This is a genomic window from Virgibacillus siamensis (assembly GCF_900162695.1).
Classification (GTDB): Bacteria; Bacillota; Bacilli; order Bacillales; family Amphibacillaceae; genus Lentibacillus; species Lentibacillus siamensis_A.
Genome location: NZ_FUIH01000007.1, coordinates 2,819,690 through 2,877,360 on the forward strand (window position 1 = coordinate 2,819,690; position 57,671 = coordinate 2,877,360).

The 57,671-nt window shown below is 44.3% G+C and carries 62 protein-coding genes (1 of these 62 cut by a window edge); 4 read left to right on the plus strand and 58 right to left on the minus strand.

The genetic code is table 11. The annotated features are described in order from the left end of the window. Nucleotides 1-10: 10 nt before the first annotated feature. The 5 genes from galU to B1K71_RS17370 all read right to left on the minus strand — a co-directional run bounded on the left by galU (nt 11) and on the right by B1K71_RS17370 (nt 4,554). Nucleotides 11-901: a UTP--glucose-1-phosphate uridylyltransferase GalU gene (gene galU, locus B1K71_RS17350; protein ID WP_077329259.1), complete on the minus strand. Its 891-nt coding sequence runs from the start codon at nt 899-901 to the stop codon at nt 11-13. Between the two features lie 26 nt (nt 902-927). Continuing rightward, entirely contained in the window at nt 928-2,013 is a 1,086-nt protein-coding gene (locus B1K71_RS17355) for a glycosyltransferase family 4 protein (protein ID WP_077329261.1), read from the minus strand. 155 nt (nt 2,014-2,168) lie between these two features. Further along, a complete protein-coding gene (locus B1K71_RS17360; protein ID WP_077329262.1) occupies nt 2,169-2,804 on the minus strand; it encodes a TetR/AcrR family transcriptional regulator in 636 nt (211 codons plus the stop codon). Between the two features lie 18 nt (nt 2,805-2,822). Further along, nucleotides 2,823-3,833, minus strand: a complete 1,011-nt coding sequence (locus B1K71_RS17365) for an ABC transporter permease (RefSeq protein WP_077329264.1) — start codon at nt 3,831-3,833, stop codon at nt 2,823-2,825. Beyond that, nucleotides 3,811-4,554, minus strand: a complete 744-nt coding sequence (locus tag B1K71_RS17370; RefSeq protein WP_077329265.1) for an ABC transporter ATP-binding protein — start codon at nt 4,552-4,554, stop codon at nt 3,811-3,813. Before B1K71_RS17370 ends, B1K71_RS17365 begins: the two co-directional genes overlap by 23 nt. Nucleotides 4,555-4,944: 390 nt before the next feature. On the opposite strand from B1K71_RS17370, the gene B1K71_RS17380 reads away from it, so the two are divergent. The 3 genes from B1K71_RS17380 to B1K71_RS17390 all read left to right on the plus strand — a co-directional run bounded on the left by B1K71_RS17380 (nt 4,945) and on the right by B1K71_RS17390 (nt 6,672). Further along, nucleotides 4,945-5,370, plus strand: coding sequence for a DUF2935 domain-containing protein (locus B1K71_RS17380; protein WP_077329268.1), 426 nt, complete (start codon nt 4,945-4,947; stop codon nt 5,368-5,370). 108 nt (nt 5,371-5,478) lie between these two features. Further along, a complete protein-coding gene (locus B1K71_RS17385) occupies nt 5,479-6,219 on the plus strand; it encodes a threonine/serine exporter family protein (RefSeq protein WP_245799341.1) in 741 nt (246 codons plus the stop codon). 15 nt (nt 6,220-6,234) lie between these two features. Further along, nucleotides 6,235-6,672, plus strand: coding sequence for a threonine/serine exporter family protein (locus tag B1K71_RS17390; protein ID WP_077329270.1), 438 nt, complete (start codon nt 6,235-6,237; stop codon nt 6,670-6,672). 14 nt (nt 6,673-6,686) lie between these two features. Here B1K71_RS17390 and B1K71_RS17395 read toward each other — a convergent pair whose 3' ends face one another. The 8 genes from B1K71_RS17395 to B1K71_RS17430 form a co-directional block, all read right to left on the minus strand. Further along, nucleotides 6,687-6,983, minus strand: a complete 297-nt coding sequence (locus B1K71_RS17395; protein ID WP_245799343.1) for a hypothetical protein — start codon at nt 6,981-6,983, stop codon at nt 6,687-6,689. Nucleotides 6,984-7,239: 256 nt separating this feature from the next. Beyond that, on the minus strand, nt 7,240-10,305 hold the full coding sequence (locus B1K71_RS17400; protein ID WP_077329271.1) for an efflux RND transporter permease subunit: 3,066 nt from the start codon (nt 10,303-10,305) through the stop codon (nt 7,240-7,242). Further along, the gene (locus tag B1K71_RS17405; protein WP_077329273.1) at nt 10,302-11,171 is read right to left on the minus strand and encodes an efflux RND transporter periplasmic adaptor subunit; all 870 of its coding nucleotides are present in this window, start codon (nt 11,169-11,171) and stop codon (nt 10,302-10,304) included. Before B1K71_RS17405 ends, B1K71_RS17400 begins: the two co-directional genes overlap by 4 nt. A 132-nt stretch (nt 11,172-11,303) precedes the next feature. Then, nucleotides 11,304-11,795: a competence protein ComK gene (locus tag B1K71_RS17410; protein ID WP_077329275.1), complete on the minus strand. Its 492-nt coding sequence runs from the start codon at nt 11,793-11,795 to the stop codon at nt 11,304-11,306. Nucleotides 11,796-11,924: 129 nt separating this feature from the next. Beyond that, nucleotides 11,925-12,218, minus strand: a complete 294-nt coding sequence (locus B1K71_RS17415) for a hypothetical protein (RefSeq protein ID WP_077329277.1) — start codon at nt 12,216-12,218, stop codon at nt 11,925-11,927. A gap of 84 nt (nt 12,219-12,302) precedes the next feature. After that, on the minus strand, nt 12,303-12,722 hold the full coding sequence (gene fabZ, locus B1K71_RS17420) for a 3-hydroxyacyl-ACP dehydratase FabZ (protein ID WP_077329279.1): 420 nt from the start codon (nt 12,720-12,722) through the stop codon (nt 12,303-12,305). Nucleotides 12,723-12,796: 74 nt separating this feature from the next. Then, complete coding sequence (locus B1K71_RS17425) at nt 12,797-13,135, minus strand: DNA-directed RNA polymerase subunit beta (RefSeq protein WP_077329281.1); 339 nt, start codon at nt 13,133-13,135, stop codon at nt 12,797-12,799. 224 nt (nt 13,136-13,359) lie between these two features. After that, a complete protein-coding gene (locus tag B1K71_RS17430) occupies nt 13,360-14,361 on the minus strand; it encodes a rod shape-determining protein (RefSeq protein ID WP_077329283.1) in 1,002 nt (333 codons plus the stop codon). Nucleotides 14,362-14,952: 591 nt separating this feature from the next. Between B1K71_RS17430 and B1K71_RS17440 the strand changes: the two genes are divergently transcribed. After that, on the plus strand, nt 14,953-15,975 hold the full coding sequence (locus B1K71_RS17440) for a nuclease-related domain-containing protein (protein WP_139343356.1): 1,023 nt from the start codon (nt 14,953-14,955) through the stop codon (nt 15,973-15,975). 98 nt (nt 15,976-16,073) lie between these two features. On the opposite strand, the gene B1K71_RS17445 is transcribed toward B1K71_RS17440, so the two are convergent. The 45 genes from B1K71_RS17445 to rho form a co-directional block, all read right to left on the minus strand. Then, entirely contained in the window at nt 16,074-16,301 is a 228-nt protein-coding gene (locus tag B1K71_RS17445) for a hypothetical protein (protein WP_077329287.1), read from the minus strand. 234 nt (nt 16,302-16,535) lie between these two features. Next, nucleotides 16,536-16,826 (minus strand): sporulation transcriptional regulator SpoIIID, encoded by a 291-nt coding sequence (gene spoIIID, locus B1K71_RS17450; RefSeq protein WP_077329289.1) that lies wholly within the window; start codon nt 16,824-16,826, stop codon nt 16,536-16,538. A 416-nt stretch (nt 16,827-17,242) separates the two neighbouring features. After that, nucleotides 17,243-17,365 (minus strand): hypothetical protein, encoded by a 123-nt coding sequence (locus B1K71_RS20305; RefSeq protein ID WP_281250362.1) that lies wholly within the window; start codon nt 17,363-17,365, stop codon nt 17,243-17,245. Between the two features lie 92 nt (nt 17,366-17,457). Beyond that, complete coding sequence (locus B1K71_RS17455; RefSeq protein WP_077329291.1) at nt 17,458-18,492, minus strand: AimR family lysis-lysogeny pheromone receptor; 1,035 nt, start codon at nt 18,490-18,492, stop codon at nt 17,458-17,460. A gap of 192 nt (nt 18,493-18,684) precedes the next feature. Then, on the minus strand, nt 18,685-19,605 hold the full coding sequence (locus B1K71_RS17460; protein ID WP_077329293.1) for a M23 family metallopeptidase: 921 nt from the start codon (nt 19,603-19,605) through the stop codon (nt 18,685-18,687). A 157-nt stretch (nt 19,606-19,762) separates the two neighbouring features. After that, nucleotides 19,763-20,869 carry a stage II sporulation protein D gene (gene spoIID / locus B1K71_RS17465; protein WP_077329295.1) on the minus strand — a complete coding sequence of 369 codons (1,107 nt, stop codon included), beginning with the start codon at nt 20,867-20,869 and terminating at the stop codon, nt 19,763-19,765. Between the two features lie 357 nt (nt 20,870-21,226). Further along, nucleotides 21,227-22,228 (minus strand): ABC transporter ATP-binding protein, encoded by a 1,002-nt coding sequence (locus tag B1K71_RS17470; RefSeq protein WP_077329297.1) that lies wholly within the window; start codon nt 22,226-22,228, stop codon nt 21,227-21,229. Nucleotide 22,229: 1 nt separating this feature from the next. After that, nucleotides 22,230-23,183 (minus strand): C40 family peptidase, encoded by a 954-nt coding sequence (locus B1K71_RS17475; protein ID WP_077329299.1) that lies wholly within the window; start codon nt 23,181-23,183, stop codon nt 22,230-22,232. A 77-nt stretch (nt 23,184-23,260) separates the two neighbouring features. Then, the gene (locus B1K71_RS17480; protein WP_077329301.1) at nt 23,261-24,358 is read right to left on the minus strand and encodes a mandelate racemase/muconate lactonizing enzyme family protein; all 1,098 of its coding nucleotides are present in this window, start codon (nt 24,356-24,358) and stop codon (nt 23,261-23,263) included. A 21-nt stretch (nt 24,359-24,379) separates the two neighbouring features. Next, complete coding sequence (locus B1K71_RS17485) at nt 24,380-25,300, minus strand: S66 peptidase family protein (protein WP_175631958.1); 921 nt, start codon at nt 25,298-25,300, stop codon at nt 24,380-24,382. 258 nt (nt 25,301-25,558) lie between these two features. Beyond that, the gene (locus B1K71_RS17490) at nt 25,559-27,208 is read right to left on the minus strand and encodes a peptide ABC transporter substrate-binding protein (RefSeq protein WP_077329305.1); all 1,650 of its coding nucleotides are present in this window, start codon (nt 27,206-27,208) and stop codon (nt 25,559-25,561) included. 23 nt (nt 27,209-27,231) lie between these two features. After that, the gene (locus tag B1K71_RS17495; protein ID WP_077329307.1) at nt 27,232-28,236 is read right to left on the minus strand and encodes an ABC transporter ATP-binding protein; all 1,005 of its coding nucleotides are present in this window, start codon (nt 28,234-28,236) and stop codon (nt 27,232-27,234) included. An 11-nt stretch (nt 28,237-28,247) separates the two neighbouring features. Further along, a complete protein-coding gene (locus B1K71_RS17500) occupies nt 28,248-29,204 on the minus strand; it encodes an ABC transporter permease (RefSeq protein ID WP_077329309.1) in 957 nt (318 codons plus the stop codon). A 3-nt stretch (nt 29,205-29,207) separates the two neighbouring features. Further along, nucleotides 29,208-30,140, minus strand: a complete 933-nt coding sequence (locus B1K71_RS17505; protein ID WP_077329311.1) for an ABC transporter permease — start codon at nt 30,138-30,140, stop codon at nt 29,208-29,210. An 11-nt stretch (nt 30,141-30,151) separates the two neighbouring features. After that, nucleotides 30,152-30,976 carry a M55 family metallopeptidase gene (locus B1K71_RS17510; RefSeq protein ID WP_077329313.1) on the minus strand — a complete coding sequence of 275 codons (825 nt, stop codon included), beginning with the start codon at nt 30,974-30,976 and terminating at the stop codon, nt 30,152-30,154. A gap of 216 nt (nt 30,977-31,192) precedes the next feature. Next, a complete protein-coding gene (gene murA, locus B1K71_RS17515) occupies nt 31,193-32,509 on the minus strand; it encodes a UDP-N-acetylglucosamine 1-carboxyvinyltransferase (protein ID WP_077329315.1) in 1,317 nt (438 codons plus the stop codon). Between the two features lie 34 nt (nt 32,510-32,543). Then, nucleotides 32,544-33,263: a YwmB family TATA-box binding protein gene (locus B1K71_RS17520; protein WP_175631959.1), complete on the minus strand. Its 720-nt coding sequence runs from the start codon at nt 33,261-33,263 to the stop codon at nt 32,544-32,546. Between the two features lie 100 nt (nt 33,264-33,363). Next, nucleotides 33,364-33,594 (minus strand): DUF1146 family protein, encoded by a 231-nt coding sequence (locus B1K71_RS17525; protein ID WP_077329319.1) that lies wholly within the window; start codon nt 33,592-33,594, stop codon nt 33,364-33,366. Between the two features lie 220 nt (nt 33,595-33,814). Continuing rightward, entirely contained in the window at nt 33,815-34,315 is a 501-nt protein-coding gene (locus B1K71_RS17530) for a hypothetical protein (RefSeq protein WP_077329321.1), read from the minus strand. 334 nt (nt 34,316-34,649) lie between these two features. After that, nucleotides 34,650-35,045: a F0F1 ATP synthase subunit epsilon gene (locus B1K71_RS17535; protein WP_077329322.1), complete on the minus strand. Its 396-nt coding sequence runs from the start codon at nt 35,043-35,045 to the stop codon at nt 34,650-34,652. A gap of 116 nt (nt 35,046-35,161) precedes the next feature. Next, complete coding sequence (atpD, locus tag B1K71_RS17540) at nt 35,162-36,565, minus strand: F0F1 ATP synthase subunit beta (RefSeq protein WP_077329324.1); 1,404 nt, start codon at nt 36,563-36,565, stop codon at nt 35,162-35,164. A gap of 39 nt (nt 36,566-36,604) precedes the next feature. Continuing rightward, nucleotides 36,605-37,465, minus strand: coding sequence for an ATP synthase F1 subunit gamma (gene atpG, locus B1K71_RS17545; protein WP_077329326.1), 861 nt, complete (start codon nt 37,463-37,465; stop codon nt 36,605-36,607). Between the two features lie 43 nt (nt 37,466-37,508). Then, nucleotides 37,509-39,020, minus strand: coding sequence for a F0F1 ATP synthase subunit alpha (gene atpA, locus B1K71_RS17550; protein WP_077329328.1), 1,512 nt, complete (start codon nt 39,018-39,020; stop codon nt 37,509-37,511). Between the two features lie 21 nt (nt 39,021-39,041). Then, a complete protein-coding gene (locus B1K71_RS17555; RefSeq protein ID WP_077329330.1) occupies nt 39,042-39,581 on the minus strand; it encodes a F0F1 ATP synthase subunit delta in 540 nt (179 codons plus the stop codon). Further along, nucleotides 39,578-40,042 (minus strand): F0F1 ATP synthase subunit B, encoded by a 465-nt coding sequence (gene atpF, locus B1K71_RS17560; protein WP_077330356.1) that lies wholly within the window; start codon nt 40,040-40,042, stop codon nt 39,578-39,580. Before atpF ends, B1K71_RS17555 begins: the two co-directional genes overlap by 4 nt. 162 nt (nt 40,043-40,204) lie before the next feature. Continuing rightward, nucleotides 40,205-40,414, minus strand: a complete 210-nt coding sequence (gene atpE / locus B1K71_RS17565) for a F0F1 ATP synthase subunit C (RefSeq protein ID WP_077329332.1) — start codon at nt 40,412-40,414, stop codon at nt 40,205-40,207. A 75-nt stretch (nt 40,415-40,489) separates the two neighbouring features. After that, nucleotides 40,490-41,212 carry a F0F1 ATP synthase subunit A gene (gene atpB / locus B1K71_RS17570; RefSeq protein WP_077329334.1) on the minus strand — a complete coding sequence of 241 codons (723 nt, stop codon included), beginning with the start codon at nt 41,210-41,212 and terminating at the stop codon, nt 40,490-40,492. 18 nt (nt 41,213-41,230) lie between these two features. Then, a complete protein-coding gene (locus tag B1K71_RS17575) occupies nt 41,231-41,599 on the minus strand; it encodes an ATP synthase subunit I (protein WP_077330358.1) in 369 nt (122 codons plus the stop codon). Nucleotides 41,600-42,132: 533 nt separating this feature from the next. Beyond that, nucleotides 42,133-44,343, minus strand: coding sequence for a S8 family serine peptidase (locus B1K71_RS17580; RefSeq protein ID WP_077329336.1), 2,211 nt, complete (start codon nt 44,341-44,343; stop codon nt 42,133-42,135). A 227-nt stretch (nt 44,344-44,570) separates the two neighbouring features. Continuing rightward, nucleotides 44,571-45,686, minus strand: coding sequence for a non-hydrolyzing UDP-N-acetylglucosamine 2-epimerase (wecB, locus tag B1K71_RS17590; protein ID WP_077329339.1), 1,116 nt, complete (start codon nt 45,684-45,686; stop codon nt 44,571-44,573). Nucleotides 45,687-45,704: 18 nt separating this feature from the next. Further along, nucleotides 45,705-46,334 (minus strand): uracil phosphoribosyltransferase, encoded by a 630-nt coding sequence (upp, locus tag B1K71_RS17595; RefSeq protein WP_077329341.1) that lies wholly within the window; start codon nt 46,332-46,334, stop codon nt 45,705-45,707. Between the two features lie 222 nt (nt 46,335-46,556). Beyond that, a complete protein-coding gene (gene glyA / locus B1K71_RS17600; RefSeq protein ID WP_077329343.1) occupies nt 46,557-47,792 on the minus strand; it encodes a serine hydroxymethyltransferase in 1,236 nt (411 codons plus the stop codon). Beyond that, entirely contained in the window at nt 47,780-48,388 is a 609-nt protein-coding gene (locus tag B1K71_RS17605; RefSeq protein WP_077329345.1) for a TIGR01440 family protein, read from the minus strand. The genes glyA and B1K71_RS17605 overlap by 13 nt, the downstream gene beginning before the upstream one ends. 6 nt (nt 48,389-48,394) lie before the next feature. Then, nucleotides 48,395-48,835 carry a ribose 5-phosphate isomerase B gene (gene rpiB, locus B1K71_RS17610; RefSeq protein WP_077329346.1) on the minus strand — a complete coding sequence of 147 codons (441 nt, stop codon included), beginning with the start codon at nt 48,833-48,835 and terminating at the stop codon, nt 48,395-48,397. A 64-nt stretch (nt 48,836-48,899) separates the two neighbouring features. Continuing rightward, a complete protein-coding gene (locus B1K71_RS17615) occupies nt 48,900-49,508 on the minus strand; it encodes a low molecular weight protein arginine phosphatase (protein ID WP_077329348.1) in 609 nt (202 codons plus the stop codon). A gap of 442 nt (nt 49,509-49,950) precedes the next feature. Next, entirely contained in the window at nt 49,951-50,502 is a 552-nt protein-coding gene (locus B1K71_RS17620; protein WP_077329350.1) for a manganese efflux pump MntP, read from the minus strand. Between the two features lie 97 nt (nt 50,503-50,599). Then, complete coding sequence (locus B1K71_RS17625; protein WP_077329353.1) at nt 50,600-51,616, minus strand: L-threonylcarbamoyladenylate synthase; 1,017 nt, start codon at nt 51,614-51,616, stop codon at nt 50,600-50,602. 195 nt (nt 51,617-51,811) lie between these two features. Then, the gene (locus B1K71_RS17630) at nt 51,812-52,213 is read right to left on the minus strand and encodes a hypothetical protein (protein WP_077329355.1); all 402 of its coding nucleotides are present in this window, start codon (nt 52,211-52,213) and stop codon (nt 51,812-51,814) included. A gap of 60 nt (nt 52,214-52,273) precedes the next feature. Continuing rightward, nucleotides 52,274-52,879 carry a stage II sporulation protein R gene (gene spoIIR / locus B1K71_RS17635; protein ID WP_077329357.1) on the minus strand — a complete coding sequence of 202 codons (606 nt, stop codon included), beginning with the start codon at nt 52,877-52,879 and terminating at the stop codon, nt 52,274-52,276. 68 nt (nt 52,880-52,947) lie between these two features. Next, nucleotides 52,948-53,811 carry a peptide chain release factor N(5)-glutamine methyltransferase gene (gene prmC / locus B1K71_RS17640; RefSeq protein ID WP_077329359.1) on the minus strand — a complete coding sequence of 288 codons (864 nt, stop codon included), beginning with the start codon at nt 53,809-53,811 and terminating at the stop codon, nt 52,948-52,950. A 1-nt stretch (nt 53,812) separates the two neighbouring features. Beyond that, nucleotides 53,813-54,883 (minus strand): peptide chain release factor 1, encoded by a 1,071-nt coding sequence (gene prfA, locus B1K71_RS17645; protein WP_077329360.1) that lies wholly within the window; start codon nt 54,881-54,883, stop codon nt 53,813-53,815. A 155-nt stretch (nt 54,884-55,038) separates the two neighbouring features. Next, entirely contained in the window at nt 55,039-56,025 is a 987-nt protein-coding gene (locus B1K71_RS17650; RefSeq protein ID WP_175631960.1) for an NERD domain-containing protein, read from the minus strand. A gap of 325 nt (nt 56,026-56,350) precedes the next feature. Continuing rightward, on the minus strand, nt 56,351-56,980 hold the full coding sequence (locus tag B1K71_RS17655) for a thymidine kinase (protein ID WP_077329364.1): 630 nt from the start codon (nt 56,978-56,980) through the stop codon (nt 56,351-56,353). A 287-nt stretch (nt 56,981-57,267) separates the two neighbouring features. Continuing rightward, nucleotides 57,268-57,513 (minus strand): type B 50S ribosomal protein L31, encoded by a 246-nt coding sequence (locus B1K71_RS17660; RefSeq protein WP_077329366.1) that lies wholly within the window; start codon nt 57,511-57,513, stop codon nt 57,268-57,270. Nucleotides 57,514-57,653: 140 nt separating this feature from the next. After that, nucleotides 57,654-57,671, minus strand: the end of a protein-coding gene (rho, locus tag B1K71_RS17665; RefSeq protein ID WP_077329368.1) for a transcription termination factor Rho. The gene runs 1,263 nt beyond the window's last position; 18 of the gene's 1,281 nt are visible here — the last part of the coding sequence; the start codon falls outside the window, past its right edge; the stop codon is at nt 57,654-57,656.

Genomic DNA, 57,671 nt, shown 5'->3' on the forward strand with positions numbered 1-57,671 from the left:
TTGATTGCTGTTATCTATTTTCGCTCCGATTAGAATTTTTTTCATGAAGTTGATCCAAATAGCTGATTAACGGCTCCCTCAGGTCATCCCGCTCCAATGCGATTTCCAGCGTTGTTTCGATAAAGCCCAATTTTTCCCCCACATCATACCGATTGCCTTCTATTTCCAAGGCAAAAACACGCTGGATTCTATTGAGTTCCTGAATGGCATCCGTCAGTTGGATTTCACCACCCGCGCCGATTTTTTGGGCATCCAGAAAGTTGAATATTTCCGGTGTCAAAATATATCTGCCTATAATGGCAAGATTGGATGGTGCTGTTCCCTGTTCCGGCTTTTCAACAAAACTTCTGACCTGATACAGCTTTCCAAATTTCTCTAACGGATCAATAATGCCGTAACGGTGCGTTTCTTCGTCGGGTACCTTTTTCACACCAATAACGGAGGAGTTGGTCTGGTCGTATTCCTGCATCAGCTGACTTAATCCAGGTTTATCATTTCGGATAATATCATCGCCAAGTAAAACGGCAAACGGTTCATCCCCGATAAATTTCCTTGCGCACCAGATGGCATGGCCGAGTCCTCTCGGTTCCTTTTGCCGGATATAGTGGATATCGATTTTCGCTGTTTTCCGTATTTCTTCCAGCATTGCAAACTTTTCTTTCTTAATCAGGTTTTCTTCCAGTTCAAATGATTTATCGAAATGATCCTCGATCGCCCGCTTGCCTTTTCCGGTTACAATAATGATGTCTTCAATTCCGGAATTAATGGCCTCGTCCACAATATATTCAATTGTTGGGCGATCAACTATTGGCAGCATTTCTTTCGGCATTGCTTTTGTTGCCGGTAAAAATCTGGTTCCCAGTCCTGCTGCAGGTATGATTGCTTTTTTAATTAAGCTCATCTTCCAAACCCCCATTGAAATTTCGGTTAAAGCTGATTGGACTTACTTCCTAACCGTCTCATCACTTTAAGGATGGTATCAATAATCGGTCTCTTTCCACTCCAAACAATCCCGCTTACTTCAGCAAGCATGTGGATCAACACCAGTACGAAAAATGTAATAACCAATGCGGTAAATAAGGATGCATTGGAAAATAAAATCGCCATGGTACCGAATAAGAGACTAAATGCATAAATAATCAAAACTGTTTTTCGATGGCTGAATCCTTTTGCAAGCAGCTGGTAATGAACATGCTTGTTATCCGGCATCATGATATTCTCCTTGTTATAGGCACGCCGGAGAATCGCAAATAACGTGTCAAAGATCGGCACTGCCAGTACGATAACCGGAATGATGAAACTGAATAATGCGATGTTCTTAAATAGTCCCAGTATCGACACAACCGCTATCATATAACCGAGAAAATTTGATCCGGTGTCGCCCATATAAATCTTTGCCGGGTAAAAATTGTGATATAGAAACCCTAGATTTGCACCAATCAGTGCCACACATATATATGCTGCCATTAAGCGAAAATCAATCAGTGCCATAATGAACATACTGGAAAGTGCTATCGTTGTAACCCCGGTTGCCAAGCCGTCCAAACCGTCAATCAGGTTGATGGCGTTGGTGATGCCGACAATCCATAAAATGGTGATAAGGACACTGAAAAAGCCCAGATCGACCAACCCGATAATCGGGATCGTTATATTTTCGATAATAAGCCCCGAAGATATTAGAAAAGATGCGGCAATCAGTTGCCCTGCAAGCTTTACGACGGGTCTTATCTGGAACCTGTCGTCCAAAGCACCTGTAATTATAATTACGATGGCACCCCATAGAATTTCGGGAAGATGCTCATGATGCGGGTGTAAATAGAGGATTCCCAAAAACACACCAAAAAAAATGGCTAGTCCGCCTAACCTCGGAGTGATATGTTTATGTATTTTACGGTGATTGGGAAAATCAACCACCTTTAATTTGATGGCGAGTTTTTTTATCGGGTAAGTCAGCAAAAAAGATGAAGCAAGCGAAATAAGAAATGCTATCGCAAGATCCGTATAATTTATCATCATTAATCTCCTAAAGTAAACTACTTGTCGAATTATGTTAACATAACTGACTAAATTATAACGAATCAGCACTGCCCATGGCAAATTAAAGTTTGATTGCAATCCCAAAGATTATTCGACAAAATTCGGGTGGTGCCTGGCACCACCCGAATTTTCTATTTGCTGATACCACCCATGATGATGGAGATTAGTTGTTTGATTTCTGCTTTGTCGTCCCAGTCTTTTTCGGGTTGCAGGATAAATCGGGTTATCATGAAGCCGATAATGGTCGGGACAATCAGGCGGATGATGGTTTCGTTTGGCAAGTTCTGCAGTTCTCCTTTTTCCTTATAAAAATCCAGCGTTTGATTGAAGGCAGGATAAACCCTTTCACTAAATACCTTCTTATAAGATGCCTGAATTTCAGGATGAAATGCCAGCTCCTGCAAGAGAATTTTTAACAATGGCAGATTGGACTTTGCAAATTCAAAACGATTTTCGATAAATGCATACAGCAAATCTTCAAAGTGTGCAAAATCCTTCCTGAAGACCTGGCTGACAAACTTTTCGGCAAACAATGGTGCGGCAAAGTTCGTGATGACCGGTGTGACGATTGCAACGAGAAGATCTTTTTTCGTGCGGTAATGGCGGAAAATAGTCCCTTCCGCCACCCCGGCACGTTTAGCGATTTCACTTGTTGATGTATTGTGATAGCCTTTCTCGGAAATAAGTTCAATGGCTGCCTGAATGATCGCAACCTGTTTTGGTGTCATATTTTTTTCGTCGCGTAATATATCCAGCATATTTGACATTGGTGTTCCCTCCTATCGTTATAACGTCCGGTGCTGTTTCAGGGCAATAATGTTCAGAAAGATAAATACTACCGAAAATCCGATAAGCACACCAATTTCCGGTAATACGGCCGCTAAATCCTCCCCGCTTATCATAATTGCCTTCAATGCATCGGCACCATACGTCAGCGGCATTATTTTTCCAATCGCATCTATCCACTCGACTTGCTCAATCGGAAATACACCACTGAAAAATACTTGTGGAACGATTACTACCGGGATGAACTGAATCATCTGAAATTCATTCTTCGCGTAAGCCGACAGCAATGTGGCCAGGCATAATGCAGTGATGGCAAGCAGAAGTGTTATTGCAAGCACCGACACGAACGAGCCTGCCATGTAAATGTCAAGAACATAGATGGCATAAGCGGCAACAATCGCCGACTGGATGACGGTGAAAATACCAAATCCAATCAAATAGCCGAAGACGATTTCCCAGCGCTTTAACGGCGTTGCCAGGAGCCGCTCCAATGTCCCCTGTGTGCGTTCACGAAGAAATGATACCCCGCCGATGATAAATACAAAAAAGAAAACGAAGAATCCGATTAGAACTGAACCGGTATTGTCAAACAGGTTTAAGTCGGAAGAGCCGTGAATAAATTCCACATCCAGATCAGGTGCCTTCGGATTCAGTTGTTTAGCAGCCTGACTGATCACCCGGTTGACTGCGGATGTAGCTGATGGCTGACTGCCTTCCATAATTAATGTTTTATCCGCAAAGTTCAGATAGGCATCAATTTCCTTATCCTGCAACGCATCCGCCGCTTCGCTCTCTTCCATCTCTTTAACGGTTGCACCCGCATCTTCCATGATAGTTTGCATTTGAGATGGAACACCATTGACTCCAATCGTCGGTTCGTATTGTTCCATATCCAATACGAGCCAGAGCAGTGTAAGGACAAGCAATGGCGCGACCATCATAAGTGCGATGCTTCGTTTATCCCGTAAAAATTGCTGAATAATCCGTTTAACGATTGCCCGAATTCGCATGCCCTGCACCCCCAAACGCCAGAAACGCTTCTTCAAGTGTTTCTGTACTGCTTTTTTCTTTTAATGCATCCGGACTGCCATGTGCAATGATATAGCCGTCACGGAGCAAAGCAAGATTATCGCATTTTTCCGCTTCGTCCATAACGTGTGTCGTAATGACGATGGTCGTGCCTTTTCGCTGCATCTCCCGCAAGTCCTCCCAGATGGATGCCCGCAGAACCGGATCAATGCCGACTGTCGGCTCATCAAGAATGAGGAGTTTCGGCTGGTGAAGTAAGGCCACTGCCAGCGACATACGCCGCTTCATCCCGCCTGAGAATTTTTCCAATGTTTTATCAAGATGATCTGTCAAATTTACGATTTTGGCTGCTTCTGCAACCCGTTTTTTTTGCTGCTTTTTCGGAATCCGATAAATGCTTGCAAAAAAATGCATGTTCTCACGTGCAGTCAGCTCACTGTACAAGGCATCCGCCTGTGCCATGTAACCAATCTTTTGCATCAGACTGAATGACGGCATCTGTTCATGATCAATTCGGATGGTGCCGCTTGAAGGTTTCAAAAGTCCGATCATTATTTTTACCAGTGTTGTTTTTCCCGATCCGGACGGTCCAAGCAGCCCAAACAACTGCCCCTCCGGTATTTCAAGGTTAACATCTTTTAATACGGTTTCTTTGTTGTTGTAACGATGCGCAATGTTGCTCATTTCGATGAAGGTTGACATGTAAAAGCCTCCTTACATTTCAGGTGTGAGTGATTACTCACTTTTAATCATAATTGAATTAGTTCCGTTTGTAAAGGGGGGATTGATGTCTAGTGGCTGCTGCTGTGTTGTACGCTGGCCTGGAGTGAAAGATTGTATTTTCTTTTGGAGGATTGTATTATTCCGGGAGCGCTTGTATTTGGATCTGGAGGACTGTATTTTCCCGCAAGTGCTCGTATTTCACCGGGAAGGACCGTATTTTCCCATGAACGCTTGAATTTCAAATGCACGGATCCGTCGTTCCATATTATTTTTGCAAAATCCCGTTTCCGGTAAAGGACTGGGCATGAACTCTTCGTCGGCAGCATACATTTTATTGGACATAATTTTTTAACATCAGGAGGCTGAGATATGCAGTATTATTACGGGGGGCAGATGCCACTTCGGGTGCTCGATGAGGCGGAATTCTGGAAGATGCAGGAGTCGGAGCATACAGTGGTGATGCGGGAATTGATGCCGAATCTGGAAAAGGAATATGTTGATGCACTCAAGCACTGGGAAGAAGTGCTGAATACAACCCATCAGCATGTCAAACGGTTTATCGAGTCTGTGGTCAGGAGCAACAATAAAGTTGCCCCGGCATTGTATCAACAGGTGCTTGACCTCGTTTCATTCTGCCTGCAGGAAAGTGTCGCGTTCATCCAGTTTTGCAGACAGGTGAAAACAGAAAGTGAAGCAGCCAAAAATAATCATACCGCCAAAGTTGTCATCGACCATATTATTGATGAATCGGAATATTTTATCGGAATTGCACAGACAATTTTATATGAAAAATAGCTTAACTGGGCGCCCTTTGTATGGGTGTCCGTTTTTATTATGAACCGGCTTCACTTCCCAAAATGATCCGCTCCACTTATAATATGATCATGGAAGGCGGTGTTTGCATTGAACGATGACATGTTGATCCAAAAAGTATGCATGCTGGCAGGCAAAATCATGCTGGAGAGCAGTGCGGAAACATACCGGGTGGAAGACACGATGAACCGGATTGCATATGCGTATGGACTGGAGAATGCGCAAAGCTATGCGACACCTACAGGGATCAATTTTTCGGCGGATTTTGCCGAGGTGACTAATTTTATTCGGATTTCAAACCGGTCAACAGACTTACATAAAATTACCGAAGTGAACAATATTTCCAGGAAAATCGCGGAAGGTGCAGTCCCGGTTGAGGAGGCATTTGCACAACTGAAGCAAATTGATACAGCGAGTTTTTCGTTCCCGGTTTGGATCCAGATTATAGCCGCGGCATTTGTCAGTGGATCTTTTGCTATCATGTTTGGCGGCGTGTGGCCTGACTTTCTGCCAGCTTTTCTTACCGGCGGAATTTCCTATAGTGCCATGGTTGGATTTAGTCGGCTTGTACCTGTCAGTTTTGTATCTGATTTTCTGGCATCGGTATTGATCGGTATTTTGGCAGTGATGTTTATTGAACTTGGCTTTGGTGCCAACTTGGATAGGGTGATTATCGGTGCGGTCATGCCGCTTGTTCCGGGGCTGCATATAACGAATGCAGTAAGGGATCTCCTGGCAGGCCATTTGGTTGCCGGTCTGTCAAAAGGAACCGAAGCTGTGTTGACTGCATTTGCAATCGGTGCTGGTGTTGCTGTGATTTTTGCTTTTTAGAAAGAGGGGTGTCAAATGATGGTGTTTACGCATCTTATTACAAGTTTCTTCGCATCAGCGGGGTTCGGCGTGCTGTTTAATGCACCGCGAAATGCGCTTGTACAAAGTGGCCTCGTTGGTATGGCCGCGTGGATTTTGTACTATTTCTTAACACTGGGCGGTATGGATGTCGTTCCGGCTAATATTTTTGCAGCGATCTTGGCAGGCGTTCTCAGCCAGATTTGCGCCAAAGTGTACAAAATGCCTGTTATTGTGTTTAACGTATCAGGGATTATCCCGCTTGTGCCAGGCGGTGTTGCATACGAGGCGATGCGCCATTTTGTGGAAAATGATTACTATACAGCAGTGCAAATTTCCGCAAAAGTGATGCTGCTTGCGGGGGGAATCGCAATCGGCTTAATGTTTTCGGAAGTCGCCAATCAGTTATTTAAAAAGATAAAGTTCAGCAGGTAAGGGATCGCAAGGCTTTACGTTTCCCTTATCGATGCATTCACAAGCAAAACCAGGGCCGCTGCCATGTGCATAAGCATTCCCGCGAACGCAAAAACACCGACAATGGATGCAACCATGCCAACTAAGCTTCCAAAGACGCTCCCGCCTTCATTCCGGGCAATCAGAAATGTCATCAGATGGAAGATAAACATGATAATCAGAACACCTGAATTTGTCGTAATGACAATCGTCTCCCCGATAATCGGAATGCCTAAAAGCGCCTCAGCACCCCCACTTATAAACTTCAATATTCGTGGTAGTGTCAAAACCATGATGATTTCTCCTTCAGTCAATCTTTTTCTTTATCTTAGCATATTAGCATTAATTCGGCAGGTATTTTTTGTATATTGTTTCTGACTATTGTGTGAAGGATTGTTTGTTAAGGGAAGTCGCTTGTTTGGTATGTTCATTTGACTGTGATTGCGCGATTCCGGCTGTGCATTGCACGATTCGGATGGCTTCTTGCGCGATTCTGCCTCTTCCCCGTCTCCCATACAAAAAACTCCCTGCCGCAGCAGAGAGCTTAAACTACTTATTTCGTTTTTTACGTCGGGTAATTTTTCCAGTTAAATCATCGAATAGCGTATAAACGACCGGAATGAGCAGCAATGTGAAAATACTGGATATGCCGAGTCCGAAAATAATGGTTACGGCCAGTGGCTGCTGCATTTCCGCACCTTCGCCAAGTGCGAGAGCCAGTGGCACCATGCCCAGAATGGTCGTTAATGTCGTCATCAGAATTGGGCGCATTCGGCTTGGTCCGGCTGCAAGGATTGCCTCATACCGATCCATCCCTTTTCGCCGTAAAATATTGATATAGTCAACCAGCACAATTGAGTTGTTGACCACGATACCGGCGAGCATGATAATTCCGATGAATGCCGGTATGCTGAGCGGCAAGTCTGTAATGTACAATCCCGTCATGACGCCGATAACGGTTGCCGGCAGGGAGAACATAATAATGAACGGGAACAGGAAGTTTTCAAATTGAACTGCCATTACTGCATATACCAAAAAGATGGAGAATACAAGGGCAATGGACAGATCGCGGAATGATTCAGCCATATCCTGTGCCTGCCCGCCGATTTCATAGCTGTACCCTTCCGGCAGATTCATGGCATCCAATTCCGCTTCAATATCCTCAACAACACTTGCCAGGTCGCGGTTTACGACGTCACTTGTCACATTCATTTGCGGCTGCTGGTTTTCCCGCAGCAGTTTTACCGGACCTTCCACCTGTTTAAATGTGGCAACCGATTCGAGCGGGATAGCTGCACCTGTTTGTGATTTAATTTGCATGTTCTGTAAATCACTGATGGTACTGCGCTCATCCTCAGGGAACAGCATCGTCACGTTCATTTCATGGCCATTCTCGCGATATTTCGTTGCAACCTGACCGGTGAACTGCAGCTGGATCTGACTGATGATCTGCTGCTGATTCAAGCCGTACATAGCTGCTTTTTCCTCATTAACTTCAATTGTCATTTGCGGAACGCCTTCTTCAGCTGCGGACGTTGGATTGTACACTCCGTCAACTTCGGAGATCCGGTCCACAACATTGCTTGACAGTTCGCGCAACACCTCATGTTCAGGACCATTCAGCTGTATCTGAACCGGTTCTCCTGTGCTCATACCGCCGCTTACAGCACTCACTGTAATTTCCGCTCCGGGTATCTGCTGCACGTCGTCATCGATTCGCTGCACGATGTCTTTAGTCGTGCGTGAGCGTTCGGTGGATGGAACAAGCTGCATTGTGAAAGTTGCCTGATTGGCGCCTAACCCCATCATACCGAAACCGCCGCCCCCTACAGAGACATAACTCGTTTCGATGACAGATTCATAATCTTCCAGTTCTGCATTGATTTGGTCCACAACTTTTTCTGTATATTCCAATTTGCTCCCAGGTGGTGCTTCGACACTGATTTCCATTTGGCCCTGATCGGATGCCGGAATGAATTCCGCACCGATAAGCGGCGTTAATGCCAGGCTTGCTGCAATGGCCAGGAATGTACCGCCAATGGTTGTTTTCCGGTGACTAAGCACCCAGCGGAGAACGCCGCGATAACGATCATTCACCCAGCCGAGAAAACGGTCAAACCAATAACGGCGTCCGCTCTCTTCCATTGCCTTCGATAACAGTTTGGAAGAAAGCATCGGAACCAGTGTGACCGCAACCACTAATGAGGCGATCAGGGAAAACGAGACTGCCAGCGCGAGTGGGGTAAACAAGTCAGATGCGATTCCTTCCACATAAATAATCGGCAAAAAGACTACCAATGTTGTGGTGGTCGACGCAATTACCGCCGGCGCAAGTTCGGATGCTCCCTTTGTTGCTGCATCAAACAGCGAATAACCATTTTTACGGTAGGAATAAATATTTTCCAAAATAACTATCGAACTGTCGACCATCATTCCAAGGCCGAGCGCCAGACCACCGAGGGTCAGCACGTTCAACGTCTCCCCGGTAAAATACATCAAAGCAAACGTTGAGATAATGGCAATCGGAATGGACAGGCCAATAACGATTGTCGCCCGGATGCTTTTCAAAAAGAGCAGTAAAATGAAAACCGAAATGATACCGCCGATAATCATATTTTGCACAACGGAACTGATGGACATCTTTACAAATTCCGATGTATCGATGATTGTTTTCAAATTAACGGCAGATGGTATTTCGCCTTCGATTTCATCCATCGCTTTGTTGATATTTTCTGCCACTTCCACCGTGTTGGCATCGGTTTTTTTCATAATCGACAGTACGATAGCCGGATGGCCGTTCACCAATGTTGCCGATGATGCTTCGTTGTATGTATCCTTCACTTTTGCAACGTCATCCACATGAATGGTGGCACCGGTTTCCGATTGAACGATCGTTTGTTTAATGGCATTAATGGATTCAAATTCACCGGTTATCCGCAGTTGCAGGTCTTTATTCCCTTTTTCAACAGTCCCGGCGGATGCGGATTGATTGGAATTGTTGAGTGACTGCATGATCGTCTGGGCTGATACACCGTACTGCTGCATTTTTGCCTGGTCCAGAATAAGCTGGATTTCACGATCTTTGGCACCTTCGACTGTCACAGACGCAACACCGCTCTGCCGTTCAAAATACGGTACAATCTGGTCGTCGGCAATCTGTGTCAATGTTGCGGGATCATCACCTGTCAGTCCAACCCACATGACCGGCATCTGATCGGGACTGAACCTTAGTACACTCGGATCACCGGCCCCATCCGGAAGCATGCCTTTCACCTGATCAATTTTTTCGCGGACATCAAGCATGGCCTGATCAAGGTCCACACCGTTATTAAACATCATCACAACAAGTGAGTTTCCGGCTTGTGACTGTGATTGGACAGTTTCAATGCCTTCCACCGAACTGACCGATGATTCGATTGGTTTGCTGATTAAATTTTCGATTTCCTGTGGTGCCGCGTCTTCATAGCTTGTCGCAACGACTGCAACCGGCAGCTCGATTTTTGGGAACAGATCGATTGTTAAATTTCTGACAGAAACAATGCCCAGTGCGATGATGGCCAGCACAATCATAATGACGCCGACCGGGCGCTTCACCGAAGTATTTACAAGCTTCAAGATTTATTCCCCGCTTTCACCACGTCCACCTTACTGCCGTCTTCCAGTGTCAGCTGGCCGCTCGTAACGACTCTATCCCCTTGGTTTACATCTCCCTTGACGGCGGTTTTATCGGATTGGGTGTCTTCAATTGTCACGTTGATTTTGGAAACTGTATCATTTTCAACTGTATAGACAAATGACTCACCGCTTTCAGACATAACCGCTTCAGTCGGAACAATAATCGTGTTCTTCACCGTTTTTTCCGGAATGTTCATGACAGCAACCACACCCGCTAAAATGTCGCCATCCGCCTCTTCTATCGATGCTTTTATCGGATACAGTCCGGTATCATCCGGCATGGAACTGACGGAGGTAATTTCCGCTTGATATGTTTCATCATTTATTTTTGTTGAAAATGTATTTTCTTCACTTAAAAGCTGCTGCGTTTCGGATGTCACCGTAAACGATAGCTTCATTGACCTTACATCTGCAATAACGGCGAGCGGTTCTGAATTGGATGCCATTGCCCCTTCACTGACATTCAGCTTGGCAACTTCCCCGTCTGCAGGCGCATAAATTTGCTGTTCACCTGCTGCCGTCTTGATCGTTGCAATCAAATCATCCGCTTCCACGATATCGCCGTTTGTCACTTCAAGTTCCGTGATTTCCCCCGGCGTTTGTACCATAACAGGGGTTGTGCTTGCCGGTCCGGTGCGTCCGTAGATGGATTTTTCGATAACAAGGTCATCCTCCACAGCCTTTGCTGTTTCGACCGGTGTTATCCGCTCCTTCTCCTTTTCACCATTTGCATCCTCATTTTGATTACACGCGGCAAGCACACTGATTAAAGCAGCTGCCGTTATGAATAAAAGCATTTTCCGCATAGCTGTACTCCTCTGCCAATTAATTGATTCCTCTATGTTAAAACATAACAGGGCTGATTTTCCCCCCGAATGAAATACGTGTTTCAGTTTTATTTGGTTTCACATGAAAAAACTTCCGAAGTTCGGAAGTTCTTAAATCCATGGCAGCCCTCTATCAAAGAAAATCGAACGGCTCATTCTGGCAATAACGTCACCAGTCCGCTGAAACTGCTTATCGAATGCTTTTTCCGATGTATTGATGTATAAACCGGTGCCATCCCTGAACTCAACATATGTTTTATCACCCTGCTGCTCGTATCGCTCAATTTGATAATAAGAAAGCCATACACAGTCCATGCTTTTGGCAGACGCTGTCGGGAGCATGTAAACACCTTTACCCGGAATGACCGGAATCGGAACTTTATTATGTATTTTCACAAGTTTCTTGACGGATTTACGACGTCCTTCCAGTGAAGAAAAATAAGGTAAACAACTGTGGTCAATAATTTCCTCAGGCCAGTACTTCGAATGCCTCTCCCCCTGATTATCAAGAATAAGCGATCGGTAATATGACGAATCCTTCATTAAAATTGCTTTTGTATGTTGATTAATGATATAAACCGGTGACACACCTGCTACCGTCATTTGCCTTCCTCCCACCCTTATTATAAGACTATTGTACTAGGTTTGGAGATGTTTAGCTATCGTTTTTTTAAATTTTTCCAAAAAATTTACAGGCCCCCTAAAATCAGGAGACCTGTGGCTGGCAGTGAACTATTTGTTATTGTCATTATCATCATTGTTATCATTGTTGTTAAGCGGATCGTCATCTTGATTGTCGTTATTAATGTCGTCATCGTTGTTGATATCATCAGCATCATTATTATTGCCATTTTGATCCTGATTCATGTCGTTTCCATTATTGTTCTGATCGCCATTATCGTCTTCCTGATTCAATGGTGCTTCATCATCATTAACCGGATCCGGATCATCGTCATTCGCGCAACCTGTCGCCAGTGTAAGCGCCAAGACAGGTGCCCCCAGTTTAATAAGCGTTTTTCGGTTCATTTTATTTCCCTCCTTCACAAGTCCACTATCGCCCTTAGCTTATCCAAAATTGGAAATGTGATACTTTTGAGGAAGGGTTTATTTTTACTGAATCGCGAATGTAATTTCCGCTTCGCAGGCAACTTTTCCGTTAACCGAAGCGGTTCCTTTGCCTTTGCCGATTGGTCCTTTGACACGGATAATTTCAACATTCAGCTCAAGCTGGTCGCCTGGTTTCACCTGATGCTTAAAGCGGCATTTGTCAAGACCGGCCAGAAAACCGATTTTGCCTTTGTTTGCTTCCAAGCCAAGCACAGCGATCGCACCGGTCTGGGCGAGTGCTTCCACAATCAGCACACCCGGCATTACCGGGTAATCCGGGAAGTGCCCCTGGAAAAACGGTTCATTGGCTGTAACATTTTTAATCGCCTTGACACGTTTGCCTTCTTCCATCTCAATTACTTTGTCCACGAGTAAAAATGGGTAGCGATGGGGAATTGTATTTTTGATTTCCTGGATATCCATCAGGTTCCTCTCCTTTTATTATGGAAGTTTTTATTTCGAATAGGCAAAAAGCATGTCCATCAATACGGGCATGCTTATTTTTCCTTTTTCATTACAATATCAATAATGTGCTGCCATGTATCGGGATCAAGTACATCACCTGGCGCGCCATCTCCGACAATTCCATAGCCAATAATTGCACCGAGCAGTAAAGCAATTGCGCAAAGGACGAGTACAACGATAATCCGCAACCAGATGGGAAAAACCCTGCGTCTCGGTTTACGGTTTTTACGTTTCTCCGCATTGCGTTTTTTCCGCTGCTCCTTGCGCCTTGCTTCTTCTGAATCCTGTTGCTGATGCCGTTCATTTTCCTGTTCAGCAGTCCGATTATTCCGCTTTTTCTCCGCAGGTTTTTCGGTCAATTTTGTTGGCATGGTTCTATACTCCTTACGTTCCCAAGCTTCCACGCTCAGGGAAAAAATTCATGATGTTATCTGAGTTGTCAGATGAGTCTATCCATCTTTTCCTTGGTGCATTAAATGGATACGAATGCTGCATCTTGTTCTTGTCCGTCCTTTTTAAAGGAGGCATCTATTTTATAAGGCATGATACCCCCGTAAAAAGACAAATATCCCAGAATAGCTATAGTACCTTTTACTTAAACAATTTTTTTACGATCTACCTTGTCGATATTTTCCAGCATGATTCCCGTGCCGCGTGCAACACAATGCATCGGTTCATCCGATATGAAGACCGGTACTTTCAATTCTTCAGCAAGCAGCTGGTCAATACCGTCTATCAATGCACCGCCGCCGGTAAGAATTACACCGCGGTCAATAATATCAGCGGATAATTCCGGTGGTGTACGTTCCAGCACGGCTCTTGCACCTTGCGTAATCAGTGCAATCGATTCACGCAGTGCCCTTTCAATTTCATCTGAATAAACTGTAATGGTGCGCGGCAACCCGGAAACCATGTCCCGTCCGCGGATGTCCATTTCTTCCTTGCGCGAGCCCTGAAATACCGTTCCGATATTGACTTTGATATCTTCAGCAGTACGTTCGCCGATCAACAGCTTGTACTTTTTCTTTATGTACTGAAGAATTTCGATATCAAATTTATCGCCGGCCATTTTAATCGACTCTGCTGTTACAATATTCCCCATTGACAGTACAGCAACATCGGTAGTTCCGCCGCCAATATCAAGGACCATATTTCCGCTTGGCTGGAAAATTTCCATCCCTGCGCCGATTGCGGCAACTTTCGGTTCTTCTTCCAGATAAACGCGCTTTCCGCCTGACTTTTCGGCCGCTTCTTTAATTGCTTTCTGCTCCACTTTTGTAATATTCGTCGGGCAGCAAATCAGCATTCTCGGCTTAGACAAAAATCCGCGTACATTAATTTTATTTATAAAATGCTTCAGCATCGCTTCTGTAACATCAAAGTCAGCAATCACACCATTTTTCAACGGGCGAATGGCTTCAATATTTCCTGGTGTGCGTCCCACCATCCTGCGCGCTTCCTCACCAACCTCAAGCACACGGCCGGTCGTACGGTCCATCGCAACTACAGACGGCTCATCCAAAACAATCCCTTTACCTTTTACATGAATCAACACATTGGCAGTTCCAAGGTCAATTCCGATGTCCCTCGAAAACATTAACTCAGATCCTCCCTGCTCAAATAACTTCCTAACGCACTCTAACGAAGAGGGCATATTGCTACTAATATTATATTTTACCACAAAAATCAACATATAACTTTATAATTCGCAAAAATTATAGGGAATTTTTCTCATGGGTGGGGTAACTTGATCCTCGGGGCGCAGTTTTTATTGAGGGGGTGTAAGAAGGGGTTGACGGTTGATTTTGGTGGGGTGAGGGTTGATTTTAGCGGGATGGAGGTTGATATCATCGGAGTGAAGGTTGATTGCAATACGATATTGGTTGATTCTATGCCTTGGGGGTTGATATTCGTTTTTAAGGGTTGATATCCGTTTTGTGTTGGTCGATACCCACGTCTGAGGGGTGATTCCTTCGCCGTGAAGGTTGATTGCAATACGATATTGGTTGATTCTATGCCATTGATGGTTGATTTTCGTTTTTGAAGGTTGATTCCATGATAATAAAGGTTGATAATCCGAAATTGAATGTTAATACACCAGTTTTTAAAAAGACTTTTCCTGCTTTTTCAATATAAAAATAAAGGATTTTACAAACTTTTGTCGAATTAAGTAGTAATAATTTAAGGGGTGATTTCACTGAACAATACAGTCAGATACAAGACATATGATTTACTTTCTTATGAAGCGTTATTTCGGCGGCTGAAAGAACCATACCGTAATGACCAACGCATTATTTCGGAATACCGGAAACACAAGGCCGGATATGACGGGGAACGAAATGTAGATTACAAACTTTCCACCTTCCCGCAGAACGACTTCTTCAGTTTAAAAGGATTGCGGCTCAGCAATCATCCTCACTATTTTCAAATGGACACACTGCTTTTGACAAGAAAGTTAATTTATTTACTCGAAATCAAAAATCTTCAGGGAACTTTACATTATGACTCCAAACTATGTCAAATGACGCAGGAAACAAAGGACGAAACCGTCGCACACAAAGATCCTATTTTACAGGCCGAGGCACAAAAAGAACATCTGCAGGAATTCCTTGGTGATCTTGGTATTTTCGATGTCCCGATTGAAACCCTCGTTGTTGTCGCATATCCCACAACGATTATCAATAATATCCACCAGGAACAATGGGTTTACAACAAACTGATCCACAATGAAAATCTCCATCATCACCTGCACCGCCTATCCAACCTTTACTCAAAAGACATTATGACACATTCCATGATTCAAAAACTCGGAAGAAAACTACTGCAGTCCAACAGGCCACTTCAAAACGATATCCCCGCCAAGCACGGCCTTCATCAAAATCATTTCATCAAAGGGATTCCATGTTCACAATGTATCTCCTCTCCCATGATCCGAAAAAACAGAAAATGGATATGTCCGAAATGTCTGCATGAAAGTCGCGATGCGCATATCCAGGTCATTCTTGATCACTTTCTTCTTTTCGGGAAAACCATCACAAATCGACAGTGCCGGGAGTTGCTTGGTTTAAACTCTGCAAGATCCGCATACTTAATATTAAACTCCATGAAGCTAAAATCATCTGGCAAAAATAGGGGGAAACTATATCATGCTCCTAAATTAGGTGACTTCCCGCAAAAATCTTATTTCCCATTTCTTTATAGACAATTTTAACTGCATATTAAGGTATCAGAGTTGATAATCACTTGGCGAAGGTTGATACTTTGTCTTCGAAGGTTGATTTCCAGATATCGATGGTCGATTTCTCACCCTTAATGGTTGATATCTGCTTCTGAAGATTGATTTCCATCCGTGTGGGTTGATATCTGCTTCTGAAGATTGATATCCATCCGTGTGGGTTGATATCCACGTTCGACGGTTGATTCCTTCATCTTGAAGGTTGATTCCTTCCCCTCGAAGGTTGATTTCCGTACAATGCTGGTTGATTCTGTCTCACTGATGGTTGATATCCGCTTCCGAAGGTTGATTATTAAACTCACTGCCACACACCAAAAACCCAGCCTAAGCTGGGTTTTTGGTTGTCGGATGTACAGTTTGCCGCATTTCAGTCGGGTGACCACCCCCTTTAGGTTCGAACCACTGCTGTTGGATGTTGTGGCATTATCCCGGGCTGTTATTCGGCTGTAAGGTTACAATGCCGCCTGTCTGCCGAAACTTCAGAAGGAATGCTGACCCCCTTTTTCCTTTCGATTGCTCCTGAATATCCGGAATGCTCATCCGACCGGTTTTGCCGGTTTTTCATCTGGTGTTACTGTGGCGGTGATGCGGTATTTATTTCGGGTAGCCTCGCCCCCGCGGAGATGGCGGATTGATTTATGGTAGTCGAGTATATCTTTTACTTGGTTATAAAGTTTGGGGCTTATTTCCGGCAAGCGTTCTGTCAGATCTTTGTGGACTGTGCTTTTGGAAACACCAAATTCTTTCGCTATCACACGGACGGTTTTCCTCGTCTCCACGACATATTCACCTATCCTGATAGTCCTTTCCTTGATGTAATCGTGCACACCATTCGCCTCCCTGTGTTGGATATTTCCGAGGTGTGGTTTGAGACAAGGTGATACATATGTTGTGCTGCTCACTTATCTGCTTTCACGTCATGCTGTGCAGCTTAGCTGGTATGCGGTGTATTCAACTGTTCAGATTTTGTATGTAAAAAAAGGCAGGGATTAAGCTGGATGGAAAGCTACACATGCTTTCACCTCAGACTTTTCTGAATGCTTGGTTTGTAACATTTTATTACACTACAGGAAGGAATATGATTAAAATTACATCTTTGGGAATTGTGGACAGGAAGTATTTCTGAAGTGGGGGTGTTACTGTTTTGCCTAAAAATAGGGAATAGGGTTTGTTTTTCCGGAACAAAAATTACTACAGTAGTTTCTTCTCTCTTTAAATTAAGAAAAATTTACGCGCTTCTATGTTAATCCAGATCGCCTAACACAGGATCGTTCATAGGACCGCCATCAGCAGGTGCTGCTGAAACAGCTGCGCCACCCATTAATACGATACCAGTGATTACAAGAATAGCTACTAATTTTTTCATCCTGAATCCTCCTCCTTTCAAAGCTTATTAATTTTCGGAAAAACCAAACCCTATTTTATATAAAGGGCACTGACTAGCCCCTTTTTACAATTTCACTCCATTGCTTTCATAGCATTTAATGGCAGCCTGCTGAAAAAATAATCGCTGCGCTTTTCGATGAAATAATTGTAGGATTGCAGCAATGTTGATCTATCTTGTTTTGCAACGCCCAAATAATACATTTTAAATGGGCTGTCGATGTCAATCTCGTGGAGTATTTTTTCCGCTTTCCGGTAATTTCCTTTTGCTATTTCGATATGTGCCTGCTCACTTTTGTCAGGCGAGCTAATGCCATCCACCCGTTTAAAGTGGGCGGACAAAAAAGGAATGTTGAATTGTTCTATAATCTTCCTGGAGCTTTCCAACTGATGATCTTTGGCAATTTTTAATGCTTCGGACATGTGGAACATCCCCTGGAAGTACGTATCAAAAATATAGGATAATCCCAGTGTGGTATGGATGTTGACTTTCGTCTTGGGGTTTGTTGTCTGGTTCAGCACACGAAATGCATGCTTTCTTGCGATAATTACCTCATTGCGGACCAAATAATATGCAAACAGGTTGTGGTTCAAGCGCTGGTTGAAAAATGACAACAAAAACCGGTCATCAATTTCTTTAAATAGATGCTGCTGTTTTTCGAGGAAGTTTCCCAGTTTGCCGAATTGATCCAGTCCATAATAAATCGTGACTTTAATAAATTCGATAATGCATTTTAGTTCCGGCTCATCTGTCCGGAAATTTTCTGCATAGCTGAGCAACACATCTGGTGGATAGCGCCGCAGTTTACGGTCAATTGTAATCTGGTAGATGTCCGCCCATTTCTGATTCGATTTGTTCAGTGACTTTTTATTTTTGTTAATCAGGTTTTGCAGATCTTCAAAGTATCCATGCATGTACAAAAATTCCATGCCCTTTTTGTTAATGTCATCCGAATTGGATTGCAGGCATAATTTACGCATCAATAAACCAGCCGTCTCCGGATCATATTCCTGTGACAACATTAGATCGAGCTGCTCCATTGATAGTTTGTCATCTTTCGACAATGCACTTAATGAATTGGATACTGTATCAGTGTTGAATGTATGCATGGATATGTCACCTCACCACAAAACAAATACAAATTTTTTCTTAATACAATTTTCATCATTTTGTAACAATTTTTTCTATTACTTGCTATAATAACATATATTTCTGGAAAATCTAGTTAAATCGTTCGACAATTTTCGCAGAAGCCACAAAAAATAACCCCGGCATATACCAGGGTCAAGCTTTATGATAGTTTATGCGCTTGCTGATGTGGAAGATGATTCGGTCGTATTGTCCGTTGTATTACCATTTTCCGCATCGCTATTTTCTTCATCCTGACTTTGATCAGGAGAATCATCGCTATTATCGTTGCTGTCTGTATTACCTTCTTTGGTGCCATCCAGATTTTCACCATCACCGGCATTCTCGTCTTTTTTGCTGTCCTGGTTCTCCTCGGCATTACCGCTCTGTTTTTCAGATGCAGCTTTTTTCAAGGCACTTACAGGCTGTTTGAATACTTCTTCCGGATTAACCGCTTCGCCATCTTTTCTGATTTCAAAATGTACATGGGTTCCGAATTCCTGACCAAACCTGTTTTCACCGGCTGTACCGATAACATCGCCCTGCTTAACCTTGTCGCCTGCTTGCACTTTCACATCTCCAAGACTAGCATAATGGGTAACTACTTTATTTTCGTGCTGTAATGTAACAACCTGTCCCAGAAGCGGATCCTCTTCTACTTCCTTAACTGTTCCGCTAAGTGAAGCGAGCACATCAAATGATTTGTTTTCACCAGCTTTGATGTTAATCCCTTTGCTCTGGTAATAACGGTTGTTATACAGGACCAGTGCACTTTTTTGGGCCTTCGTATCTGCGTTGTAATCATAAAATTTAGTTACGATTTCTGCTTGATCCTGATTTCCGACAGGCATTTTGATGATTTCCTGCTGTTCAATAACGGGTTGTGCATCATTTTTATTTTCGGCCGGGTTGTAATAATCAGTAGATTTCTGTTCGTCCGCCATATCAGGCATCTGATTTTCCAGATTTTGATACCAAACTACAAACGCCAGCAAAACTGCAGCAACCGTTAAATATACTGCCGGGAAAAACCACTTCTTCCGGAAAATTCGACTCCACTTATTTTTTGGAGTACCGTTGTTTTCCTCTTTCATATCTCATCACCTCAACAACCATTCTGAGCAGAAAAAGGGAAATCTATACATTTGATGCAAAAAATTGTTGAATTTCATGCATTTTTTTATAGATTCCGGGAAAAGTAAGGCGTTTACGGGACAAAATCCCCGGAATGACAATCATCCCGGGGAACTGTTATTTTGCTACAAGCGTTGGTGCGGTTTTATTAATAGAGCTGATTTCAACGCCCTTGTAATAGTGTTTCACAATCTGTTTGTACGTTTTGCCGTGTTTCGCCATGCCGTTCGCTCCATACTGGCTCATACCAATGCCGTGGCCGAAACCCTGGGTTGTAAAAATCAAGTGATCATTTTTCTGTTCAATCGTAAAATCACTTGAAGCCAGCTCAAGTTTTTCGCGAATTTTCCGGCCTGAAAACTTCTGGCCGGCAATCTTCAGTTTATCGACCCGTTTTCCTTCTGTACGGGTTATTTCCATATCAATATCACCGGAATTCGGCAGTTTTACACCAAGTGCTTCTTCCACTTTAGGGACAGTAAATATTTCCTGCGCGAGGAATTTCGGTGATTTTTTATCCCACGGGCTTTTTACACTGCGCAGGTAAGGAACTTTATTGGACCAGTAGTCCTCTGAGTTTTCAGTATACCCATTACTGGTCGAAAAAAAGGATGCTGTAATCGGTGCATCGTCATACGTGAGAATCTCACCCTTTGTTGCTTTAACAGCCTTTTTTATCTTTTCCATTTTCCACTCAAAATCCTCTTCCAGTAAATCGCGCAGCTCCTGTTTGCTGTGATATACCTGGTCACTGACCGTATCCGTCACATCTGATTTGCCTGACTGGTCCTGACTGATCATATGATTGACGATGAATGTTCGGGCAGCCAGTGCCTGTGCCTTTAATGCTTCGATTTCAAATTCCCCCGGCATTTCCGAGGCTACCACCCGTGCGACATATGTTTCGAGCGGCACATTTTCCACTTTATCGGCGTTTGCCCGCATAACTGCAACGGAAAACGGCGAGTCTCCCATTGAAATATCCACTTTGCCATCTTTCTTTTCGTCCGCGGTATGCTGATCACTATCACCGACAAACGGGACAACAATCAGTGTCGGGATGATAAGGATGATTGTTATCAGGGTTGCAAAGAAAATAATTCCCTGCAGTCTCCATGGAGCAGCCCGCTGATTGTTGAATTTCGATGATTTCTGAAATGGCAGCAGATTACTGTGCTTTTTCTTTTTTTTCTTCCATTTACCAGGAATGTTTGGTTGCTTCATAGGCAGCCTCCCTTGTAATGTATCATACTGGAATCATTTCTAGCATTCCTACTATTAAACGTATACGGAAAAAGGAAGAAATAGAACAATAGAATGAAGAAAAGTGTAAGCGCCCGTATAGCAACGTACAAACTGGAGCACTCCGCAATGAGATAAAGGAAACACGGTGAGCTGGAAGCGAACCGATGTTGACTTTCACCACAAGGGTATAAGCGCGACTAGGCCTCTGGTTTCACCAATCGGCAAGTCTTCTTTATCGTAGTGGAGGAGTGTGAAGTTTGCTAGTTGCTGGGCGCTGGAACTGGACCTTTGAAAAAACCTGCATGACATAACATCTCTACAGGTTTTATCTCTGGCTTATTGCTGCTTTGTTAAGACAGATTCACGTTCCGGAGCATTTTTATTATAAAGGTGGCAGGCGACATAATGGTCCTGCTCTACTTCCTGCCATTCCGGTTTTTGCACCGAACAAATATCCATTGCCATTGGACACCTTGTCCGGAACACGCAACCGCTCGGCGGATGAATCGGGCTTGGAAGTTCACCCTCCAAAATAATCCTCTCCCGTTGATCTTCAATATCGGGATCAGGAATCGGTATCGCGGAAAGCAATGCCTGTGTGTACGGATGCAGTGGATTATCATACAGGGATTCGCTCTTGGTCAGTTCAACCATGTTGCCGAGATACATGACGCCAATCCGGTCGGAAATCTGTTTCACCATTGACAGGTCATGTGCAATAAATAAAAATGTCAGCCCTTTTTCCTGCTGAAGTTCCTTTAACAGATTAACAACCTGTGCCTGAACAGATACATCCAGTGCAGAAATCGGCTCATCCGCGATAATGAAGTCGGGGTCAAGTGCCAAAGCACGGGCAATCCCAATCCGTTGCCGCTGTCCGCCGCTGAATTCGTGCGGATAACGATTGGCATGGTCGCGATTCATACCGACCTCCTCCAGCAGCATGTAGACTCGGTCTGCCTGCTTCCGCTTATCTGAAAACATGTTATGCACTTCCATTGGCTCTGAAATAACTTCCCTTACAGTGGAGCGTGGATTTAACGATGCATATGGGTCCTGAAAAACCATCTGCATATCACGGTAAAATTTGAACCGTTCCTTCTCGCTCATGGCATGCACATCATTTCCATCGTACAGCACATTCCCGGCAGTTTTATCATACAAACCCATTATTGTCCGTCCGATGGTTGATTTGCCGCAGCCGGACTCGCCGACCAACCCGAACGTTTCACCTTTATTGATATAAAATGAGACGTCATTTACCGCCTTCAGATCTAACCCTTTTCCCATATCAAAGTATTTTTTCAGATTGTTGACTTCCAATATTTTTTCGCTCATATTATTTCTCCCCTGCCTGCTGCCAGTATCGTGCCGCGCCACAAAGTTCTTTTTCATATATGGTTCCATTCAGATCAATCAGTTCAATACCCTTTCCGGTTTGCGGGGAATGAAGCATTTTTCCATCACCATAATAAAAGCCGACATGGTGCAGGTTGCCTTTTCCTTCTTCATATGCAAAAAATAACAAATCACCCGGCATCAAATTATGATAAGAAACCTTTTCTCCGCCGGCCAATTGATCATCCGCATCACGCGGAATCTGATAGCCATTCGCTTTGTGCATGGCATAGGTAAATCCTGAGCAGTCATAACCGAATGCACTCATGCCGCCCCAGAAATAATCAAGCTTTCTATAATGTTCGCCTGCTGATACTAGTTTCTGTCCGGGCTGCTGCCTTATCCCGCTGCCAGTCTGATAGATAGCCGCGTGTTCTTTTGCAAGGAAAAGCGGTCCATTCGGTGTGGCTGCTTTTAACCGATTTCCTTCATCATTGAGAATCGGGAGCATTGTATTAAAGCTAAGTTTGATGACCGGCTCGCCATCAGCTGATTGCAGCCAGGCAAACTTCGATGTGACAGCTGCTGTCCTTTCCTGGTCCCATTCTGTTTTATGCACCTTTTTCAGCTGATTCAGCGGCACCCAGCCAGGGTAACCCCTTTTGTCCTTTTTGGAAGGCTGTGTTGGAATGACAATATGTGCCCAGTCATCTTTAATCTCCATAATGATAACCGCTTCACCATACAGCAGCTGTGTCTGTACACGATTTTCATCACAAAGGGCAACCCGTTTTTCAAATGTCAGTTCTGCTGTCCACCGATCCATGTCTGTCGGCGTGGAAATGCCCGGTGCATCAATGGCGCGTGCTGATTCAGGTGACGTCCATACGGTAGCGACCTGCACTGCTGCCACCCAAAGTACATCCGGCTCTTGATCAAACGTTTGTTCAGGCATGATAGATTCCCCCTTTTCCAATGCTTTGTATGATAGATCCGCTGTCTTATTAAAAAAATGCGGGCTCAATGAAAACATTATGATTCCGTGATAAATTCCGGATTGATTTTTTCAATACCAAGACCTGATTTCGTTCCAAGTGAGATATTGCTGCCGTTATAAGCAATGCCGCCTTCTATCAGGTCACCGGCGAGCATTAATGGTGCATCAAAATCATAGTTGATAATATTCGGCTGACTCGCGGCAAAATGTGCTGCAGCGGTAATGCCGATTTTTGTTTCAATCATACTTCCGACCATACACTTGACACCATAGATATCTGCCAGTTTGGCAATCTTCACTGCCTGATGGATTCCGCCTGCCTTCATCAGTTTTATATTGATTAAATCAGCAGCACGCATTTCAAGCAGCCGTCTGGCATCCCCCGTTGAAAAAACACTCTCATCCGCCATAATCGGTGTTTCCGTATTGGCTGCGACATATTTCAGCCCTTCAAAATCTGTTTTATGCACCGGCTGTTCAATCAGTTCGATATCAAGCCCAAGATCCTCCATTTTCCGAATAGCACGGACCGCTTCTTTTGCCGGCCATGCCTGATTGGCGTCCAGACGGATTTTCGCCCGCGACCCGACACGTTTTCGGATTCCCTGTATGCGTTTCACATCGTCATCTATTGCATCTTTGCCGACCTTTACCTTCAAAATTGAAAAGCCATCACTCATGTATTGCTGTGCATCATCTGCCATTTCTTCCGGGCTGTTCACACTGACAGTATAATCCGTCTCAATCTGGTCGTTATAGCCGCCCAAAAATTGCCATAGCGGCATTTGCGCTTCCTGTGCGAGACAGTCATATACCGCCATGTCAACTGCTGCCTTCGCGCTTACATTACCGATGATACTTTTATCGATTTTTTCAAATATCCGCTCATACTGCAAGATTGATTCATTAAGCAATAGCGGTTTGAATACATTATTAACGGCAATATCAATACTGGCGATGCTGTCTCCTGTTATAACGTGAGTCGGCGGTGCCTCCCCAAAACCGATTATTCCACTGTCACATGTTAGTTTGACAACAACTGTTTCAGCAACGGTTACAGTCCTTAGTGCTGTTTTAAATGGTGAATTCAACGGAATCGCTGCCTGGAATGTTTCGATCTGCTGAATTTGCATACCTGTTTCCTCCTTTCCGTACTATCGGATGCCCGGTTCGATAATCAATGATCTTTTTGCTGACGATAATGTAGCTGGTACACCCAACGGAAGCGAGAAATTGGGCATACAGTGGCCAATGTTAAATCCGGAAACAACCGGACCGTTCAATCCGCCCAGGTACGTTTGAAAAATTTCTTCCAATGTCAGCGACGGTTTGTCTTTTGGCGGGTCGCATTCGGCAAAATCACCAATAATAACGCCAGCTGCTCCAGCAAACTTCCCAGCAAGCTTCAGCTGATTCAGCATCGCGTCAATTCGATATGGCGCCTCGCCGATATCTTCCAAAAGCAGCAGTTTTCCTGCTGTATCAATTTCATATGGTGTACCAAGCGTGCTGATAAGCAGGGACAGATTACCACCGACTATTTCAGCCGATGCCTCTCCTGCTGCAATAACGTTTAACATTGAAACACTCTCTGTATAATAAAGTTCCGATGGTTCTAGCAGCTGTTGAAATAAACCTGCCGTATATGTATCAAAATCGTCATCCGCAATGTCCGAGACAGGCATTGGCCCGTGAAACGTTGCCAAACCTGTTTCCTGACGTATTGCGGTATGTAAATATGTAATATCACTGTATCCCCAAATGATTTTCGGATTGTTTCGGATCAGTTCATAATCAATATCCCCGGCGATTCTTCCTGTTCCATATCCGCCACGGGCAAAAATGATTGCTTTGACACTGTCATCTGCAACCATATCATGAAAGTCTGCTAGCCTCTCCGCATCCATCCCGGCCAAGTAACCGTATGTATTTTCCACATGCTTGCCCAGCTTCACATGCATGCCCATTTTTTCAAAAAAAGGGATCGCCCGCTGAAGACGGTCCGAATCAACAGGGCCTGCCGGTGCAACGATTCCAATTAGATCTCCCTTGTTGAGCCGAGGTGGCTTCATCATAATGATGTACCTTCTTTCTGTCTTTTTTTATGTATGGTAAAGAAGGAGCGAATGTTCCGCTCCTTCTTTACGTTGTTGTAGTAATCAACCTTCCATTCTAGTTATCAACCATCCTGTGCCAGAAATCGACCTTCACTGACCGGTTATCAACCTTCCTCGTGCGAATATCATCTTTCACCGCCATATATCAACCCTCACCGGCCTCATATCAACCGTCCATTCAAGATATCAACCTTCGCACAATCTGCTTTTTTTAAACTATTTCTTATCAGCCCACTTCAGCTCGAGATAGCCAACCGGGTGACGCACAATGTCTTTGACGTCATCTTTGTAAATGAATACCTGGTTATAGTAGTGGATCGGGAAGATTGGCATTTCTTCCGCCAGCAGTTTTTCCGCTTCATACATCAGCTGCCAGCGTTTCTCTTCATTCGTCTCCTTCTTCGCCTGGGCAATCAGTTTGTCGTACTTTTCGTTGGACCAGCCGGTGCGGTTCATCGTCGAGCCGGTTACAAAGCTTTCCAGGAAGTTGACCGGATCAGCGTAGTCAAACAGGAATGAACTTCGGGATAACTGGTGCTTCAGATTTTTCTGTGCTTCAAGGAACACGTTCCACTCCGTATTTTTCAAAGTAACATTAACACCAAGATTTTCACTGAACATATTCTGCATTGCCTCCGCAATTGCTTTGTGTCCTTCATCCGTATTATATGTGAGTGTCACTGGAGGCAGTTTGTCATACCCTTCTTCTTTCATGCCTTCTTTCAGCAGTTTTTTTGCTTTTTCCGGATTGAATTTAACAAGGTCACCGTTTACTTCACGGAAATCTTTGCCGTTTGGTCCCTCAAATCCTGGTGATACGAAAGCTTTTGCCGCTTCTTCCTTATTTTTCGTTACATAATTGACAATGTCCTCCTGGTTGATTGCCAGTGCGAACGCTTTACGGATTTTCTTGTTCTGGAATGGTTCTTTGTTGACGTTAAAGCGGTAAAAATAAAGCCCCGCCTGTTTTTCAATGACAACATTATCACCATCAATTAACTGATCAGCCATATCGGGTGGAATACTGGTCATGTCAAGTTCATCACTTTTGAACATCTGATACTCCGTGTTGGAATTGTTGACCATTGCCCAGTGTACCTTATCAAGACTCACAGTTTCTTTATCCCAGTACTGGTCGTTCTTAACCATGACCATTTCTTTTTCATGCTTCCATTTCTTCAGTTTGAATGGTCCATTGGCAACAAATGATTCCGCTTCGGTATACCATTCCGGGTTTTCCTTGGCAACTTTATGATTCACCGGGAAAAATGCCGGATTTGTTACGACATGCAGGAAGAAGTTCGTTGGTGCCTTCAAGGTTACCTTCAATGTTTTATCATCGACTGCTTTTACTTTCACATCATCTGCAGAGCCTTTGCCGGTATTATACTCCTTACCGCCTTCGATAAAATAGCCAAGAAATGCAGCTGGTGAGCCGGTCTTTGGATTTAAAAGCTGTTTCCATGCGTACACGAAATCCTGTGCTGTCACCGGATCCCCGTTTGACCAGTTGGCGTCTTCACGAAGATGGAATGTGTATACTTTTCCATCATCTGAAACATCCCAGTCTTCCGCCATGGCTGGATGGGGCTTATCATCTTTACCCAGACGTGTCAATCCTTCCATCAGGTTGTTCAGCACATTCCAGGAAACCGAGTCAAAGCCGATTGGCGGATTAAGTGATGTTGGTTCCTCGCCATTATTCATGTATAAAACCTTTTCGCCGCTTTCGGATGACCCTTTACTGCTTTCCCCGCTATCACCCCCGCTGCCGCCGTTGTCACTGTTACCCCCGCTGCCGGTCGTACATGCCGATAAAACAGCGATCAGTAATACGGAAAATAATAATAATAATCCTCGCTTCATACCAATTTTGCCCCTTTCAAAATTTATTTTGCGGCTGTTGCAGCCAATAGCTGTTTAGCCCGTTCATCCTGAAGCCAGCAGTCCACTTTGTGTGAATCGCTCAGCTCCGTCATTGCGGGATAAACTTTATCACACACCTCCATTGCGAATGGGCACCGTGCTGTAAACGGACATCCCTGTGGAGGTGAGAATAAATCTGGTGGTGTCCCGTCAATCGGCGTGAGACGATCTTCTTTCAGATCAAGCCGCGGGACGGATTTTAACAGTCCTTTTGTGTATGGATGTTCCGGGTGATAAAAAATTCCCCGTTTAGTACCGGTTTCGACCACTTTGCCTGCATACATAACGGCAATCCGGTCGGCAATTTTAGCAACAACACCAAGATCATGAGTAATCAAAATAATCGATACACCGGTTTTCTTTTGGATTTTGTCAAAGAGTTCAAGGATCTGCGCCTGAATCGTAACGTCGAGCGCAGTCGTCGGCTCATCCGCTATCAGCAGTTCCGGCTCACAGATCAATGCAATCGCAATAACGATCCGCTGCCGCATTCCGCCGCTGAACTGGTGCGGATACTGCTTGAGCCGTTCTGTCGGGTTGGGAATTCCAACCAGTTCCATCATTTCAATTGCCTTTTGACGTGCTTCTTTACGGGATATGTGATGATGCTGCCGCACTCCTTCAACAAGCTGTGTTTCGATCGTAAGCGTTGGATTCAGTGCTGTCATCGGATCTTGAAAGATCATAGATATATCCACGCCGCGCATCGCCCGCATTTCCTTTTCACGAAGTTTCGTAAGGTCCCTTCCATTGAACAAAATCGTCCCATTGGAAATTTTACCGGGAGGATCCGGAATCAGCCGCATAATGGCATTGGATGTAACACTTTTACCGCAGCCTGATTCTCCGACGATTGCCAATGTTTCTCCTTTATTTAAATGAAAATTCACCCCCCTGACAGCTTTCACTGTCCCGCCGTATGTAGTGAATGTTACGTGAAGGTCTTTTACTTCAAGAATCTTTTCCATATATGTCTCACCTACTTCCTCAGCTTCGGATCGAGTGCATCCTGAAGCCCGTCGCCTAATACGTTAAATGCAAACATCGTAAATGAAATAAAGAATGCCGGGAAAAATAATGTCCACCAATTTCCGGACAAAATGGCCCCGAGTGCATCATTCGCCATCACTCCCCAGCTGGCATACGGTGATTGAATCCCCAGACCAAGGAAACTCAGGAATGCCTCTGCAAAAATGGCGGACGGCACTGTCAGCGTCATTTGAACGATAATTGGTCCCATTGTATTCGGCAGCAGATTTTTGCGGATAATCCGCCACGTTTTCGTTCCAAACGATTTCGATGCAAGCACAAATTCAAAGTTTTTGATCTGCAGAACCTGCCCCCGCACAATTCGGGCCATCCCGACCCAACCGGTAACGGTCAATGCGACAATGATGGTGGTAAGACTCGGTCCCATTACTACCAGCAGCATGATAACGACTAATAAATACGGCAGGCCATACAGCACTTCAATAATCCGCATCATAATATTATCAGTGCGTCCGCCTTTATAGCCGGAAACCCCGCCATAAACGACACCGACGAAAAAATCAATCAAGGCCGCCATCAGGCCGACAAAAAGTGAAATTCGCGCACCATACCATGTTCTCGTGAATACATCACGGCCCAGTGAATCGGTGCCAAACCAATGTGTTCCGTTTGGCGGCTGAAACTGATTCGGCAAATTCTGTTCCTTTACTGAGAACGGCGAAACCATTGGACCGATAATCGCCATAATCGCAAGCAAAATCAGGAAAACGAGTCCCGCCATGGCAATTTTATTTTTCCGGAGACGTTTCCACGCATCCTGCCAATAGGAAAGGGATGGACGTGAAACCGTTTCTGCCGCTTTCAGGTCTTTCTCTTTCCACTTAAATAGGTCATCCGGCACTTGATTGGGAGCGTAGTTTGTCGCTGTTTCGTCTGATAGTTTCATAGATTATTTGCCTCCCTTTTTATGCAGCTTGATGCGGGGATCAAGGATACCGTAGACGATATCAACCAAAAATAACGAGAAGATGAGAAACGCACTGTAAAAGACGGTCGTCCCCATAATAACCGGGTAATCGCGCTGATTGATACTTTCAATAAAATATTTTCCCATCCCCGGGATTGCAAAAATCTTTTCGATAACAAATGAACCTGTCAAAATACCGGCCAGCAATGTTCCCATAATCGTCACGACCGGCATCAGTGCATTCCGGAGTGCGTGCTTCAAAATGATTTTCCACGGAAAAAGTCCTTTAGCACGAGCCATTTTAATATAATCCTGTGTAAGCACCTCAAGCATGGTAGAGCGCGTCAATCGGGCTATAATTGCCATCGGCCCGGTCGCGAGCGCTGTTACCGGCAGAATCATATGGATTGGACTTGACCATGTTGCTGCCGGGAGAATGTCCCAATCGACAGCAAATTTCTGGATAAGCAATGTCGCGAGAACAAAGTTTGGTATTGAAATCCCGAGCACTGCCACACTCATCGCAAAATAATCAATCAGGCCGTTGTGACGGAGTGCTGCCATAATTCCGAGGATAATTCCGGAAATGACAGCAACTAAAATGGTCACCATCCCCAATTCAAACGATACCGGAAACCCGCGGCTGAGCAGATCGTTGACAGTTGCATTCGGCTGCTTGATAGATGGCCCGAAATCGAGCGTCACAACAGATTTCAAATAGAGCATATACTGAACAGGCATTGGCTCATCAAGGTTGTAATGTTCTTTTAGATTTTCCTGAACGGCTTCTGTTGTACTCCGTTCTTCATTCAAAGGTGAACCTGGAATGGTGACCATCAGGATGAAAGTCAGCGTGACAATAATCCATAATGTCACTGCCATAATGGCAAACCTTTTCAAAATATATCCCAGCATTTGTCCCACTCCTATGAAAAAGTTGTACGCATCGCAAGCTCGGTCATTACTAGCATGGCCTGGTACGCTTCCAAAATATCGTCCGCTTCAAATCGAACAATTGTTGTTCCATCAAGTAATTTGGTGCCTGGCATCAGGTTCGCCCATTCTGCCTGCCCATGATTGTTAAATTCAATTTTCAACACCGGTTTATCAGGAGGAACAAGTGGTTGTACCTTATCACGGTTCTTAAGGGCATGCGCTGTCTTTTGCTGCAGCATTTCACCCGCTTTTTTCGGTGTCATGCTTTTTACAGCAGACCGTGAAATCGTCTTTTTCACAGCAGCTGTTGTGATATTCGGAATTAATGCTTCCGCTTCTTTTGCTGCCTGGTCATCACCGGCAACCATCAGTACCGGAACACCATAATGTCCCGCAACATATGCATTAAATCCGAGTTCCCCAATTGGTTTATCGTTTATGTAAAAATTCCGCACCGCATGAATCATCGCATGGGACATCACCCCAAATTGTCCCGCCTGCGCATGATACCCGACAAACATCGCCCCTGCATAGGATGTATCAATACCTTGCATCATCGAAAGCGGTTTCACATCACCGGTAATTAAAGTCGCATCCGGGTGCAACTGATCAATCATAATATTATTCATTTTTGAATGGCTGTCATTGATTAAAATTTCATCACAGCCAAATTTAAACGCCGCTTCGGCAACATAGTTCGTTTCCTCTGTCATGATCTTACGTGCTCGTTCATAATTATGTTCACTGGAATCCACATATGTATAATCGGGAAGACCGGTGATCCCCTCCATATCGACAGAAACATATAATTTCATGCAGCTCCCCCTCTCATTTTGTAATTTTCTTTCAATTTTATCATATTAAATCTGAAATTCAATGATAAATTTGGATTCTTTTTGGGGATAATGCAGTATTTATCGGACTGTTAGCATATGTGCCGGAGTTTAGCTAGTCATTCAGAAAAAGCAATAAAAAAACAGATGCTTGTTGCAGCATCTGTTTTTTATCAAATATAGTATAAATTCAACTGTTTAATTTAATTCAGCAAAAATTTCATCGTTCAAAACATCTGTTTTAACCGGATCCCCATTTTCATCGACACGCTCAATATCCGCACCAAGTGATGAAAGCTTGCCTGCAAGATCCACATAGCCGCGATCAAGATGCTTTAATTCGGTAACACGTGTATGCCCATCTGCACGGAGTCCCGCAAGAATCAATGCTGCAGCAGCGCGTAAATCAGTTGCCGCTACTTCCGCACCTTGTAATTTACATGGACCTTCGATAATGACACTGCGGCCTTCAATTTTCATTTTCGCATTCATACGACGGAATTCCTCGACGTGCATAAAACGATTTTCAAATACTGTTTCTGTAATCACACTCGTGCCATATGCACAAAGCATCAATGCCATCATCTGCGACTGCATATCCGTCGGGAAGCCCGGATGTGGTAATGTTTTAATGTCTGTCGGTTTCAAAATGTCAGGACCGATAACACGGATTCCACCGTTTTCTTCAAGAACCGTTACTTCCATTTCCTGCAGTTTGGAAATAACAGAACGTAAATGCTCACTCACAGCATTTTCAATTAAAATATTTCCGCCAGTAATCGCAGCAGCCACCATAAATGTACCTGCTTCGATCCGGTCAGGAATAATCGCATGTTCTGTACCGTGAAGCTTTTCCACACCTTCAATACGGATTGTTTCGGTGCCGGCACCAACAACCTTGCCGCCCATTTTATTAATAAAGTTTGCCAAATCCACAATTTCAGGTTCTTTCGCACAGTTTTCTATAACTGTTTTACCTTCTGCCAGTGCAGCCGCCATCATAATATTTTCAGTCGCACCGACACTTGGCATATCGAGATAAATTTTGGCACCTTGCAGACGCCCTTCTGACTTCAGTTCAACAAAGCCATTGCCAACATGTACGTGTGCGCCCATTGCTTCAAATCCTTTTAAATGAAGATCAATTGGACGTGATCCAATCGCACATCCGCCGGGCATTGCCACGTTCGCATGTCCATAGCGGGCCAATAACGGTCCCAGAACAAGCACAGATGCACGCATTTTCCGAACATATTCAAAAGGCGCCTCCGTTGTTAAGGTCTTGGAAGCATCCACGTGAACCGTATTATTTTCAAAATGTACATTCGCATTCATATTCCGTAAAACTTCATTAATGGTATACACATCAGCCAGGACCGGAACATCATTGATAACACTTTTTCCCTCACTTGCTAATATGCTGGCTGTGATTACAGGCAAAACTGCATTTTTTGCACCTTCCGCCTTAACAGTACCATTTAGCTGATTCCCGCCTCTTACGATGATTTTCTCCATGTTTTAATTCTCCTTATGTTCCAATTTCACTATATTAATATTCATTAATCAGGATAGGTGTTCCAATTGTAAGTTCCCGACTCCCGTTTTGACCTTTATTAACCGCCATTTGAAAGTTCAACGGCCGATCTTTCAGGTCAATTTTTTGATTCCATAGTGGTGTATACCCGTATATAATTTTTTTAACCATTGAATTCTTCACGGAATCTTTTTGTCTCTTTATATGTTTTAAATCAAGTTCGCTTTTCAGTTTATCAAAAAAATAAACACTACTCATTATATCATCAACTGTTGTCTTAATACAAGCAAACTTTGTCGAATCTTCGGTGAAAAAATTATTTTGAATCGTTTGTACCAAACGCCTGTATTGTTTCACCAAATCATCTGTCCAAAACTTCCCCTGTACGACTGCGATAAACTGAGCTTGATACTCCCTATCCTTTGGAATAATGACACTATAACTTTCGGAAATCCCCTCCGTTTTTTGCACGTGTCTAACTGAATATTTTATAGTGTTCGCATCGGCTTCTCCAGAGACTAAATAACTATTTTTGTGACGAAACTGTCCCAAAATTTCCTGCACTTTATTATACGTCATTTCTTCACGAATGGTGACTTCCCAATGATCCACTTCCAGCTCATTTTCCGTAACCAGTGCAGCCAGATCTGTCATCGCATCCGGCTCCATGCTTACTGCGGATGCACTATTTCCAGTTATAAAAATAATAAAAGCTATCAGAACAAATTTACGCATAATAAAATCCCCCTTGAAATTCATATCATCAGTATGAACCGGGAGATTCTTAAACATACTATCGTAAACTGGCAATCTATCGACAAGATTTACAAGTTATTTAGAATAGGAAAATCAGATCCCGCGACCATTGCAGGAAACTGAGAAAAAAGTTACTGACGCCAGTGCCAACCGCTATGGCGATAAACAAAAGCATAATCTTCGCTTCCATTGCCCGTCCCTTACGGATAAGCGGGTCAAAATTAATCGTCTGCATTACCCGCCATGTGATAAAAATGAAAATCAGATGCGATATCATACTAAATAATGCCATCTGTCCAATCGAAAACATTAAATTCACTCTTTCCAATTTGTATATTTTGCTTTGCTACCTGTAACTTTGCCACGGATACGAATGATTGTCAATCAGGACCGTTTTGTAAGCCCTTACGAGATATGACCATTTCTATCATTTCCCGGGAAATAACGACAATCTTTTCTGCCTGGAGGTGTGATTATTTTTCAGTCACATCTTTTTACTTTTAAGGCTTTTCCTTGGGGAGATGATGCTTTTATCGTGTGATTGATGTGATTCTGACATGGATGGTTGATATGGTTGGTTTGAAGGTTGATTTTGCATCACTATTGGTTGATTCCCTGGCCATGAAGGTCGATTTCATATCCTTGTTGGTTGATTTCCCAAGATGAAGGTTGATTCCTCTCCATGTCGGTTGATTTCCCGCATTGAAAGTTGATTCCGCACCACCATTGGTTGATTCCCTGGCCATGAAGGTCGATTTCATATCCTTGTTGGTTGATTTCCCGGGATGAAAGTTGATTCCTCTCCATGTCGGTTGATTTCTCATATTGAAAGTCGGTTCCGCATTACTTTTGGTTGATTCCCTGGCCGTGAAAGTCGATTTCATATCCTTGTTGGTTGATTTCCCGGGATGAAGGTTGATTCCTCTCCATGTCGGTTGATATCTCACATTGAAAGTCGGTTCCGCATTACTTTTGGTTGATTCCCTGGCCGTGAAAGTCGATTTCATATCCTTGTTGGTTGATATTCCCAAGATGAAGGTTGATTCCTCTCCATGTCGGTTGATATCTCACATTGAAAGTTGATTCCGCATTACTATTGGTTGATTCCCTGGCCGTGAAAGTCGATTCCATATCCTTGTTGGTTGATATTCCGAGATGAAGGTTGATTCCTCTCCATGTCGGTTGATATCTCACATTGAAAGTTGATTCCGCATCACTATTGGTTGATTAACACGCCGTGAAGGTCGATTTCATTTCCTTGTTGGTTGATATCCCGCAGTCGCAGCCAAACATTCCGTACTCATTCCACCAGCCAATATGAACGAAAAAAATCCCTCATAACATGTGTTACAAGAGATTTTTTCATTACTGAGCGATATCTAAACGATTCATTGCTCGTTTGAGTGCTAATTCTGCCCGTTGGAAGTCGATGTTATCCTGTTTAGCCTGGAGACGTTTTTCGGCGCGTTCCTTTGCTTCTTTTGCCCGGGAAACATCAATTTCTGATGGTTGTTCGGCAGACTGAGCAAGGATGGTGACTTTCTCTGGTCTGACCTCCAAAAATCCCCCGCTTACAGCAAGTTTTTCAGATCCATTGCTGCGTATCAGGCGTACAACACTGATTGTCAATGGCGCAACGGTCGGGATATGCCCGTGCAAAATACCGAGTTCCCCGCCTTCCGCTTTACAGCTTACCATTTCGAAATCATCTTCCAATACTGGCCCATCAGGAGTAACAACACTCACAGTTAGTGTTTTCAATGTAACCCCTCCTCAGACAGGTAGAATGCTGGATAAGATCCGCACGTTCGTGCATTGCAAAAACATACGTGAAGCGGAACTTTATCCAGTTATCGTTATACCCTGCGTCTTCGTTATTATTCCATGCCTTGCGATTTTTCTACTACTTCTTCGATGCGCCCTACCAGACGGAATGCATCTTCCGGCAGGTCATCATATTTTCCGTCCAGAATTTCTCGGAAGCCTTTAACAGTCTCGCTTACTGGCACATAAGAACCTTTTTGACCAGTGAACTGTTCAGCTACGTGGAAGTTCTGTGACAGGAAGAATTGAATACGACGTGCCCGTGCAACGACGAGTTTATCATCATCAGAAAGTTCATCCATACCGAGCATTGCGATAATATCCTGCAATTCTTTGTAGCGCTGAAGTGTTTGCTGTACTTCACGTGCAACATCATAGTGCTCTTGACCAACAACCTCAGGGTCCAATGCACGTGATGTAGATGCCAATGGGTCCACTGCCGGGTAAATACCTTGCTCGGAAAGTTTACGGTCAAGGTTTGTTGTTGCGTCCAAGTGAGCAAATGTTGTTGCAGGTGCAGGGTCTGTATAGTCATCGGCAGGCACGTAAATTGCCTGGATTGATGTTACTGAACCTTTATTTGTCGTTGTGATTCGTTCCTGTAATTGTCCCATTTCGGTTGCAAGTGTCGGCTGGTAACCAACAGCTGATGGCATACGGCCCAGAAGTGCGGAAACCTCCATACCTGCCTGTGTGAAACGGAAGATATTGTCAATAAATAACAGTACGTCCTGTCCTTCCTCATCACGGAAATATTCAGCCATTGTCAGACCGGTCAATGCAACACGCATCCGGGCGCCAGGTGGTTCATTCATTTGTCCGAAAACCATCGCTGTTTTTTCGATAACACCTGAATCTTTCATTTCGTAATAAAGGTCATTACCTTCACGTGTACGTTCACCAACACCGGCAAATACAGAGATACCGCCGTGTTCCTGTGCAACGTTGTTGATCAGTTCCTGAATCAGAACGGTTTTCCCAACTCCGGCACCGCCAAACAGACCGATTTTTCCACCTTTTGTATATGGTGCCAACAGGTCAACAACTTTAATACCTGTTTCCAGGATTTCAGTATCTGTTGTCAGATCCTCAAATTCCGGCGGCTGACGGTGAATCGGGTCACGCCTGATATCCTCTGGTAACGGTTCGTCAAGGTCGATACTATCGCCAAGTACATTAAATACACGGCTGAGCGTATTATCACCAACTGGTACAGAGATTGGATTGCCTGTGTCCTCTACTTCGATTCCACGCTGCAAACCATCTGTTGATGTCATCGCGATGGTACGGACCGAGTTGTCACCAAGATGTAGAGCTACTTCCAATGTAAGGTTAATTTCATTATCCGCATCATTGGATTTGATCGTTAGTGCATTATAAATTTCAGGGAGATTATCGTCATCGAATCTTACGTCGACAACAGGTCCCATAATTTGTGTAACGTGTCCTTTGCTCATCGATTTCCCTCCTAACTTACTTTCGAACTGGTCAAAGAGCTATTCCAGTGCAGCTACACCGCCGATAATTTCGGTGATTTCCTGTGTAATTTCTGCCTGGCGTGCACGGTTGTACGACAATGACAGGTCATCGATAATTTCATTCGCATTATCGGTTGCACTGCGCATTGCGGTCATCCGTGAAGCATGCTCGCTTGCTTTACCATCCAATAGTGCGCCATAGATTTGGCTTTCTGCATATTGCGGTAAAAGAACTTCAAGAATTTGCTCCTGATCCGGTTCATATTCATATTGACTTCCATATGCGGATTGCGTCTCCACATCTGTTATCGGCAATATTTGTTTCGATGTAACTTCGTGTGAAATTACACTGATATAATGATTATAGTTCAAGATTACCTTATCAACTTCTTCATCAACGAACATTTGAACAGTTCCGGATGCAATGGCTTTGATATCAGCGAAGTCAGGCTGATCGGCAAGTCCCGTTATGCTTTTGGAAACCGGCATGTTGCGTTTCTTGAAAAACTCATATCCGACGCGTCCAATTGCAATAACCGTGTACTCGTCTGTTGAAGTGTGCTCTTTGTTAATTGTCTTATAAACTTCACGGAGCACGCTGTTATTATAAGAACCAGCTAAACCGCGGTCAGATGTGATCACTACATAGCCGGTCTTTTTAACTTCACGTTCCTGCAGCATCGGATGTCTTGCATTCTTGTTGCCGTTCGCAATGCTGCCGACCACTTCCTGGATCTTCTCACTGTATGGTACGAATTGCTTCGCGTTCAGCTCTGCCTTGCTTAATTTTGAGGCAGATACCATTTCCATAGCCTTCGTAATCTGCTTCATTTTTGTTGTTGATGTTATACGTGCTTTTATATCTCTTAGTGATGCCAAGCTTTTTCACCGCCCTTTCATGAAAAGGTTGCGTGTTCCTCATTTATTTATCTGAAGGTATAAATTTCTTCTTAAATGATTCCACTGCATCGTTCATATCCTCTGCTTCAGGAAGTTTTCCCGTTTCGCGGATAGATGCAAGCAGCTCTTTGCGATTATCATCGAGCCAAATATGGAATTCTTCTTCAAAGCGTGTGATGTCTTCAACCGGAACATCATCAAGGAAGCCTTTCGTCAAGGCATAAATAATCATAACCTGTTTTTCAACAGCCAATGGTTTATGCAATCCCTGTTTCAGAACTTCAACTGTACGCTCACCACGTTCCAGTTTCGCTTTAGTTGCCTTATCAAGGTCTGACCCGAACTGAGCAAATGCTTCTAGTTCACGGAATGATGCAAGGTCAAGACGCAATGTTCCGGCAACTTTTTTCATTGCCTTAATTTGTGCGGACCCACCAACACGTGATACGGATAAACCTGCGTTAATAGCCGGACGTACACCGGAGAAGAATAAATCAGACTGCAGGAAAATCTGTCCGTCAGTAATCGAAATTACGTTTGTCGGGATATATGCACTAATATCGCCTGCTTGCGTTTCAACAAATGGCAATGCAGTCAATGAACCGCCGCCTTTTGCATCACTCAATTTCGCAGCACGTTCCAATAGACGTGAATGCAGGAAGAATACATCCCCTGGGAATGCTTCACGACCTGGAGGACGACGCAGCAATAAGGAAAGTTCACGGTAAGCTGTCGCCTGTTTTGATAAGTCATCATATACAACAAGTACATGCTTGCCGTTATACATGAATTCTTCACCCATTGAAACTCCGGCATATGGTGCCAGGAAAAGCATTGGCGCAGGGTCTGATGCACCTGCAGATACAACGATCGTATTCTCCAATGCACCATGACGGCGGAATGTTTCAACAGTACCTCTGACAGTTGATTCTTTTTGACCGATTGCAACATAGATACAAATCATATCCTGATCTTTCTGATTCAAAATGGTATCTACTGCAACGGTTGTTTTACCAGTTTGACGGTCACCGATAATCAATTCACGCTGACCGCGTCCGATTGGAACAAGTGCGTCAATCGCCTTGATACCTGTCTGAAGCGGCTCATCAACTGATTTACGATCCATTACACCAGGTGCAGCTGATTCAACCGGGCGTGTTTTTGTTGTTTCCGCAGGTCCTTTACCATCGATTGGCTGACCAAGCGGGTTAACAACTCGACCAAGCAGCTCCTCACCAACAGGTACTTGCATGATTCTGCCTGTGCGGCGAACTTCATCGCCTTCTTTAATTTCTGTATATGGTCCAAGGATTACAATACCGACGTTTGATTCTTCAAGGTTTTGTGATAGTCCCATGACCCCATTTGAAAATTCAACCAGCTCACCGGCCATAACGTTGTCAAGACCATGAGCACGTGCGATACCGTCACCGACTTCGATAACCGTGCCGACATCGCTGACTTCGATTTCCGAGTCATAATTCTCGATTTGCTGTTTAATCAGACTGCTGATTTCTTCAGCTTTGATGCTCATACCATTTCACCCCTATCTTCTTTAGTTTGCAAAAACTATATTCCGCTCAAGTCGTTGTAATTTATTGCTGATGGTCCCATCATAGATTGAATTCCCGACACGTACTTTCACGCCGCCAAGAACAGATGGATCTACGATGTTCTCCAGCTTGACTGTTTGCTTGTTCAATCGTTTCGCAAACGATTTTTCAATCTGCTCCCGTTCAGCATCAGACAATTTGCGAACGGAGTATACGGTAGCTTCCACGATTCCCTTTGCATCATTCACCAGTTTTGTGTAGTGATCGATCATCGAAGGAATAACCTCAATACGATGGCGTTCTACTAGAATTTTCAACGTGTTTCTTACATCGGTTGAAAAGTCTTTAAACACTTCATCCAGAAATTGTTTCTTCTTATCATTACTGACCCGCGGATGCTTAAGAAATGAATCCAGCTCTTGGTTCTCCTGAAAAACTTCTTCCAGCACACTGAATTCTTTCATTAACTGTTCTGTTTTGCCTTGTTCATTGGCAAGCTGGAAAAGAGCGTCTGCATATCGATTGGCAATTGCTTCACTCATCGCTCTTCTCCTGCCTCTTTAATATATTCATTAATCAGTTCTTCCTGATCCTGTGCACTAATTTCTTTTTCAATAACTTTGCTTGCAATCAGAACAGACAAGGAAGCAACTTTATCCTGCAATGCCTGGATTGCTTTTTCTTTTTCATTTTGGATTTCTTCCTGTGCAGCCTGCTTGATTCGTTCTGCTTCTGCTTTGGCAGATTGAACGATTTCCTGCTCCTGCTTGGTACCTGTACGTTTAGCATCCTCAATGATTTGCTGCGCATCATGCTTTGTCTGCTTCAGCTGGGCTGCAGCCTCGTTCTGCGCTCTCTCAGCTTCTTTACGGCTGTGTTCAGCGGCTTCAATTTCGCTTGCCACGTATTCTTCACGCTTTTGCATTATTCCCATCAATGGCCCCCACGCATATTTGCGCAGTAAAACCAACAGAATGATGAAGAACACAAGCTGAACAAGCATATCTCCAACATGGAGTCCGCCGATTCCGGCATAGATTGTAGAAAATCCGGTGAATGTCGGCACAGTATTCACTCCTTCCGTCTAACATTTCTGCATTCCATATTCCATCCACGTGCATAAAGAATGGCGAAGAAGTTCTCTCCGCCTATTTTATTCGGCTCACTACATAACCATAAATGCGATAACAACTGCGATGATCGGCATAACCTCAACCAAACCGACCCCGATAAACATTGTTGTTTGAAGCTGACCTTTCAGCTCCGGTTGACGAGCGATCCCTTCAACTGTACGGCTTGCGATAAGACCGTTACCAATACCGCCACCAACTGCGGCCAATCCTACTGCGATTGCTGCTGCTAATGCTCCACTCATAATAAAAATCCTCCTCAAATATGTTTGTAATTTTTTATCCTGATAAACAGGTTTATTACCAATTGCTAATAAATCCTAGTGATCATTACTGAACTTTTGTGACAGATAAACTAATGTCAGCAATGTAAAGATAAAGGCCTGAATAGCACCGATAAAGATACTGAAACCTTGCCATGCCAACATCGGAATTGCACCTCCGAAAAACCCAAACCAACTTGAAGTCATCAATCCTGCGAGTAATCCAAGTAAAACTTCGCCCGCATAGATGTTACCGAATAACCGGAGACCCAGTGTCAACGAATTGGCAAATTCCTCGATAATTTTTATCGGGAAAAATATCGGGAACGGCTTGAAGAAACCTTTAACGTATTCCTTGCCGCCCTTAACCTTAACACCGTAGTAGTTTGATAAAATAATTACCATTCCTGATAATGTCAATGTAACTCCGGCATCAGATGTCGGCGATTTCCACCACAGGTCGTGGCCGAATGTTGCCAGTGTGACAACCCCCATCAGGTTGCTGACAAAGATATAGGTGATGAGTGTCAGTGCCATTGGCAGAAAAATTCTGCCTTTGCTCCACTCCATTGTGTCATTGACCATACCTCTTACAAAGTCAACAATCCACTCCATAAAGTTTTGTGCGCCGGTCGGTTTCATTTGCAAGCTTCTTGAACCGAGCACACAAAGTACAAATACAATGGCCGAAGCGATAATAATCATCAAAACGTTGGATAAATTAAAATCCAGCCAGGAAATCCCAAAAACATCCTCAACGATTGGTGCGCCGTGATCCACTTTTTCACCCCTCTCTCATTACTTTTTAAATTCAGACACAAAAAAATCTGCAATAATGACAATATAGGATGTCATCAGTCCAATTACTACTGCTATCATGTGAAAATGTTCTTCGAAACGAAGTGCGATTAACACTGCCAGCGCGACTGCTGCAAGCCTCCCCAACGTGCCAACCCCTTTTGCTTTCTTGTTCTCGGCTACTGCATCGGCAACATCGTTAACCTTCTTTTGCAAGAGCCATAAGTTGTAAAAGCTGGCTGTGCTTCCTAACAGAAGTCCGAGGAAAATTCGTGGATACGGAGTAAAACCTGCCCCCAGCACTAAAATTGCAAGAAGGTAAAACATCCATTTTCGCTGACGGGTTATCATAACATCATAGTTTGACATGATTTGACTCTTCTCCTGATCATGTTGTGCAGCTCCAATCCCTTTCTTATCAAAGGTTGGGCTGCCATCATCCACATTAGAAAACCTGGTCTGCCCTTACCTTAGGGCAAAAAAATCCAGGGATAATTTCCTCATTTATAATAAGAAGCGATGTGAGGTATATCACTGCAGTTGTGGAATAAGTTATTTAAACTTATGTAAGATTTTTCGCGAAAAAAACACAATTATTTCAGTTTATAATTGGAAACCTTACCATTCCACACTAAGCTAGTTTACATTAGGCACAGTCCCTTGTCAATCACTATGTGACACGAAAAATCATTTGTCACCTGCCAATTTTACACAGGCAATTTCCGACCTGATTCAACACGTTTCGCAGAATGTGCCACAGATATACAACCTGCAATTCGTTTGAACATTTCTTTCCACTACATATTATAAATGATAAATTACGTCTAAATCATGACGATTCTGTGAACTGCGGAAAATTTTTGAAAAAATAGATGAATTACAGCAGATTTTTATGTGTGAACTCAAGACGACCCGGGAGCTGTTCCCGGAATCGTCACTTCTGTCTGGTGACTTTCGATTTCGCCATTTTTCAGGTGAACCGTAATAACAGCCCGATATTTGCCCGGCTTGCCAAGTTTGTTTTTTTCAAAATGGCCTTTCACCATCCCGGCATCAACGTCCTTCAGCTTTAATAATGTACGGTCAAAGAGAAGTGTATCCGGATTGTACAGGTTCACCTCAATACGTTCCGCCGGCTCAGTAACATAAATCTGGTATACATATTCTTTTGCGGAGAATGGTTTCAGAGAAAAACTGAACCCCATTGCTTTTGGATATTCGGCCGTTTGATTAATGAACATATATGGAAGCTGGTATGCCTTTTCACCCTGCTTCAGTGTGAGCCAGCCCTGGTGAATTCCTTTGCCAAGCAGACTGCTGTTGATACTCAGTTCAACCGGTACCGTTCTCGTTTCTCCCTTTGGAATCGTGAATGATAATGGCAGCTGCCACGTTATCCCCTGTTGCTTTTTAGGAATGTTGAACGTATATTGCTGCCCATGGCTGCTTGTATTTTCTATTTTTAAATGGATTGTTTTCGATTGTTTATAGGATGTGATTTTCCCGTAGGACAGTAATGGATTATACAGAATCGATGTTGTATTGATCGCGGCTTTCGGCTGAATTTCACCCATCCCCTGGACAATCGGACTAATTGGTTTACCGTGATGTTTGATTCTTTGGGCGGTCGTTTTTAATGCGCCGCTGATTTGGGCAGTCGTCCATTTGGGATGTGCTTCTTTTATCAGTGCAACCGTACCAGTGACATGAGGAGCGGCCATGCTTGTCCCTTGCAGTTCCATATATCCACCGGGGACAGTGCTTAAAATATTGGTCCCGGGTGCACTGACATCCGGCTTCAGATCCCAATTCACAGTGACCGGACCGCGCGAGCTGAACGGCGCAATATTCAATTTTGTTGTCGCATAGTTCGTTTCCATATAAAAGTGTTTCTTTTTTGCATGCTGAAGCAGCCATTCCCCGTCACGTTTGGAAATGGAAGCAACCGGAATCCCAATTGGATCTTCTCCATTGTCAATCGATCCCTGGAAGGTTCCTTTTTCATTGTTGTAAATAAGGACAGCAATCGCCCCTGCTTCTTCCGCCTGTTCCGCAAGTTCATGAAAAGGCACCTTGCCACGCTTTATAAGCGCAATTTTACCGCGTACATTTTTTTCCGGGAATGGAGCAATTTGATGATCCGTTGTAAAATCCCATGGAACCGATCCTGCCATTAATGCTATGCTGATTTTTTTATCCAGCAGTGTCTCATAAAGGTATGGAACCTTTTGCGGATTTGCTGCTGCTCCGACTGAAATGGCTTTTGCCGCGGTCGCCGGAGAACCGACCGTCCATGTATCCGGTCCGCTGTTTCCGTTGGCGATGACAACCGTTACACCTTTTTCAACAGCCCGATTTACCGCAACACTCGTCGGGAAATCAGGGCCATTCACCGTATTTCCAAGTGACAGGTTTATTACATCTGCCCCGTCATTTACCGCCTGCTCAAGTGCAGCAATAACCTGTACCGATGTCCCCCGTCCGCCGGGGCCAAGTGCACGGTATGCATAAATATCCGCATCAGGTGCTACCCCTGTTAATTCCCCATCCGCTGCAATAATCCCCGCCACATGTGTACCATGCATCGTCGGAATCCCTTGTGATTTCAACGTTTCCATCGGATCATCATCAAGGTCAACCAGATCGAATCCGGTTACATAGTTACCTGCCAGGTCAGGGTGGTCATACGCAATCCCTGTATCAATAACAGCCACCTGCACCCCGTCCCCAGTATAGTCGGTATTATTGATGGAACCCGGGATAAAGGCATTTTCATTCTCCGGCATTCGTTCCGTGCGTGCCGTCTCGTTGGACAGATTTGTTTCAAATACTGCCGTCGGATGAACTGCCTTCACGAAATCGAGCGAATCCATTCGGCTGAGCCGTCTGGGTGATGCCTTCAATGCAAGTCCATTAAACAACGTATCATAAACCGCAACAATCTCAACATACGGGTAGTGGTTATTTATGTATTGCTTGTGTTCATGCGGGTTGCCCTCCACCTCGATAATGATGGATGCCATGTTATCTGTTTTTTCGTTGTTCGGTGCTGCAGATGTATGTACAGGAAATAAGGTGAGTGCTGTTAATAGCAGAATAAGTATGTAGCGCATGATCAAGTCCCCTTTTTACGGATAGTTTTTGTAAAAAAAGGAAAATCATGCATCGGGGATTGTTTCCTGTTTTTAAAATGATGATGGACTTTTTGGTGAAGGACCGTATTTTCTTGTGAAGGCGCGTTTTTCCACTGGAAGGTTCGCAAAAAAGCTTCGGCAATACGCTTTTCAAAATAAAAGAACTGCACGCAATCGGATCCCGTGCAGTCCCTTACTCAATATATTTATCTTTTAAAATACCCCACAATCGCATCGGCAATTTTTTGCGATGCCCGGCCGTCACCATATGGGTTGGATGCTTTGGCCATCTTCTCATGGGAATCGTGATTGCTTAGCAGTTCGTGTGCCATCTTAAAAATGGTGTCTTCATCCGTGCCGGCAAGTTTCAATGTACCAGCTTCAATGCCTTCAGGGCGTTCCGTCGTGTCACGCAGAACAAGGACAGGGACGCCAAGTGAAGGTGCCTCTTCCTGCACACCGCCGGAATCGGTCAAAATCAAATGGGATCTTGCCGCGAAATTATGAAAATCCACAACATCCAGTGGTTCAATCAATTGAATGCGGTCATCGTTTCCTAGAATCTTGTTGGCTGTTTCGCGGACTGCCGGATTCAGGTGGACCGGATAAATCACCCGGATATCATTGTGCGCTTCAACAATCCGCTTGATCGCGCGAAACATTTGCTGCATGTTGTTGCCTAAGTTTTCCCGGCGATGGGCAGTCATGAGCACAAGCCGGTTCCCGCCAAGCGCATCAATGATTGGACTTGAATACGTTTCATTTACAGTTGTTTGCAAAGCATCGATTGCCGTATTCCCGGTAACGAAAATACGCTCGGCCGGTTTATTTTCATCGAGCAGATTTTGTTTTGATTTTTCCGTCGGGGCAAAATGCAGGTCCGCCATGATGCCTGTCAACTGCCGGTTCATTTCTTCCGGGTACGGGGAATATTTATTCCATGTGCGGAGCCCGGCCTCCACATGTCCGACGGCAATCTGATTGTAATAGCCGGCAAGTGATGCGGCAAACGTTGTCGTTGTGTCACCATGGACAAGCACGATATCCGGATTTGTCTTTTTCATCACATCATCGAGCCCTTCCAATGCACGTGTCGTTACTTGCGCAAGGGTTTGCTTTTGCTTCATAATGTTCAGGTCAAAATCCGGGGTAATCCCAAATATATCCAGTACCTGATCCAACATTTCCCGGTGTTGAGCAGTTACCGCCACAACCGGCTCAAATACGTCCGGATGCTTTTTCAATTCCAGTACGAGCGGCGCCATTTTCACCGCTTCCGGTCTCGTCCCGAAAATCGTCATCACTTTTATCCGTTCGGCCATTGTCAATTCACTCCACTACTATTTTGTACCGAATAAACGGTCTCCGGCATCACCAAGCCCAGGAATGATGTAAGCATGTTCGTCCAGTTTTTCGTCCAGTGCGCCAAGATAAATATCGACATCAGGATGTTCTTCCTTGATAACCTCGACACCCTCAGGAGCAGCAATCAGACACATCAGGCGAATTTGTTTTGCCCCGCGTTTTTTCAGGGAATGGATCGCATCATTTGCTGAACCGCCAGTGGCAAGCATCGGATCAATCACGATCAACTCGCGTTCCTCAATATCCTTTGGCAATTTGATATAGTATTCAACCGGCTGCAATGTCTCCGGATCACGGTATAAGCCGACATGTCCGACACGCGCTGCCGGAATCAGCTTCAGCATCCCGTCAACCATACCAAGCCCGGCGCGGAGAATCGGAATCAGGCCGATTTTTTTACCCGCCAGCACTTTCGTTTTTGCTTCCATGACAGGTGTATCAATCGTCTTTTCCTGCAGCGGCAGATTACGGGTGATTTCAAACGCCATCAGCATTGCCACCTCGTCAACCAATTCGCGAAATTCCTTTGTTCCGGTATTTTTATCCCGTATGTACGTTAACTTATGTTGGATTAATGGATGATCCAGTACGTGGACTTTCCCCATTTCTGATCACTCCTTCATTATTTGTTGCATCTTTAAAATTGTACTGAAAAAAAGACGTGCTTTCAAGTATCCCCTGCAAAATATCGAAATGCCGTTTTCGCTGAAAGAACATGGATTTTTCTGATAGAATCGGAAATTTCCTGATAGAAGTATGCAGAACCCGCACGCTTCCCCGGCACACAGCAAAAGGATGCTCCCCGTTCAGGAGAACATCCTTATCAATCACGCATACAATGGAGTTTTATCAGTAAGTCCTTTAACACGATCAGCCGCCTCACGAAGTACGGATTTGTCTTCATGATTTTTCAGCGTATACGCGATAATCGAACCAATTTCCTTCATTTCCGCTTCACGGAAGCCGCGGCTTGTCACAGCAGCTGTCCCGATGCGAAGACCGCTTGTGACAAATGGGCTTTCTGTTTCAAATGGAATGGTATTTTTATTTGCTGTAATACCAATATCATCCAATACTTTTTCGGCAACTTTACCAGTCAGATTCAATGTTGTTACATCAACAAGCAGCAAATGGTTGTCCGTTCCGCCTGACACAATCCGGATACCTTCATCGGACAATGTTTCAGCGAGTGTTTTGGCATTGGCAATAACCTGCTTGCTGTATTCAACAAATTCATCAGATAATGCCTCTTTAAATGATACTGCTTTCGCTGCAATCACGTGCATCAATGGGCCACCCTGCATACGAGGGAAAACGGATTTATCAACTTTTTTCGCAAATTCTTCATTGCACAAAATCATGCCGCCGCGTGGTCCGCGCAATGTTTTATGTGTCGTCGTTGTGACAAAATGCGCATGTGGCACCGGATTGTTATGAAGTCCCGCTGCAACGAGTCCTGCGATGTGTGCCATATCCACCATCAAATACGCATCAACCGCATCCGCAATTTCACGGAATTTGGCAAAATCAATCTCACGGGAATATGCGCTCGCACCTGCTACAATCAATTTCGGCTTTACTTCTTTTGCTTTTTCCAAAACAGCGTCATAGTCCAGTTTCTCAGATTCTTTGTCCACACCATAGTCGACAAAGTTATAAAGTTTCCCGCTGAAGTTCACAGGGCTGCCGTGTGTCAGGTGACCGCCATGGTTCAAGTTCATGCCAAGTACGGTGTCACCCGGTTCAAGCGCGGTGAAATATACTGCCATATTTGCCTGTGCACCGGAATGCGGCTGAACGTTGGCATGTTCTGCACCAAACAATTCTTTTGCACGGTCGCGGGCCAGATTTTCCACAACATCGACGTGTTCACAGCCGCCATAATAACGCTTGCCCGGATACCCTTCCGCATATTTGTTCGTCAGCACGGATCCCATCGCTTCCATTACCGCTTCTGAGACAAAGTTTTCAGAGGCGATCAGTTCAATCTTTTCCTGTTGGCGCTTTTTCTCACCCTGAATCGCATTGTACAATTCCTGGTCTGTTTGTTTTACATGTTCCATTTTGGTTTCCCCCTTAAATTTGAAAGTGGATTGATTGCTTCATTCATAGGTTCATAGACCGCACGTTTGCCGCCGATCAATTTCGGGCGGGTGCGTGCCGCATTGATCCGTGCCTGACCGATTGTCCGCTGTTCAAAACGGAGCGGAACGGCAACATGCTTTAAATGCATCCCGATCATCGTTTCGCCGATATCGATACCACTGTCGGCATGAATCGTCTCAACGAGGACCGGGCTCTTCATGTGACGGTAAGCGTAGGATGCCATCGAACCGCCGGCACCTGGGACCGGAACAGCGGAAACTTCATCCAAGAGGTGCTTTTTCATCGTGTCCTTTTCGACCACAAGTGAGCGGTTCAAGTGTTCGCAGCACTGAAAAGCAAGCAGCACACCGGTTTCGCGCTGCAGCTCATTTAATGCTTCAAAAATAGTCGCTGCAGCTTCTTCACTCCCGGATGTGCCGATGTGTTTGCCAACAACTTCACTTGTGGAGCAACCGATTACAAATACATCACCATCAGCCAGATGCCCGCTGTTTTTGAATTCAGTTAAAACAGCTTCGGCATCGCGCTTGATCTGCTGTGCAACATTATTCATGACTACCTACTGCTCCTCATACGCTGTAACTTTTCCAACCCGGTTAGCATGCCTGCCGCCGTCAAAATCGGTTTCCAGCCATGTTCTGGCGATTTCAGTCGCAAGTCCCGGTCCAACGACACGCTCTCCCATTGCCAGAACATTGGAGTCATTGTGCTGGCGAGTCAATTTTGCACTGTACACATCATGTGTCAATGCGCAGCGGATTCCTTTAACTTTGTTGGCGGAAATCGACATGCCGATTCCCGTTCCGCAAATGAATATCCCCCGGTCAAATTCACCACTGGCCACTCGTTCAGCAGCAGGCAGTGCATAGTCCGGATAATCAACTGACGTCTCACACGAACAGCCGGTATCTTCATATACAATATCCATATCCTCCAGCAGGCTGCGCACTTCCTCACGCAGTTTTGCGCCTGCATGGTCTGATGTTAAAATGACTTTCATCCTCTAACGCTCCTCTCGGTGTAAATTTCAACTATTTCCATTATGCACGAATTTTGTTGAATTTTTAAGTGTTTCCGTTTATTTTCTTTACAAGCAGTCCAATATATTTTTCCAGTTCATCCAATGTTTGCTGGTACGTTTCCAGACTGCCGCCGAACGGGTCGGATATATCATAATTAATCAGATTTGCTTCAAGATTCCTTATATTATGAATACCTTCTTCCAACTCCCCGGCCAGCTTTTCTTCCAGTTTCCGTTTGCTGAGTGTATGCTGATTCTCAAAAATGATGCGTGACCGTTTTTCTTCAAGCTCTGCATATGCCTGGGTCAGTTCATTCCACACTTTTTTGTCTTCAGAAACATATTCTTTCAATGTAAAATACTTTTCCTGGAAATCCGGATGCTGCATGATCAGTGATTGCTTATGCTGGGTCGTCATTGTTATGACGAGATCAGCCCAGTGAAGCAACGGATTGGTAACCGGCTGTGACTTGGAATCCATCGGAATGTTTTTCTTTTCCAGTACCGTGATTGCCTTCGTATTTGGACGCTGGTCATTCACCGCAAAAATCCCCGCCGATTGCACGCTGATTTCCGGCATTTTATGTCGTATTAATGCTTCTGCCATCGGGCTTCGGCATGTATTTCCTGTACAAACGAATAAAATGTTCATTTGGGTACCCCCGTTTTTATCTTCCAACTCAAACTATACCATAGAAAAATTGGCGTGTCAGAAAAAAATCAGCAAAAAAACAAAAGCGGAAGCGCCCGTTTAGCAACGTATATCGTGAAACTTCATGCAGTGGTGTTTTTCCACTGAATGTTAGTTGAACAAATCGGGCTTGAACTGGCAGTTTCCCCACGATTTTCAGTGGGGATTACTGCCAGTCAAACTGCGACAAACTGCGCCCTGCCATGCAGGGTGGATCGGCGTTGCCGCGCAAAGCGGCGGTTTTAGCCGATCTTCCTTAATCCGTGTGAAGTTTGCTAGTTGCTGGGCGCTGGAGCTGGACATGGCTGATTGGATAATGTTAATTATCCACAGGTGAAAAATCTATAATTTCCTGAACAAAGAAAAAAGACTTCCTGCTTCATTGCAGAAAATCCTTCTCATCTTAAAACAACATATTCAGGCCGAACCCGCACAATATGCTGCCGCCTAAAATTTCGCTGTACACACCGAGCAGGCCGTGCACTTTCCGGCCCAGAATCATCCCGGCCCATGTCAGCATCATACTTGCTGCACCGAACGCCAGTAATGCAATCACCGTTTTGACTTGGGACATGCCCAGGCTGAGCCCTACTGAAAAGCTGTCCAGGCTCACACTGAATGCGAGTACCAGCAGCCCGGTTCCAACCGGATTGACAAAACTTCTTGTTTCATGATTAAACGCGGAAAACACCATTTGAGCCCCAATTCCGATAAGCAGCAGCCCACCTGCAAGAACCGCGTACCGACCGATTTGTTCGGATATGGCTTGTCCCACCAAAATTCCGATAAAGGGCATTAATACATGGAATAATCCAATTACTAATCCGATTATGGCGATGCGTTTCAAGCGGATTTCCCGCATTCCCAGCCCAAGACTAACAGAAAATGCATCCATCCCAAGCGCGACCGCCATAAATAGAAGGGAAACCAACTCCCCCACCTGATATGCCGTCATCCACATTCCTCCCCGGACATGCTACTTCACTATATGCATGTCCACTGGTAAATATGATGACTTGCTTCAGGATGGAACTTTAGATGCCGTGTCCCTTCTATTCCCTGATATACGACGTAGCAGCTTTTTCCAGACGGTTCATTATAGCATGGCCGATATTTGTTGTCGGAAATGTTTCGCAAAGAATCACATCGACATCCCCGTTTTTAAATTCACGTAACGCATCATACAAATTAGCAGCAATTTCCACAAGATCGCTGCCGAGCGGGATGATATGATCAGCATTCATTTTTGCAGCCGTTTCATTGCTTGCCATAACACCGACCCGCTTATTTTGTTTTTGTTCCTTGTGGATAACTTCCTGCAGTTTATCCGCAGATCCGGCAACAAGCCACATCGGAACTTCCGGTGCATAGTGGGTATACTTCATTCCGGGTGCTTTCGGTTTGTCCGACGAATCCGCCAGGGCGGGATCAACCATAACTGTACCACTGACTTGCTCAATCTGTTCCTTTGTAATGCCGCCAGGGCGAAGAATAACCGGAATATCCTGCGAGCAATCCACAACAGTTGATTCCACGCCAACACCGGTAGGTCCACCATCCACAAGACCGTCTATCTTCCCTTGCAGATCTGCCCAGACGTGTTCTGCTGTTGTCGGGCTTGGCTTTCCGGAAATATTCGCACTCGGGGCAGCAATGGGGATATTGCACGTTTTCAACAGTTCATGGGCAACCGGATGACTGGGAATCCGCACCCCGATTGTGGATAACCCTGCCGTTACGTTTTTTGCACAGGTTCCGTTCGTCGGCAGAATAATCGTAAGCGGTCCCGGCGTGAATGCATCGATTAATGTTTCGGCAAGCGGCGTCAGCTCCGTCACCAGTCCGCGCAATTGTTCTTTCGTTGCAACATGGGCAATCAGCGGATTATCCTCAGGCCTGCCCTTTGCCCTGAAAATTCCGGATACTGCTTTTTCACTCGTTGCATCCGCTCCAAGCCCGTACACCGTTTCAGTCGGAAAAGCAACCGTTTTTCCATCTTTTAAAAGACCTGCTGCTTCCGTTATTGCATTGCTGCTCATCGTCACATTCCATCGCTTTGTTTGACTCATCATTGTCCCTCGCTAACTCTTTTATCTCGTAAATTTATTTTAATCGATGGTTGTTTTAATGGCAAAATAAAGAGTCTGCAGACGTTTATCCACAGACTATCCACAATTAACCTATTGATATAAAAGCTATGTTAATAACTAATCTTGGTTATACACAGATTCCGAACACATTATCCACAGTTTCTGTGCATAAATTTAAGATACATTATATGTCCACCAGTTCCCCTTTTCAATCGGATACTTATTCACCCATTCGCTCCCAGCTTGTGGATGAAATTGCAATGCTTCGAGTAAGATATCCACCATCGGCTGATGGCTGTGGACATATACTTTCCGCGCCTGCTTCTTTTTGGCCAGTGTCAGAATCCCTTCCAGCAGTACCGGAAGTTTGGCAGCAGCACTCTTCGTGATATAAAGCTGCTTCAGCCAGTATATATCATTTTCCACTGCATCCAGAACAAAACATCCCTCAATTTTTTCGTTGACCTCAACTGCATACCCTTTATCCACAAGCAGCTTTCCGTCCACATTTTCGTTCATCTCCAAAAAACGTGCCAGTTCTTTTTTCGGTGCCTTATTTGCTGGTATAAGTTTCATCCTCATCACCTCTTAAGATAATCATTGTATTTCTATCATCTTATGCAGAACTTGACAGACCTATAACCAATCAAACCATTCAAACAGGAAAAACTTTACCTCGACAGGCTCTTCCTTCTCTTTTAATTCTTCTTGTTCTTTTTCAGGAGCAGCTTCAGCGACACTTGTTCCATTCGAAAAATCGAGAAAACAGAGCGGCGGGAACAGTACACACCACCAATTGGCACCTTTTCCTTTACCAAGTGTAATCAATACTGCCTCATATTTTCCAGCCGGGTACAAATAATCACCGTATAGCTTGGCTGGAAACGAAATCTTTTTACCATATTTCACATCATAGATTGGCTGTTCGTTCTCCCGCTTCAACACGCCGTCGACAATCTGCTTTATTTCTGGTATACGCGCTTCAATCATTCTTCTCGCTTCATTAATATCGGTTATATCCTTAACCCACTTCGAAATGACATTGCTCACCTCATCACGGACCATCCGTTTTACCGCCTGATCGGCCGGTTTATCACTATTGGCCAAAATACGGAGGCGAATGGCTTCATCAGGAATAACCTTCACATCCATAGATGAACTGTTATCTTCACTCATGCCCTTTATCGGCATGGAAAATAGAATAATAAATAGGATAATAGCTCCACAAATAAACTTTTTCACCGTCAAAACCCCTCTCCAACTGATTTACCACCAGTATGGACAGGGGTGATTTTTTTTAAACTACGAATCTAGTATATTTTCTGCCAGCTTCCTTTTATAATACGATCGTTGCGGTTGATATCCTGCATAATTTCGGTTGTGCAGGATGGGAAAGTGTTACGGAGCAGGTTGCTGACCGCCTCTCCCTGTTCATGCCCAATTTCAAAAAATATGTGCCCGTTCTGCTTTGTTACATCCGGCAAATCGGCGATGATTTTTTGATAAGCCGCCAATCCGTTCTTATCGGCAAATAAAGCAAGTTCCGGGTCGAAATTTTTCACCGTGTCCGAAAGCGATGGTTTTTCTGCCGCGGAAATGTATGGCGGGTTGGAAACAATGATATCCGCTTTTATATTTTTTTCCATGACCGGCTTCAGGAAATCGCCTTGCATGAACGTAACTTCGGCACCGAGGTTGGATGCATTTTTTTCCGCGGTCTGCAGTGCCTTTTCGGAAATATCTGTCGCGTATACGGTGGCATTTTCAAGCTCAAGTGCAAGCGTAATCGCGATGATGCCGCTCCCCGTCCCAATATCAACAATCGTAACCGGCGTAACCGGGGCGGCTTGAATCACTTGCTGGACAAGCTCTTCCGTTTCCGGCCTTGGTATCAGCGTATGACGGTTCACCTGAAAATTTCGCCCGTAAAATTCCTCACTGCCGATGATATGCTGGATCGGTATACCTGTTGTTGCATGCTTGATAATCGCTTGCCGGAATTGGTCCGCAATATCGTTAGGAACCGGCTCCCGCATATCCATGAAAAATTGTGACCGGGAAACACCACGGAAATGCTGCAGCAGCAACTCGGCAACCTTTGGCTCACGATGATGTTTTTCTAAAAAAAGAGAAGCCCGGCGCAGGACTTCATATTGTTTCGTTTCATTCGCCATATTATTCACCAATTTGTTCCAGTTTTTTCGTTTGTTCCTCGATTAACAACGCTTCGATGAATTCCTCGATTTTTCCTTCCATAATCTGATCGAGTTTCTGAATGGTCAGACCGATACGGTGGTCTGTCACGCGGTTTTGCGGGAAATTGTACGTACGGATCCGCTCCGACCGGTCACCAGTTCCAACCGCAGACTTCCGATTCTCATCATACTCCGCCTGTGCCTCCTGCTGGAATTTGTCATAGACACGAGCGCGCAGCACTTTCATTGCCTTTTCCTTATTTTTAATCTGGGATTTTTCATCCTGACACGACACAACAACACCAGTCGGCATGTGCGTCAGGCGAACAGCGGACATGGTCGTATTAACACTCTGCCCGCCGGGACCGCTGGATGCGAACGTATCGACACGAATATCTTTTTCGTGAATATCCACTTCCACCTCTTCCGCTTCCGGCAGCACGGCCACTGTTGCAGTCGATGTATGGATTCTTCCGCCTGACTCTGTTTCCGGAACACGCTGTACGCGGTGTGCACCATTCTCAAACTTCAACTCGGAATACGCACCGGTACCATTGATTATGAAAATAATTTCCTTGTACCCGCCGACACCTGTGGAACTTGCCTCGATAACTTCCGTCTTCCAGCCCTTCGTCTCGGCAAATTTTGAATACATCCGGTACAGATCACCAGCAAACAGTGCAGCCTCATCACCGCCAGCCGCACCGCGGATTTCCATGATAACGTTCTTATCATCATTCGGATCTTTCGGAAGCAGAAGAACCTTCAGCTTTTCCTCCAAATCTTCCTGCTGAGCATCCAGCTCTGAAATCTCTTCCTTTGCCATCTCCAGCATCTCTTCATCCAGATCATCATCAAGCATATCGCGCGCATCTTTCAATTGCTGCGTCACATCTTTATATTCACGGTACGCCTGAACAACATCCTCCAGATCAGACTGTTCCTTGGAATACTCACGCAATTTATTCATATCACTGATTACGTCCGGGTCACTAAGCAGTTCATTCAATTTATTGTATCGATCTTCCAATGATTGTAAACGTTCTAACAAAACCGTCACCTCTTTTTCGATTAACAGTCTAATTATAGTATACTCGGGGGAAGTGGTCAAAGTTATCGTGGTTTGTTCCGGCGAATTTCGATGCTGTTCCGGCACTAATAGAGTTATTCCGGCGAAAACGGGTATTGATTGGGCACTTTTTGAAATTATTCGGCATAATTAGCATTAATCCGGCACTTTGATAATTTATATCTTCTGTTTTTTGTAGTCCCCGCCACTTGATATGCAGCACGTAACAACCGCTTCATAACATCCGGTGAATCTAACTTTAGGAATTTCCGCGCTTCTGCATTGGATAGTTCATCAGAAATAAGCAACATATAATCACGCAGCGCCGATATATGGGACATCTTTGAAGCATGCAAACATTGAATGCAGTGCCACTTCCCATGTTTCCAAGCCATTGGAGCTATTCCACATTTCGGACAAAATACCCCTTTAATCAGTTCCCACGGTTTAATACCAAACTCATACATAACATCAACCATTTTCGGTGTATGTTCTGCTACTAAATACGCCGAAACATCAGCTATGTTTTTCATATCCAAGATAGGTGCAGAGTACTGCTGGAGAAATTTTTTTATAAGGAAAAACAACCGATTCGCGTGAATAACTTCTTTTGGAACAGGGTTGTCAGGATAGAGTGGTTTGATGATTGTTTTTGGTGAGCTGAAAACGATGAAATAGTGCATCGGAATATATGGGATATTCAATCTGTTCAGAAGTAGTCTTAAACGGTGTATTTGGAGTTTAACTTGTGGAATCGGGTTGGGATATCCGATTTCAGTTCCATTATCATGGCGCTGGATCACTTGACTTTCTCCATCAAAAAATATAGTACCATACCAATTTTTTACCTCAACCGCCAGAAAAGCTGTACAATACATTAGAAGATTATCTATTTCAAAGTGGCTGCCATGGCATGGGATGCGGGGATTTTTATGAAGATAATGATTGTCGGGGGACAAAAACCTCAAATAAAAATTCATATCGTTTTCCCCTTTTATCCCCGCCTTCTCCCGTATTAACCGATTTTCTACTTTATTTTTTGCCGGATGCGTGGCGGGAAGTCTACGGTTAAGTGCTTCCAGCTTTATAATATAATCAGATCGCTGGTGCTGAATAACTGGCATCAGTTCACAACCTTTCCACTGTTTTTTTCTATTGTACACCAAAGGCTGCTGCATGGAAATTTAGCAAAAAGTGATTTTAGTGCAATTCTTTTGCACAAAAATTATTAAAGCAGCAACAATTTAGCTAACTTGTCTAAACAAAATAGAATTTCAGCTATTTTTTCTGTAGAAATTACGAAATTACATATATTATTAAAGTATGTTGTACGGAGGGATTCGGCGGATTTCAGGGTTATTCCGGCACTTTTTGATTTAATCCGGCGAAAACCGGTATTGATTCAGCACTTTTTCATAATTTTAAAAAAAGCACCCCGCCAGGATGCTCTTATCGTTGTGCACTTTTCAATTCAGCTGTTAATGCTATACTACTGGGCTTGTTTGGGACCTCGTGGTGATGGCGGCATCTTGGTTCATAGGACTCGGATGCACCAACCATGATGATTGGGTCATCGTATGATGCTGGTTTGCCGTCAATCAGCCGCTGGGTACGGCTTGCGGGAGATCCGCATACAGGACAAATGGCATTCAGCTTGGTGACCGATTCGGCGAGTGCCATCAGTTTTGGCATTGGTCCGAATGGTTCGCCGCGGAAGTCGGTATCAAGGCCGGCGATGATGACGCGGATGCCTTCGTTTGCCAGTTCATCGGCTACGGCTACAATATTTTCATCAAAAAATTGTGCTTCATCAATCCCGATGACATCAACATTAGAATCTCCTTCAATGTCCGCCAGAATCTCATCGGAATTTTTTACCGGGCGTGCGATGGTTGAGTTGCCATTGTGCGATACAACCGAACCGTCGGAATATCGGTCATCAATTGCCGGTTTAAATACGCGGACCGATAAATGACCGAACGTTGCGCGGCGCACTCTCCGGATTAATTCCTCGGATTTCCCGGAGAACATACTTCCGCAGATCACCTCTACCCAGCCACTTTGTTTCATCACATACATATGCGGAGCTCCCTTCAGTGTCATTTCCTATGTAATAGTTTAACACTTTTTTCGACATTTTTTCATAAAAATTGAAAGTAAAAAAACAGGCAACGCTTTAGACATTTTGCCTGTTTTTTTGCATATTCATATCCAGCTGTAACGATCCAGTCGTCTCAGCCTTTTATCAATCCAGCTTCGACTCCTAGAAGTTGCCGTCATAAGCAATTGACACTCTAAGCGTGAAAAACCACACGCTTTTCGGTCCCTTGCTTATGCGTCCACTTCTGACCAGTCGTCTCAGCCTTTTACTTCATATTATATTTTTTCTTGAATCGGTCTACACGTCCGCCAACTTTGTCAGCTTTTTGCTTACCAGTGTAGAACGGATGTGAATCTGAACTGATTTCAACACGGATCAGCGGGTATGTGTTGCCATCTTCCCACTCGATTGTTTCGTCTGAACTTTTTGTTGATCCGCTCAAAAACTTAAATTCTGAGCTCGTGTCCAAAAACACAACTTTTCTGTATTCCGGATGAATTTCTTTTTTCATGTCTTCCACTCCTTTTTGCCCTGAATCCTATGGAAACAGAGTTATTGCAAGAGCCGTCACAGGTAAAATACCTTATCTAAACTCACATAAAAGAATTATAACAGTCTGCTTTATCGATTGCAATAGCTAATTGCTACAGGCTATTTCTTTACACCTTT

What these genes read in the sequence shown, in the direction of transcription:
- galU (WP_077329259.1), bottom strand. Translation starts at nt 901, where the DNA reads ATGAGCTTAATTAAAAAAGCAATCATACCTGCAGCAGGACTGGGAACC.
- B1K71_RS17355 (WP_077329261.1), bottom strand. Translation starts at nt 2,013, where the DNA reads ATGATAAATTATACGGATCTTGCGATAGCATTTCTTATTTCGCTTGCT.
- B1K71_RS17360 (WP_077329262.1), bottom strand. Translation starts at nt 2,804, where the DNA reads ATGTCAAATATGCTGGATATATTACGCGACGAAAAAAATATGACACCA.
- B1K71_RS17365 (WP_077329264.1), bottom strand. Translation starts at nt 3,833, where the DNA reads ATGCGAATTCGGGCAATCGTTAAACGGATTATTCAGCAATTTTTACGG.
- B1K71_RS17370 (WP_077329265.1), bottom strand. Translation starts at nt 4,554, where the DNA reads ATGTCAACCTTCATCGAAATGAGCAACATTGCGCATCGTTACAACAAC.
- B1K71_RS17380 (WP_077329268.1), top strand. Translation starts at nt 4,945, where the DNA reads ATGCAGTATTATTACGGGGGGCAGATGCCACTTCGGGTGCTCGATGAG.
- B1K71_RS17390 (WP_077329270.1), top strand. Translation starts at nt 6,235, where the DNA reads ATGATGGTGTTTACGCATCTTATTACAAGTTTCTTCGCATCAGCGGGG.
- B1K71_RS17395 (WP_245799343.1), bottom strand. Translation starts at nt 6,983, where the DNA reads ATGGTTTTGACACTACCACGAATATTGAAGTTTATAAGTGGGGGTGCT.
- B1K71_RS17405 (WP_077329273.1), bottom strand. Translation starts at nt 11,171, where the DNA reads ATGCGGAAAATGCTTTTATTCATAACGGCAGCTGCTTTAATCAGTGTG.
- B1K71_RS17410 (WP_077329275.1), bottom strand. Translation starts at nt 11,795, where the DNA reads ATGACGGTAGCAGGTGTGTCACCGGTTTATATCATTAATCAACATACA.
- B1K71_RS17415 (WP_077329277.1), bottom strand. Translation starts at nt 12,218, where the DNA reads ATGAACCGAAAAACGCTTATTAAACTGGGGGCACCTGTCTTGGCGCTT.
- fabZ (WP_077329279.1), bottom strand. Translation starts at nt 12,722, where the DNA reads ATGGATATCCAGGAAATCAAAAATACAATTCCCCATCGCTACCCATTT.
- B1K71_RS17425 (WP_077329281.1), bottom strand. Translation starts at nt 13,135, where the DNA reads ATGCCAACAAAATTGACCGAAAAACCTGCGGAGAAAAAGCGGAATAAT.
- B1K71_RS17430 (WP_077329283.1), bottom strand. Translation starts at nt 14,361, where the DNA reads ATGTTTTCGAGGGACATCGGAATTGACCTTGGAACTGCCAATGTGTTG.
- B1K71_RS20305 (WP_281250362.1), bottom strand. Translation starts at nt 17,365, where the DNA reads ATGAAAAAATTAGTAGCTATTCTTGTAATCACTGGTATCGTATTAATG.
- B1K71_RS17455 (WP_077329291.1), bottom strand. Translation starts at nt 18,492, where the DNA reads ATGCATACATTCAACACTGATACAGTATCCAATTCATTAAGTGCATTG.
- B1K71_RS17460 (WP_077329293.1), bottom strand. Translation starts at nt 19,605, where the DNA reads ATGAAAGAGGAAAACAACGGTACTCCAAAAAATAAGTGGAGTCGAATT.
- spoIID (WP_077329295.1), bottom strand. Translation starts at nt 20,869, where the DNA reads ATGAAGCAACCAAACATTCCTGGTAAATGGAAGAAAAAAAAGAAAAAG.
- B1K71_RS17470 (WP_077329297.1), bottom strand. Translation starts at nt 22,228, where the DNA reads ATGAGCGAAAAAATATTGGAAGTCAACAATCTGAAAAAATACTTTGAT.
- B1K71_RS17475 (WP_077329299.1), bottom strand. Translation starts at nt 23,183, where the DNA reads ATGCCTGAACAAACGTTTGATCAAGAGCCGGATGTACTTTGGGTGGCA.
- B1K71_RS17480 (WP_077329301.1), bottom strand. Translation starts at nt 24,358, where the DNA reads ATGCAAATTCAGCAGATCGAAACATTCCAGGCAGCGATTCCGTTGAAT.
- B1K71_RS17485 (WP_175631958.1), bottom strand. Translation starts at nt 25,300, where the DNA reads ATGATGAAGCCACCTCGGCTCAACAAGGGAGATCTAATTGGAATCGTT.
- B1K71_RS17490 (WP_077329305.1), bottom strand. Translation starts at nt 27,208, where the DNA reads ATGAAGCGAGGATTATTATTATTATTTTCCGTATTACTGATCGCTGTT.
- B1K71_RS17495 (WP_077329307.1), bottom strand. Translation starts at nt 28,236, where the DNA reads ATGGAAAAGATTCTTGAAGTAAAAGACCTTCACGTAACATTCACTACA.
- B1K71_RS17500 (WP_077329309.1), bottom strand. Translation starts at nt 29,204, where the DNA reads ATGAAACTATCAGACGAAACAGCGACAAACTACGCTCCCAATCAAGTG.
- B1K71_RS17505 (WP_077329311.1), bottom strand. Translation starts at nt 30,140, where the DNA reads ATGCTGGGATATATTTTGAAAAGGTTTGCCATTATGGCAGTGACATTA.
- B1K71_RS17510 (WP_077329313.1), bottom strand. Translation starts at nt 30,976, where the DNA reads ATGAAATTATATGTTTCTGTCGATATGGAGGGGATCACCGGTCTTCCC.
- murA (WP_077329315.1), bottom strand. Translation starts at nt 32,509, where the DNA reads ATGGAGAAAATCATCGTAAGAGGCGGGAATCAGCTAAATGGTACTGTT.
- B1K71_RS17520 (WP_175631959.1), bottom strand. Translation starts at nt 33,263, where the DNA reads ATGCGTAAATTTGTTCTGATAGCTTTTATTATTTTTATAACTGGAAAT.
- B1K71_RS17525 (WP_077329319.1), bottom strand. Translation starts at nt 33,594, where the DNA reads ATGTTTTCGATTGGACAGATGGCATTATTTAGTATGATATCGCATCTG.
- atpD (WP_077329324.1), bottom strand. Translation starts at nt 36,565, where the DNA reads ATGAGCAAAGGACACGTTACACAAATTATGGGACCTGTTGTCGACGTA.
- atpA (WP_077329328.1), bottom strand. Translation starts at nt 39,020, where the DNA reads ATGAGCATCAAAGCTGAAGAAATCAGCAGTCTGATTAAACAGCAAATC.
- B1K71_RS17555 (WP_077329330.1), bottom strand. Translation starts at nt 39,581, where the DNA reads ATGAGTGAAGCAATTGCCAATCGATATGCAGACGCTCTTTTCCAGCTT.
- atpF (WP_077330356.1), bottom strand. Translation starts at nt 40,042, where the DNA reads ATGCTTGTTCAGCTTGTGTTCTTCATCATTCTGTTGGTTTTACTGCGC.
- atpE (WP_077329332.1), bottom strand. Translation starts at nt 40,414, where the DNA reads ATGAGTGGAGCATTAGCAGCAGCAATCGCAGTAGGATTGGCCGCAGTT.
- B1K71_RS17575 (WP_077330358.1), bottom strand. Translation starts at nt 41,599, where the DNA reads ATGTCAAACTATGATGTTATGATAACCCGTCAGCGAAAATGGATGTTT.
- B1K71_RS17580 (WP_077329336.1), bottom strand. Translation starts at nt 44,343, where the DNA reads ATGCGCTACATACTTATTCTGCTATTAACAGCACTCACCTTATTTCCT.
- wecB (WP_077329339.1), bottom strand. Translation starts at nt 45,686, where the DNA reads ATGGCCGAACGGATAAAAGTGATGACGATTTTCGGGACGAGACCGGAA.
- upp (WP_077329341.1), bottom strand. Translation starts at nt 46,334, where the DNA reads ATGGGGAAAGTCCACGTACTGGATCATCCATTAATCCAACATAAGTTA.
- glyA (WP_077329343.1), bottom strand. Translation starts at nt 47,792, where the DNA reads ATGGAACATGTAAAACAAACAGACCAGGAATTGTACAATGCGATTCAG.
- B1K71_RS17605 (WP_077329345.1), bottom strand. Translation starts at nt 48,388, where the DNA reads ATGAATAATGTTGCACAGCAGATCAAGCGCGATGCCGAAGCTGTTTTA.
- rpiB (WP_077329346.1), bottom strand. Translation starts at nt 48,835, where the DNA reads ATGAAAGTCATTTTAACATCAGACCATGCAGGCGCAAAACTGCGTGAG.
- B1K71_RS17615 (WP_077329348.1), bottom strand. Translation starts at nt 49,508, where the DNA reads ATGAACATTTTATTCGTTTGTACAGGAAATACATGCCGAAGCCCGATG.
- B1K71_RS17620 (WP_077329350.1), bottom strand. Translation starts at nt 50,502, where the DNA reads ATGACGGCATATCAGGTGGGGGAGTTGGTTTCCCTTCTATTTATGGCG.
- B1K71_RS17625 (WP_077329353.1), bottom strand. Translation starts at nt 51,616, where the DNA reads ATGAGTCAAACAAAGCGATGGAATGTGACGATGAGCAGCAATGCAATA.
- B1K71_RS17630 (WP_077329355.1), bottom strand. Translation starts at nt 52,213, where the DNA reads ATGAAACTTATACCAGCAAATAAGGCACCGAAAAAAGAACTGGCACGT.
- prmC (WP_077329359.1), bottom strand. Translation starts at nt 53,811, where the DNA reads ATGGCGAATGAAACGAAACAATATGAAGTCCTGCGCCGGGCTTCTCTT.
- B1K71_RS17650 (WP_175631960.1), bottom strand. Translation starts at nt 56,025, where the DNA reads ATGCCAGTTATTCAGCACCAGCGATCTGATTATATTATAAAGCTGGAA.
- B1K71_RS17655 (WP_077329364.1), bottom strand. Translation starts at nt 56,980, where the DNA reads ATGTATGTGATGAAACAAAGTGGCTGGGTAGAGGTGATCTGCGGAAGT.
- B1K71_RS17660 (WP_077329366.1), bottom strand. Translation starts at nt 57,513, where the DNA reads ATGAAAAAAGAAATTCATCCGGAATACAGAAAAGTTGTGTTTTTGGAC.